Genomic DNA, 57,671 nt, shown 5'->3' on the forward strand with positions numbered 1-57,671 from the left:
CAGTAAACAGGCTACCAATGCCGCAATCACATTTGGCACCTCGTCGGTCATCATCATGGCAACCATCAACGCCAGACAGAATAATGCATGTGGGGCTTGCGAAATGGCCGGTGCCACTTCATCCACTTCCGCCGGCAGGTTCAGTACGATGAAATCACGGGTCTTTAACTGTAACTGACGAATCAGTTTCCAATCACCGATCACCAGTAAGATATCGCCAAACTGCAATTTGTCATCAACCAGTTTGCCTTCCAAAGTCTTACCATTACGACGAATACCTACCACATTCAAACCATAGCGGGTACGGAAAGTGACCTCACGTAGACTCTTTCCCAAGAGGGCGGAATCAGGAATGAGCGAAACCTCGGCCATCCCGACGTTGCGCGCCTGCTCTGAGAAGTATTCACCGCGCAGCACCATCGGTTCCAGCATCTGTTCAGTGCAAAATTCACGTAAATCTATGTCGCAATCTGACATATCGATCAGTAAGACATCGTTCTCGTGTAATTCAGATGAACCGGTGGCACTCACCATCACACGCCGGAAACGCTTCCAGCGTTCAATCCCCACCACATTCGCCCCATAGCGGGCGCGCAGATGCAGTTCGTCAAGAGAACGGCCAATCAAAGGAGAATCATGGCGGATAGCCAAACGGCGCGCACGGCCAGTCAATTTATAATCGCGGATAAGGTCGCGGAAAGTGCGGCGTTTCCATTGCTGTTCTTTCTCTGAGCTTTCCTGCTTCCCGCCCAGCCAGCGCCGAGCCACTAACATATAAGCGACACCCATCAGCAAAATGATAATGCCGATAGGGGTAACGCCAAAGAAGCCAAAGCCTTTGATACCTTCGCGCAGTAATTCACTGTTAACTACCATATTTGGCGGCGTTGCCACCAGCGTCATCATGCCACTTATCAAGCCGGCAAAACTCAGCGGCATCATTAACCGCCCCGGCGAAATCTTCATCCGGCTGGCAACACTCAGTACCACTGGGATAAAGATTGCCACCACTCCGGTAGAGCTCATAAAAGCGCCCAATCCGGCAACCGTTACCATTAATAACGCCAGCATTTTGGTTTCACTGTGACCGGCGACCTTGACCAGCCAATCACCCACCTGATAAGCAACACCGGTTCTGACCAACCCTTCACCAATAACAAACAGCGCCGCAATCAATATCACGTTAGGATCACTGAATCCGCTGGTCGCCTCACCTAATGACAACGTACCACTCATCACAAAGGCAATAATGACCAACAGTGCTACCACGTCCATGCGCAGTTTATTGGTAGTAAACAGCACAATAGCTATTAGAAGTAGCGTCAACACCCACAATAGTTCGCGGTTCAAAATGGCCTCGTTGGCAAAAAGTGAAAGGAAATATCCGGCTCTGGCAGTAAAACATTAAAATCAGCAGCGGCCGCTGTCTGAGATCAATAATGACTGCAAATTTATGTGCTTACCATCCCACAAAGGGTTTTATTGTGTTTTTTTCCTGAAAAAAGTTTATCAACTTGTGATGTGCCAGACAGTAAAAGAGCGCCATCAGGCGCTCTCAGTGGTGATATTAAGGTATCTGGCGAAGAATTAACCTACTCGCACAACCCGCGCGCCGTTAGCGGTAACCTCAACGCTAATCTGCTCCAGCGAACTGAGCACTAAATCAACCTGATCAAGTTTGGGAGTATCAGCCGGAGCATTGACCGCAATCACCTGACAGCCCGCCGCCAAGCCTGACAAAATCCCCGCAGGGGCATCTTCCACTACGATACAATCAGCCGGTGCCAGCCCTAAGCGCTCGGCCCCCAGCAGATAAGCATCTGGTTGCGGTTTGCCGTGCTTAACTTGTTCGCTGGTGATAAACACGTCAGGTACCGGCAGATGGCCGGCGGCACGGCGCGCAGAAGCGACCGGTACTGAGCCTGAAGTGACAATAGCCCACGGAATAGACAGGCTGTTTAGTCGCTCCAACAGTGCCACCGCCCCCGGCAATGCGCTCACACCATCGGTATCATTAGCTTCAACCTGCTCTAATGCCAGAAACTCAGCCTGAATTTCAGCCTCACTTGCACCCGACATAAAATGACGTAAAGAGGTAATTGCTTGTTTGCCATGGATAAAATCAAGAACTTCTGCTGGATTGATGCCTCGACCTTGCGCCCAGCCAATCCAGGCTCGTTCGACAACAGGTAAAGAATCAACCAAAGTCCCGTCCAAATCAAAAAGAAAACCTTTACACTCCACAAGCACATCCTCATCAGTAAAACTATTTTTCAACTTACTGATAGCAAATAAGTTATGCGCTATCAGGCATTGATAATTTGCGAAATTTCAACAGCACTCAAATGGTATTGGCGTGGACATGATTGCCAGATAGCCAGCATACGTTGGTATTTATCCCACATTGGGGTTTGAGAGTTGAAACCATGAGTCCCTGAGTCAAAATGGGTGTAGCGCCCTTCAGTATTGACCATAAAGCGCACATAACTCAGGTAACGGGATTCGGTAGCAGCATCAAAACCTAGGAACGCGATACGGCGTTCATCCAAGTCTTGCTTGTCTTTCAGGTTACCACAGGAGACTTGCAGGGCGTGGTGCATCTCCATGATATTAATAATAGTACGGCAAGTATCTTCGCTCATCTCACCAAAATCACGGTCCAATTCACGCATCTGCAAACCAAAGCCGCGCTCGACAATGGTTTGCTGGCGACGATAACGCTCAGCATTTTCCGGATCCAGCATGGTCATCATTTTGTACTGATTCGACAGAATCAGTCGTTGGGCGTTGGTCATATCCATCACTAACTCCTAAGACATAAATAATGAGGAAATCATCGCACACAGGCTTGGGCCATACTTTGATTTGACAGGGGATTTTGCACCACTAATCCTTTGAGGCATAAAAGCCCGCTGGCATGAAACCGCCACTAGAGGTCATCAAGAAACGTTTTATCCAACTGTTTGAAGGCTCGTTTCAGCACATCGGCCAGGGATTGATAAGTCGGCGTCTGCTCGATAGGCGCAACAGCCTGCCCCGCTTCTGTTAGCTTGTTACGTACCTCATGGAACCACTGGAGTAAGGTTGGCGGTAACGGGGTTATCGCTCGCTTGCCTAACCACCATAACCCTTGCAAGGGTAAACCACAGGCGAACAGCGCCGTAGCGATGGCGGGTCCCAACTGGCCACCGAGGGCTATCTGCCAGGTCAGGGTAAAAATGGCCAGTGGTGGCATAAAGCGGATACCGAAGCGTGTCGCCGTAACCACGCGATTTTCGGGAAACATCGGCGCCAAGCGCTTATCGGCAGGCCAGGTCTTCATATAAAGCTGGCCGCGCTGGAGTACCTGAAACCAACTTACAGAATCAGAGGGTTTTGTTGTCATGGCTCACCTCAACTTCACAAGCAAAAATTAAAATTTTTTTGTAATCCACAAACTAAAAATTAGTCTGTTAAATATATTTTGTTTTTAGGCTCCGCTATCGGTATCCTAACTCGGCCTTTTGGCCGCTAGAAGATGACGCTAAATATGTCAACTTTTTGCAGCTTTTAAATCATTTTTGTTAAATCGCACCGATTTTTACCACCAGGTTTTAACGTTTGCACTTAACGTTTAATCCGCGATTTTTCCATCATCATGCCTTTTTCTCTATCGCATGATGTTAATCATTAATGTCGACGCCAATATGCGCTACGCTTTTGGAATGATTGACGTTTTATTAACCATATGTTTTTCGCTGTTTTTGCATCATCAATGTCGCATGCGCGCTGTTTTTGCAAAACAAATGTTGAACACGACTATAAAATAGGTACTTCCATGTCGAGTAAGCTAGTACTGGTTCTTAACTGCGGTAGCTCTTCCCTAAAATTTGCTATCATCGACGCGACCAACGGTGAAGAACACCTCTCTGGTTTAGCCGAATGCTTCCATCTGCCTGAAGCCCGCATCAAATGGAAACTTGATGGTGGCAAACAGGAAGCAGCATTGGGTGCTGGTGCAGCACACAGCGAAGCACTGAATTTCATTGTTAATACTATTCTGGCACAAAAACCAGAGCTTTCCGCTCAGTTGACAGCTATCGGTCACCGCATTGTTCATGGTGGCGAGAAATTTACAGCATCAGCTATCGTTACCGAAGAAGTTATTCAGGGTATCAAAGATTCCATCCCATTTGCACCACTGCATAACCCAGCTCACTTGATTGGTATCGCTGAAGCGTTGAAATCATTCCCAAATCTGGCTGATAAAAATGTCGCTGTTTTTGACACCGCTTTCCATCAGACCATGCCGGAAGAATCTTATCTCTACGCCCTGCCGTACCGTTTATACAAAGAAAACGGTATCCGTCGCTATGGCGCACACGGCACCAGCCACTTCTACGTCAGCCAGGAAGCCGCTAAAACCCTGAACAAACCGCTGGAAGAACTGAACGTCATCACTTGCCATTTGGGCAACGGTGGTTCTGTCACTGCTGTTCGTAACGGTAAATGTGTTGATACCTCTATGGGCCTGACACCACTGGAAGGTTTGGTCATGGGCACCCGTAGTGGTGATATCGACCCGGCGATCATTTTCCATTTGTATGATGCCATGGGCATGAGCATGGAACAGATCAGCAAGCTGTTGACCAAAGAATCTGGCCTGCTGGGCCTGACTGAAGTCACCAGTGACTGCCGTTATGTTGAAGACAACTATGCAACTAAAGCAGATGCACGCCGCGCAATGGATGTGTTCTGTCATCGCCTGGCGAAATACATCGGTGCATATACTGCGCTGATGGATGGTCGTCTGGATGCCGTGGTCTTCACCGGCGGTATTGGTGAGAACGCCGCAATGGTACGTGAACTGACTTTGGACAAATTGGGCCTGTTGGGCTTTGAAATTGACCACGAACGCAACCTGGCAGCACGCTTTGGTAAATCAGGCACCATCACCAAAGAGGGCAGCCGCCTGGCTCTGGTTATCCCAACCAATGAAGAGCTGGTCATCGCACAAGACGCAGCCCGTCTGACTGCGTAAGAGTTTTTGACATATACCCAAAGTCATTGAAGTTGCAGGTAGGCGGCAAATGAATAAATCCCGATGAGCTGACTCAGGTCAGTAATTCGGGTGCATGAGCGTAGCCAACAACCCTGCGGCTTCAAGGACGAAGGATGTCCCCAAAGTCATTGGAGTTGCAGGTAGGCGGCAAGCGAATAAATCCCGATGAGCTGACTCAGGTCAGTGATTCGGGTGCATGAGCGTAGCCAACAACCCTGCGGCTTCAAGGACGAAGGGCATAACCGTAAAGAGGTTTAGCCGTGTCCCGTACAATAATGTTGATTCCTACCGGCACCAGCGTTGGTTTAACCAGCGTAAGCTTGGGTGTCATCCGTTCCATGGAACAAAAAGGTGTACGCCTGAGCGTATTCAAGCCAATCGCCCAGCCTCGTGCCGGTGATGATGCACCTGACCAAACCACCACCATCATTCGTGCGAACTCCAGCATCACTGCTGCTGAGCCGCTGAATATGGGTTATGTGGAAACCTTGCTGAGTTCTAACCAGCAAGACGTGTTAATGGAAGAGATTGTTGCCCGTTATCACGAAAATACCAAAGACGCAGAAGTGGTTCTGGTCGAAGGCTTGGTGCCAACACGCAAACATCAGTTTGCCAATGCATTGAACTATGAAATTGCTAAAACCCTGAATGCTGAAATCGTCTTTGTTATTGCTCTGGGTAATGACTCACCAGATCAGTTGAAAGAGCGTATCGAACTGGCTCGTTCCAGTTTCGGTGGCAGTAAAAACAAAAACATCACTGGCGTTATCATTAACAAATTGAATGCGCCGGTTGATGAACAAGGTCGTACCCGCCCTGACCTGTCTGAAATCTTTGATGACTCCACTAAGGCCAGCGTCGCGAACATCGATCCAAGCCAATTGTTTGCCAACAGCCCACTGCCAGTTCTCGGCTGTGTGCCGTGGAGCTTCGAGTTGATTGCAACTCGCGCCATTGATATGGCCAAGCACCTGAAAGCCACCATCATTAACAAAGGTGATATCAACACTCGCCGCGTTAAATCTGTGACTTTCTGTGCTCGTAGCATTCCGCATATGCTGGAACACTTCCGCCCGGGTTCTCTGCTGGTTACCTCAGCCGACCGTCCTGATGTGTTGGTTTCTGCTTGTTTGGCAGCCATGAATGGCGTTGAAATTGGTGCCATCCTGTTGACTGGCGGTTACGCTATTGATGAGCGTATCAACAGCCTGTGTGAACGTGCCTTCCAAACTGGCTTGCCAGTATTTATGGTTGATACCAATACTTGGCAGACCTCTTTGAGCCTGCAAAGCTTCAATCTGGAAGTCCCTGCAGATGACCATGAGCGTGTTGAAAAGCTGCAAAACTATGTTGCCAGCCATATCAGCAGTGATTGGATTGACTCTCTGAGCGCAACGTCTGAGCGTTCACGTCGCTTGTCACCACCAGCATTCCGCTACGAGCTGACCGAATTGGCCCGTAAAGCAGGTAAACGCATCGTGCTGCCAGAAGGCGATGAGCCACGTACCGTTAAAGCCGCTTCTATCTGTGCTGAACGCGGTATCGCAACTTGTGTGCTGCTGGGTAACCCAGAAGAGATCCAACGCGTTGCTGCCGCGCAAGGTGTTGAGCTGGGCAAAGGCGTTGAAATCATCGATCCTGTTGCTGTACGTGAGCAATATGTTCCGCGTCTGGTTGAGCTGCGTAAGAGCAAAGGCATGACCGAAGTGGTCGCGCGTGAACAGTTGGAAGACAACGTCGTTCTCGGCACCCTGATGCTGGAAAAAGGTGAAGTTGATGGTCTGGTTTCCGGTGCAGTACATACCACCGCAAACACCATCCGCCCACCATTGCAGTTGATCAAAACCGCACCGGGCAGTTCACTGGTTTCTTCGGTGTTCTTTATGCTGCTGCCTGACCAGGTTCTGGTTTATGGTGACTGTGCAATCAACCCAGATCCTACGGCTGAACAACTGTCTGAGATTGCTATCCAATCTGCGGATTCTGCTGCGGCATTCGGCATTGAACCACGTGTGGCGATGATCTCTTACTCTACCGGTAATTCCGGTGCGGGTAGCGATGTCGAAAAAGTACGTGAAGCGACCCGTCTGGCACAGGAAAAACGCCCAGATTTGATCATCGATGGTCCGTTGCAATATGACGCGGCAATCATGGCGGATGTGGCTAAATCCAAAGCGCCTAACTCACCGGTTGCAGGTAAAGCCACCGTGTTCATCTTCCCAGACTTGAACACCGGCAACACTACCTATAAAGCGGTGCAACGCTCTGCTGACCTGATCTCCATCGGGCCGATGCTGCAAGGTATGCGTAAGCCAGTTAACGATTTGTCCCGTGGTGCATTGGTTGACGATATCGTCTATACCGTAGCACTGACGGCGATTCAATCCGCTCAGGCTGACGCCAGCGCATCTTAATTCTAAGATTACGTTGTCTAAGAAACGCCAGCCTTGTGCTGGCGTTTTTGTTTGTTGGCAAAGCGATGTATAAATTGGGGTTAGAACGTTTTCACCTCGCAACCACACTCACCAAAAGACCGCATCGGTAAAATGCGCCAACAAAAAAACCGCCATATAGGCGGTTTCTCTGTGCTGGTCCGGTAAGCGGCCATTCCAGCGGGGTTGTTAGTATCAAAATAACTGTTACCAACATATCGCAAGTGCAACCCTGTTCTGATATTTTGGGCCAGTTGCTATTCACTGTCAAGTATCGGCTGGGGTGCATTCGTGTACAATCGCGGCGGACCTTTTCGCCGCCTTAAGCAAGCGGGCATCGGTTTAAGGGAAGGATATCCATTGGCCGTAACGCAAGTGCAACCCTGTACTTGTATTCACGCTAGTATCACCGGTGGTGCTGGCGTGAAGCGGTCTAAGCATGGACCGCACAATGAAACGGTACTTTTGTATTGTGCTCGTTGTATTTGGCGCATTGTTAACATCCGGGAATGGGGGTTGGCGTATTTTCAACAACTCAATCACGGTGATAATCAACACGTCAGGCAAGTAAGCCCGGTAAGCCGCCCTGCGGGGCGGTTTTCCTTTATTGTTTGGCGCTAGCCTCAGGTACTCTGCCGTGGTTCAAATTTATAGCTGAAACTCTGGCTAACCGGTTCACTCAACTCGCCATCGTCCTCACTCTCAAGCAGTTCGATCAACATCTTGCCGGCATCTTTACCCATTTTCCGGTAATCGATACGCATCGACGTCAGCGTCGGGTGAGTCTGATCGCAGTTATCAGAACCATCCAGGCAGGCAACCGCGATCCCGCCGGGAATTTTCAGCAAGCGACGTTGGCATTCAAACAGTACCCCCAAAGCGATATCTTCGTGGCTGCAAATAACCGCATCCAGCTCAGGCTGGCGTTGCAGAATTTCCGTCAAGGCATAGCGACCAAACTGTAAGCTGGCTGTTTCTGGTGTGGTGACGGTTTGATCAGCATTTTTATAATGTTCCAGCATCGCTTTATGCCAGCCATTCAGTTGCTGACGTTGTAAGCGGTTATCCATATGAGCGCCAATAAAACCAATATTGTGATAACCGCGCTCCAGTAAATGACGGCTTAATGCATAAGCGGATTCAAAAAATGCCGCCTCAAGGGTAATTTTCGCCCCTTTAAAATAGGACCCCACCACATTAACGGTAGGAATATTGGCCCGTTCAAGCAGTTGATAGGTTTTATCTGCCAGTTGTGAGCCAAATATCACCACGGCTGCCGGATTGCTTTGCAGTAACGTCATCAGTATTTCAGCTTCTTTCCGCTGACTATATTCATGGCAACCCAGCAATAACTGAAATTCATTTTTGTTCAGAATCTGTTGCAGCGCCTGCATAAATCGGGAGCTGGCTTTATCGGTCAGCGACGGAATCAAAACCGCCACGGTATCACTATGCCCCGAAGCCAAAGCCCCTGCCGTGCGATTAGGAATATATCCCAATGTTTCAACCGCTTGCTCTATCTTCTCACGTAACTTATCTGAAACCTGCTCCGGCGTTCGCAGCGCTCGGGAAACAGTCATCGACCCTACCCCAGCGTAATTCGCCACATCCGATAGAGTGACCCGCCCGGTATTACGGCGCTTGCGCGTTTTTTCCATGCTGAGTTCCTGCCTAATTAAAATTTCTTGTCGGATTAAAATTTTCTGTCTGGATAAAACAAGCCAGTCCGCGGGGTCTCGACAATACATTGCATTGTATATGGCTTATTCCGAGATAGCCAAAGGCCCTGACGCGACAAATGATAGCGCTATCACAAAATTTGATAGCGCTATCAGGTAGCGCTACCAATTGAGATATTCGTCACATTAATAGCAACGATAACTATCTACTCTCAGGTTAACAGTCATCGGGAGTCATCAATATCATGTTAAAAACACTGTTAACGTCAGACGTCATTCAGGTGGTTAGCCAGGCAAAAGACTGGCGTGATGCCATCGCCATTTCATGTAAGCCGCTGATTGATAATGGCTCTATTGAAGCGCGTTATGTCGAGGCTATTTATCTCTCCCATGAGGCGATTGGCCCTTATTACGTAGTCGGCCCCGGCATTGCGATGCCACATGCCCGCCCGGAAGAAGGTGTGAATAAACTCGCTTTGGCATTAACCGTCATTACCGAGGGTGTCACTTTCAATGCTGAAGGTAATGACCCGGTCAAACTGCTCATAGTGTTAGCCGCGACAGACAGCAACAGCCACATCGAGGCTATTTCTCAACTCGCTCAGTTGTTCGATAACGATAACGATGTACAAACCCTACTTAATGCGCAAACGCCGCAAGAGATCCAATCTGTCATTGCGCGTTATTAATCACAGCATTCTGTACGGATAATAATTTTAAGGGGAAAAAAAATGAAAATTACAGTGGTTTGCGGTAACGGCTTAGGTACCAGCCTGATGATGGAAATCAGCATCAAAAGTATTCTGAAAGAACTGGCAGTCACAGCCGAAGTGGATCATGTGGATCTTGGCTCTGCCAAAGGGACACCAAGCGACATCTTCATCGGTACCAAAGATATTGCCGAACAGCTGATTGCTCAGGCCGTTGGTGGCAAAATCGTTGCTCTTGATAACATGATTGATAAAAAAGCCATGAAAGAACGTTTGTCTGTGGCATTAACTGAATTAGGCGCGCTGTAAGCGGAGGCTGGCATGGATTTCTTTCGTTTCTTAATGAGTGATGTGCTTTCTGAGCCGGCTGTTCTGGTCGGTTTGATTGCGTTAATTGGCCTGATTGCCCAGAAAAAACCGGTGACAGAGTGTATTAAAGGCACCGTAAAGACCATCATGGGCTTTGTGATTTTAGGTGCGGGTGCTGGCCTGGTGGTTTCATCTTTGGGTGATTTTGCCAATATCTTCCAACACGCTTTCGGTATTCAGGGCGTGGTGCCGAATAACGAAGCGATCGTTTCTGTGGCACAAAAGAGTTTTGGTAAAGAGATGGCGATGATTATGTTCTTCGCTATGGTGATCAATATTCTGATTGCCCGCTTTACGCCATGGAAATTTATCTTCCTGACCGGTCATCACACCCTGTTTATGTCGATGATGGTGGCAGTAATTCTAGCCACCGCAGGTATCAGTGGCGTAACACTGATTGTGATCGGTTCGTTGGTGGTTGGGGTTGCGATGGTGTTCTTCCCAGCCATTGCCCACCCTTACATGAAAAAAGTGACCGGTTCTGATGATGTGGCAATTGGCCACTTCTCTACCTTGTCTTATGTGCTGGCTGGCTTTATTGGTAGCAAATTCGGTAATAAAGAACATTCGACTGAAGATATGAATGTGCCGAAAAGCTTGCTGTTCCTGCGTGATACGCCAGTGGCTATCTCATTCACCATGTGTATCATTTTCATCGTGACTTGCCTGTTCGCCGGGCCGGAAGTAGTGAAAAGCCTGAGTGGTGGTAAGAACTGGTTCATGTTCTCGCTGATGCAATCCATCACTTTCGCCGCGGGTGTGTACATCATCTTGCAAGGTGTACGTATGGTTATTGCTGAGATAGTGCCAGCATTTAAAGGGATTTCAGATAAGTTAGTTCCTAATGCAAAACCTGCATTGGATTGCCCGGTGGTGTTCCCTTATGCACCTAATGCGGTTCTGGTTGGCTTCCTGAGCAGCTTTGCCGCAGGTCTTATCGGTATGTTCGCGCTCTATTTGATGAACATGACCGTGATTATCCCAGGCGTCGTTCCTCACTTCTTCGTTGGTGCGGCAGCGGGCGTATTTGGTAATGCAACCGGTGGCCGCCGTGGCGCTATTTTAGGTGCCTTCGCACAGGGATTGTTGATTACCTTCCTGCCAGTCTTCCTACTGCCAGTGCTGGGTGATATCGGCTTTGCCAATACCACATTCAGTGATGCCGACTTTGGTGCGCTGGGTATCTTGCTGGGTATTATTGTAAGATAATCAGTGAGATGAAGGTGAGATACACAAAAGCCCCTGCAAAGGGGCTTTTTTTATGGCTAAGCGGGAATCAATCTTCGCGTGGGGTAATTTTACCGTAATCCTGCTCATTGTTGCGCGTCAGCCACAGTGACAGCGCTTTCAGAGAGTCTGGGGTAAATTCGTCACAACGGGCAGTGATATCTTCCGGTACCATCCAGCATACTTCTTCAATTTCCTCAGCCTGTAGTGCAAACGGCCCATGGGACACGCAACTGAATAATCCGCCCCATACCCGACAGCACTCTTCTTCAAAATAAAACAGGCCATGTTCGGCAAACGGGACACCGGCTATCCCTAACTCTTCCTCTGCCTCACGCCGCGCAGATTCCAGGTAGTTTTCACCACTCTGCACCACCCCCCCAGCAGTGGCATCCAGTTTACCGGGATAGAAATCTTTACTCTCGGTACGACGTTGTACCAGAATTTTCCCCATTCCATCGTGCACCACAATATAGGTAGCACGGTGGCGTAGTCGTTGAGCTCTCATTTGTTGACGGCTGGATTGAGCAATAACGTCATTTTGCTCATCAACAATATCAACCCACTCGATGACTGCTGCTGGATTTTGCTCCACCATCCTCTGAAACCTTCTATCTGGGCGCGGTGAGACTCGCGCAATTGTTAATTATATGTTTACCCTCTGACATAACGTCAATAACTTTGGGTAACTAACTATTTATAATAGTTTTTTTAAAATTCAATTGGGTGACAGATTCATCATTATGTAGGGTCAAAACCTGTAAAATCCCCTCGTCTAACATGCCATAACTTGCCGGGTACCCACCTTTGGGGATACTGACCGAACCTGGATTAAAGCAAATAACCTCTCCCTGCCACCGAGCTTCAGGCAGATGAGTATGACCATAGACTAAGACATCACCATTACGCAACGGAGGAAGTGCGCCAGGGTGATAAAGGTGACCATGCGTCAAAAATAGACGGGTTTCTGGCATAATAATCTGCTGCCAACCCGCCATCATCGGGAACTGCAATAGCATCTGATCCACTTCACTGTCGCAGTTGCCACGAACCGCAATGATCCTTTCTTTATAGGCATTAAGGCGCTGTGCCACCTCTGCTGGCTGATAACCCGCGGGCAACGCATTGCGTGGCCCGTGGTTAAGAAAATCACCCAATAGCACCAGCCATTGCGCACCACTGCGCTCGAAGGTAGCCAGCACCTTTTCCGTTGCGGGCAACGAACCATGCAGGTCAGAAGCAAACATTAACTTCATGATATCGTCTTCTCTTAGGTCTACTCTCAGCAAATCAGGCGACGTAAACGCCATGGCACTCAATGAGAGATAAAAGAAGCCTATTCTATCATCCAATTGATCGGATTAATCCGATAAAAATCGATATCTGTTATGCAAAAATTTTATCGCAAAAAGCAGCGCCGACATGAAAAAATAATATCAGCGCAAGGTGAACGACAATACGAGGAAACCGTTATAATGAGGGCTGAGATACCAATTCATCCAATGTCACAGGATTGAATAAATATCCCTGCATTGCATCAATATTGCTACCCTTAAGTTGCGCCGACTCGTCTTCATTTTCCACGCCCACCACAATGACACCGAGGCAATATTTCTTAATGTTATTGATTAAGATCGGGAAGGTATGCTTATTGTGCTGCCAGAAAAAATGCTTATCGATTTTTACATATTCAAAAATATTGGCTGTGACCGCATTCAAGGTGGAGCCGCCGCTGCCCAAATCATCCAGCCATAACGGATACCGCTGCGCCAATTCCCGTAACAATGGGTTATTCATACCATCGGATAAATTAGAAAAAGTCTCCATGATCTCCAACCGTAGGAAGGGCATCTCATCCAACAACTGGCGCGTTGCGGCATCAGTCACAATCACTCCCGCCAAATCAAAATCAATATTGATTGAGAGCAAAACATGGTGAGTGATAAACCAAGCGCTATAGGCTTTTACTGCACGCAATTGATCCTGGAATAAATTAGTCTTTCCGTCGACATCTAATTCTTTAATAAACTTTTCAACATCGATGGGCAAATCAACCGATTTAGCTGAAAATCGGCTTAATAGCTCTACTGCCAGTAAGCTACCATCTTGTCTATGTATGGGTTCGCATACATAAGAACAATTAACTTCGATATTTAGCTTCATGCGCACCTGAAAAAGTGTATGGACAACAATGAGATCACAACCAGATCTCAGCCGGAGGATTTATAAGCCACCGTGAGTTTTTATAAAACACCCAATATTTATTTATAAAACATCCAAACTTCACAAGGGAGAAGGCCAACTGCCCTCTCGTCCATTCAGGTTAGTCTGTTCACTCTAGCAGAAATTCGCAAAATCAGTGTTTTAAAAATAATCAGCGTATGGCTTATAGTCGTTCTTGTTGCTCAGAAAAAATAACCATTTCGGCCGTTTTCTACCGTCGAAGTGGTATTACTTAAGCACTCAATACCGTATTAATCGGACAGATTGGTGCATTTATTTAGTTAAAATTTTTTATTTTTCCAAATGATGTGACTCACCAGACGCTCTGATGAGATAAAAATTTTAATCTCAAGATATGCTCAGTATCGTAGGAGAAGAGCGTAGGTTAGCCTATGCTGAAAGAGACACCAGACTGCCACTATTCAGGCATCAAGTAAGTTATTTGGGTAAGTGAACGCAGATAACACCTCTGCGGCTTCAAATTAAGAAGGGAATAAATGGAGGTTGGCTATGCGTATATTAATAACCGGAGCTACAGGCCTAATAGGGCGCAGTCTGACTGCCTTCCTTTTATCGCAAGCCCATCAAGTAACCGCACTGACCCGTGACACTCAGCGGGCAAATCAGGTACTCGGCGCACAAGTCACCTGCTGGTCAACGCTGGATGATAAACATGATCTCAATGATTTTGATGCAGTAATCAACCTGGCCGGTGAGCCTATTGCGGAAAAACGCTGGACCCCGCAGCAAAAAGAGATTCTATGCCAAAGCCGCTGGCAGATAACCGAGCGCCTGACCACGCTAATACAGGCCAGCACGACACCGCCAGCAGTATTTATTTCAGGGTCCGCCGTTGGCTTTTATGGTGATCAGGGGCAAGCTCTGGTTACCGAAGAAGAGACGCCACATGATGAATTTACCCATCAGTTGTGCGAACGCTGGGAAAATCTGGCTCGGGCGGCTGAAAGTAGTCATACCCGTGTTTGCCTGTTACGCACCGGTATTGTATTAGCGCCACACGGCGGTGCACTAGCCAAAATGGTCCCGCTATTACGTCTTGGATTGGGTGGCCCGATAGGGGATGGTCGCCAATATCTACCCTGGATCCATATCGATGATATGGTACATGGTATCCATTATTTGCTGACCACCGATGGCCTCAAGGGTCCATTTAATATGGTTTCGCCTTATCCGGTACATAACGAGCAATTTATTGCCACTCTGGCCGATGTGTTAGACAGACCAGCGGTTATCCGCACACCTGCCGCCGCGATTCGTTTATTACTGGGTGAATCCGCAGCGTTAGTGCTGGGCGGGCAACGGGCAGTGCCGAAACGATTGGAAGAGGCCGGTTTTGGTTTTCGTTATTTTGAATTGGAAGAAGCACTGCGCAATGTGCTGCACAAACCCTCAGCTTAATCAAACTGCTGCGGGATAGATAAAATCGCTATCCCGCAGAGATGTTACTTCAGTGCACCAGAAAGGAACTGCTGCAAGCGGGTACTCTTTGGGTTACCAAAAAGTTCAGCCGGCGGGCCTTCCTCTTCAATTACGCCTTTGTGTAAAAAGATAACATGGCTGGAGACATGACGGGCAAACTCCATTTCATGGGTTACCACCACCATAGTTTTCCCCTCCTCTGCCAGCTTTTGCATAATACGCAATACTTCGCCGACTAATTCAGGATCCAGTGCGGAGGTGGGTTCATCAAACAGTAATACATCCGGTTCCATCGCCAATGCCCGGGCAATGGAGACGCGTTGCTGTTGCCCACCAGATAGGTGCACCGGATATTTGGCGCGTGCGCGCTCATCAATTCCGACTTTATCCAGATAACGGATAGCCCGCTCTTTGGCTACTGATTTACTCAGCCCCAAGACTTGAACCGGCGCCTCCATCACATTTTCCAACACCGTCATATGGCTCCACAAATTAAAATGTTGGAATACCATCGTCAGGCGAGTGCGTAACAGTTGCAGCTCTTTTTTATCAAAAACTTTCAACTGCCCATCTTTATCTCGTACCAAACGGATATCACGATTATTTACACTAATCGAGCCTTCACTGGGTTTTTCCAAAAAGTTGATACAGCGTAAAAAAGTGCTTTTCCCTGAACCGGAAGAACCAATAATGGAGATAACATCCCCTGCTTTAGCTGAAAGTGAAACGCCCTTGAGTACTTCGTGTTCACCGTAATGCTTATGCAATTCCGTCACAGACAGTTTGGTTTCAGCTATTTTAGTTTCTAATGTGTCAGTCATAAGGTCTCCGTACTTAATGCGATGCCTGAGGTTTTATATGAGCCAGCCAACGTTTCTCTGCCTGGCGGAACAGGCTAATTAGCGTAAAGGAGATAATCAGATAAAGTACGGCAGCAATACCAAAAGCATAAAACGGCTGATAAGTTGCGGCGTTAATATCTCGCGCTATTTTCAGAATATCTGGCACTGTGGCAGTAAATGCCAGAGCGGTAGAGTGCAGCATTAAGATTACCTCATTACTGTAGGCCGGTAAGGCAATACGCAGTGCAGAAGGTAAAATAATACAGCGATACAATTTAAAACGTGAAAAACCATAGGCTCTGGCGGCTTCGATTTCACCGTGTGGCACCGAACGAATGGCACCGGCGAAAATCTCAGTGGTATAAGCACAGGTATTCAGTGTCAGCGCCAAAATAGTGCAATTCAAGCCACTGCGGAAAAAGGCATTTAACAGGTCATTGCCTCGGACAATCTCTAAACTGTACATACCGGAATAGAATACCAATAATTGTACATATAAAGGCGTGCCACGAAAGATATAAGTAAAAACCCAGACCGGTAAACGAATCCAACGCCGTTCGGCTACCCTTGCGACTGCCAAAGGAATTGCCAGTAACCCGCCCATCACTACCGAGGAAATAAGTAACCATAAGGTGACAGCCATCCCGGTAAAGCGGTAGCCATCGCTCCAGAGCAACGCTTGCCAATATTGTTGCAGGATTTCTATCATAGCTCAGCCCTCTTCACCCCATGGGAATAGCGCCGTTCTAGCCACAGTAATACGCCATTCGATACCGTGGTGAAGATGAGATAGACCACACCGGCCACTAAAGCGAAGAAAAACGGCTGGTAAGTCCCTTTGCCTGCCAACTGTGTGGCCTTAACCACATCATTTAATCCCAGAATAGAGACCAGTGCCGTTGCCTTTAGAATGACTTGCCAGTTATTGCCAATACCCGGCAGTGCGTAGCGCATCATGGCAGGAAACATGATTCTGCGGAAAATCTGGCTAGGGGTGAAACCAAATGCCGTCGCTGCCTCAATTTGGCCGCTGGGTACGGCCATATATGCGCCACGGAAGGTTTCAGTGAAATAAGCACCATAGATAAAGCCAAGGGTAATAATCCCAGCGGAGAGAGGATCAATATTGATTTGTTCAAAACCAATTGATTCAGTAATGCTATTTAGGGTTATCTGCAAACCATAGAAGATAAGCAGCATTAAGACTAAATCGGGTACACCACGGATAAGTGTGGTGTAACACTCAAACAAGCCAGATAACAGCCGGTTTGATGATAACTTTCCACCGGCACCAATCAAGCCGATAATCACTGACAGCAGCACTGAACACAGTGCCAACTCCAGCGTCACCAGCGCACCTTCAAATATCAGTTTCGAATATCCATCCAGCATCTGGGTTATCCTGTTTTACTGAGTAAGGAGTCTGGTTAATTGCTATGTTTAATTGCATGTAGAGGCCCCTGCCACTCTTGGCAGAGGCTCTAACGGCAAAGGTGCTTAACCGCCGTAAACATCAAAATCGAAATACTTTTTCGCGAGCTTGTCGTAGGTGCCATCTTTGCGCATTTCTGCAAAGGCTTTATCCAGCGCCGCTTTCAGTTCCGCATCATCTTTACGCAAGCCCATACCGGTACCTACGCCAAAGAACTGATCATTTTTTACTGATGGGCCAGCGAAAGCATAGCCTTTACCCGCTTCTTGTTTCAGGAAACCTTCACTGCCTGCAACTTCATCCTGGAAAGCCGCATCAATGCGCCCTGAAGCCAAGTCAGCGTAGATCAAGTCCTGATTTTGATAGGCAACCACATCGATACCTTTTGGCTGCCACTCAGCATTGGCGAATGCTTCCTGCGTAGAGCCTTGCAACACCCCAACACGTTTGCCTTTCAAGGCGACTAATGTTGGCTCTATTTTACTGTCTTTGGTCGCGATTAAACGGGCATTGGCAGCGTAGAGTTTGTCGGTGAAAGCAATCTCTTTCTGGCGTTTTTCCGTGATGGAGAGTGAGGAGATAATGGCATCGATTTTTTTGGCTTTGAGTGATGGGATTAATGCATCGAAGTCACTTTCAACAAAAGTACATTTAGTATCGATACGTTTGCATAACTCTTTTGCTATATCGATATCAAAACCTACCAATTCACCACTGGCATTTTTGGATTCAAAAGGAGCATAAGTTGGATCAGTACCAATTTTGACATCTTTCGGAATGGTAGCAAAAGCACTGCTGGCAGCAGCTAATGCTAAGACTAGCGGAAGAACCAACATCTTCTTATTCATACATAACCCTCAAATTGATTTTCGATGCCAGAAAGCGCGTTAATGTTCTGTACAACCCAGAGCGTTCATAAATCAATTTGCAGTAATCGTGCCAGTAATCATCTGGTAGGAAAGCTAATTCCACCACCGCTTAACTAGCACGATCACCACGAAATACAGGCATCAAGTCGTATACAAAAATCGAATACCACACTCATGCCATGATACGCGTTCTAAAACAGGATCATTGTGGTGCATAATCCGCCCCATTTCAGTGCGATGTTGCACAAATGTATCAATTAAGGGAAAAATGTTAATTATTGCCTTGCCATCGTGTAAACAGGTCTTCAGGCAGTTCGATGTCAAATTGATCGATAACCCGATTAACGGTCTGATCAACAATATCTTGAATGGTTTGTGGTCGATGATAAAACGCAGGCATTGGCGGCATAATGGTAGCGCCCAGCTCAGCGGCTTGTACCAGCAGGCGTAAATGCCCTAAATGCAACGGGGTTTCACGCACACATAACACTAGCGGGCGGCGCTCTTTTAAGATCACATCCGCGGCGCGGGTCAGCAAACCCTCGGTATAGCTATGGACAATTCCAGATAACGTTTTGATTGAACAGGGTAAAATAACCATACCTTGCGTTTTGAATGATCCGGATGAGATACAAGCAGCAATGTCACGTGAGTCATGTACAACATCGGCCAGTGCCTGCACATCCTTCACGCTAAATTCCGTTTCCAGCGCCAGCGTCTGGCGCGCCGCATTACTGAGAATAAGATGAGTTTCCACACCCTCGACATGTTGCAGCACCTGTAACAGCCGTACGCCATAAATGGCACCGCTGGCACCGCTAATGCCGATAATAAGTCGTTTCATGGGGTATAGCCTCGCACTGACGTTATGCCTTATAGAGTGAGCATAACATAAAGAAATATCGCCCGACTTTGCCGTATCAAGTACGGATTAGCAAGTTATTGGCCCCGTTTTGCCACAATACCCATGGCCCTCGGCTAGATAACAAAAAAGGTGCACCGCGCCGGAACGCTGGTTGCACCTTTTTGATTCACACTCTGCCGATAACTGAAGATACCCAATAAATTTCAAGTTGCAGCAAGGCACTAAACAGCGACCGCATCGCAAGATCCGTGGATTGGTCGAGGCCAACACATCTGCAACCTGAAAGATAACGGGTATTACCCTTCGTTATGCATCTCCAGATTCTCGGCCTCGTTATGATTACGTAATGCCTGCGCATCATCGTTACGTAACGATTCAAGATATTCCAGATAGCTCTGATCGACATCTTTAGTCACGTAAACGCCGTTAAAGACCGAGCACTCAAACTGGGTGATGTCTGGGTTATCTTCGCGTACTGCCTCGATAAGATCGCTAAGGTCCTGGAAAATCAGTGCATCGGCACCAATCAACTGGCGGATTTCATCCACTTCACGACCATGGGCAATCAATTCGTTCGCACTTGGCATATCAATGCCATACACATTCGGGAAACGAATTTCCGGTGCCGCAGAGGCGAAATAGACCTTCTTCGCCCCAGCCTCACGCGCCATCTCGACAATCTGTTCTGATGTGGTGCCACGCACGATAGAGTCATCCACTAATAAGACGTTCTTATCACGGAACTCTGCGCGGTTGGCATTCAGTTTACGGCGCACAGATTTACGACGTTCCTGCTGACCCGGCATGATAAAGGTACGGCCAACATAACGGTTTTTCACAAACCCCTGGCGGTACGGTTTATCTAGAATACGGGCGATTTCCAGCGCGATATCGCAAGATGTTTCCGGGATAGGAATGACAACATCAATATCCAGATCTTCCCACTGCTTGGCAATTTTGGCACCCAACTTCTGGCCCATGCGCACGCGCGCACTGTAAACAGAAATTTTATCCATAAAGGAGTCTGGGCGAGCAAAATACACATACTCAAACAAGCACGGATTGTATTTCGGATTTTCAGCACACTGGCGGGTAAACAACTGGCCTTTTTCCGTGATATACACAGCTTCGCCCGGCGCAACATCCCGCAGGAATTCAAAGCCAAGGGTATCCAATGCCACACTTTCAGAAGCGACCATATATTCATTGCGGCCATCAACTAACGTGCGTTTACCAATAACCAGCGGGCGAATACCGTTAGGGTCACGGAACGCGACCATCCCGTGGCCGATAATCATCGCAACACAAGCGTATGCCCCACGGATCAACTGATGTGTTGCGGCAACAGCAGCAAAAATATTGTCTGATTCCAATGGATAATGTTGGAAACGGTCCAATTCACTGGCAAAAATATTCAGCAAAATTTCCGAGTCAGAAGTGGTGTTCACATGACGGCGAGAAACTTCGAATAATTTCTTTCTCAGTTGGTGAGCGTTAGTCAGATTACCGTTATGAGCGAGAGTGATGCCAAACGGTGAGTTAACGTAGAAAGGCTGAGCCTCGGAAGCACTGGAACTGCCAGCCGTCGGGTAACGAACATGGCCAATACCCATATTCCCCTGTAAGCGCAGCATATGCCGGGTTTCAAATACATCCTTCACCAAGCCGTTTGCTTTACGCAGCCGGAACCCATTATGGGCATCAATGGTAACGATGCCCGCAGCATCCTGGCCTCGGTGCTGAAGCACCGTCAGCGCATCATAAATCGACTGGTTTACCGGTGAAAAACCGGCGATACCGACAATACCGCACATGTTGTCTTTTCCTCATAAGCCGCTCCGAATCGGTAATTGATTCGGTAAGAAACTCGACGTGCTCTGCAGGTAGTCAAAGAACCACCTGATTATATAACTGAACTGCGGGATTAATTGTGACTGTTTCCAGTCAACACTCTGTGAGAAGCCGGTAAACGTATCCAGAAAGAACAGCATGGCAGAGACTATCAGAACACCTCGCAGCGCGCCAAAACAGACACCCAGCACCCTGTCAGTTCCTGATAAACCAGTACGTTCAACCAACGAACCAATCACATAGTTAACAATAGCCCCGACGATCAATGTCGCGATGAACAAAATGCCGATGGCAATTCCGTTGCGAACTACTTCATCTTCAAAACGCGTGAAATAGACAGCAAGGTAAGTGTAAAAATGGCTGGCAACAAAAAACGCACATCCCCATGTTACAAGTGACAATGCTTCACGGACAAAACCCCGGATTAAGCTGACCAATGCAGAAAATCCGATAATCCCTATAATGACGTAATCAATCCAGACCATGACTATTCCAATGACGAAATCGCCGCTGCATCCTGTTCGCGGCGAATTCTAACAGAAAAAGAAAACGTTTGCGTAGGGGAATTCTTACCCGCGACAAATTAAAGTGCGGCGATTTTAAAAACAACAATCGCCGCACAAACTTAGCTCAAAAACCCCGTACACCCTGATATCTTAACTCTCGGCATAAACCTTAACGCGCCGTGCCATAGGGCTTAACTTGCCCATTCAGGCCGCTTAATGAATTAAGCTCTGGCAGCGCAGATTGCAATTTTTGTTTTGACGCATCTGGCCCGACATACACACGGGTTATTTGGCCTTGAACCGGCGTTGCAGGCACCGTAAACGCCCGATGACCTGACAAGCGCAGCGTCGCCACGATTTCATTCACTTTAGCTGCGTTTTTCAACGCGCCCAGTTGGACGACATAAGCCTGCCCTACCGGTGCTTTTTCTTCTGTGACCGGTTTAGTTTCCGGCTGAACGTCCGGTTTAACCTCAGGTTTAGGTTTCACTTCCTGCGGTTTTTTCTCTACCGGTAGCGGTTTGACCTCAACCGGTTTCTTCTCAACAGGTTTCACCTCAACCGGCTTACTCTGTATCACTGGCGGTGCCACGATAGTCGGTTCAGACGGAGGGTTACCAGCATCATTAGCAGCCTGAGAGGCGGAATCATCTTTGGGGACATCCACGGCTTGCGCCGCACCTTCCGGTGGAGCAATAGGCAGAGGTTGACTGACCGGACCAACCGCATCGATCTCCTGACTATCACCTGGTTTTGGCACTAATGGGATAGCGGCGAACTCATCCTCATAATGCTTCTTTTTACCATCCAGTAGCCCCGGCAGCACAATCACGCCTAACGCCACCAGAATTATGGTCCCGACTAAACGGTTCTGGAACTTACTTGCCACTCGCACTCCCAATTCAATGCCTTGATAAACTCAAGTTGTCACAAATTCAGGCTGTCATAAATCCAATACAGCCATCACATGAGCGACAGTATGGAAAGAACCACAGACAATAACCACATCCTGTGGTTTTGCATCCAACATAGCCTGACGCCAGGCCGTTTCTACATCGCTAAACTGGCGTGATAACTCCAAATGCCCGGCTAATTGCTCCGCCGTCGCCCCACGCGGCCCTTCAAGCGGCGCGCAGTACCATTCATCGACTTGTTCAGATAAACAGGCCAGCGTCCCGCCGATATCTTTATCTGATAGCATACCTACCACAGCCCGTACTTTACCGTGTTTTGGCAATCGAGCCAGCCTGTCGGTGAGATAACGTGCTGCATGCGGGTTATGGGCTACATCCAAAATCAGCAGTGGTTGCTCACTGACAACCTGAAAACGCCCTGGCAAACTGGCAGCCAACAAGCCCTGGCGAATAACCTTATCGCTTAAAGGCAGGCCAGAATAGTGCAATACGGCCAAAGCTGTCGCCGCATTTGCCAAAGGTACGTTTGGTAAGGGTAGATTGGTCCAATGATGGTTGCCACACTGCCAATCCCAGGCATTTTCTTGTTGTTCACCTGGCTGTTGTTGGCTAAACCGCCATGCGTCATCACGGCGATACAGTTGTGCCCCCAATTGCGCCGCAACATCGGCAATCGACTGCGGCATATCCGGTTCGCCAACCACGGCAGGTTTCCCCGCACGGAAAACACCAGCCTTCTCGCGGCCAATGCTTTCTCGATCGAAGCCTAACCAGTCAGTATGGTCTATGGCAATACTGGTAATAGCCGCAACATCAGAATCGACTATATTGGTCGCATCCAAACGTCCACCCAGCCCCACTTCCAGAATCACTACATCAAGCTTAGCCTGCTTAAATAATTGCAGCGCAGATAAGGTGCCAAATTCGAAGTAAGTCAGTGATATACCCGCGCGCCCGGCTTCAATTTGAGCAAAAGAGTGGCTGTGTTCAGCCTCAGACAGTTCTTGCCCCTGAATACGGACTCGCTCGGTGTAACGCAAAAGGTGAGGTGAGCTGTAAACCCCGACCCGCAGACCCGCTGCAAGTAAAATTGATTCTAGGGTACAACAGGTGGTGCCTTTGCCATTAGTACCGGCAACGGTGAAGACTTTTGGGGCAGGGTTAAGCAGATCCAAACGCTCAGCAACCTGTTTAACACGTTCCAGACCCAACTCGATTGGTTGAGAGTGCAAACGTTCAAGATAGTAAAGCCACGCGGCCAAAGGCGACGTGGCTTGGGGAATTTGATGGTTTTTCATGAGTCCCGTCACTGGCCTTTATACCCATCATACTTCAAGCTGCATGTGCGTTGACTGCTTTCGTTGCTCGGCCCCGTCCATGGACCTCGCCTCTGCGAGGCCGCTGCAAGCAGCGTTCAAATCGGTTCCTGACCGATTTGTCACCCGAATCAATGACTAGCGTCAACTCATCAGGATTATGAGCCTCTAATGAGACTCACCCTGCGGGCCAGCGCAAGCGATGTTCAACATGGTTTACAACCAAGTTGTCACTCAATTGCCGCCTTCCTGCAACTCAAATTATTTTGGGTAAATATTTTCTTTTTTAAAGCTATAAAGCTTAAGTTGCGACAATGCACAACAACCGGGCATCACCTTATCAGGGTGATGCCCGCGTGGATAATCAGGCTTCGGCCTGATTATCCGCCTGAGCAGTATCGGCTTTACTCTCAATCACACTGGGTTGTGGCTGATGCGTTAATTTAGACAAGATGCTGGCAATTGTCTGACGCATCACCGGGCGGCGAACGATCATGTCGATAGCGCCTTTTTCAATCAAGAACTCACTGCGCTGGAAGCCCGGCGGCAGTTTTTCCCGAACGGTTTGCTCAATAACCCGTGGACCAGCAAAACCGATTAAGGCTTTTGGTTCTGCGATATTGATATCACCCAACATTGCCAGACTGGCGGAGACACCACCCATGGTAGGATCCGTCAGCACAGAAATGTACGGCAAGCCACGCTCTTGCATTTTAGCCAGAGCAGCACTGGTTTTTGCCATCTGCATCAGTGACATCAATGCTTCCTGCATACGAGCACCACCACTGGAGGAGAAGCACACCAACGGGCAATTATCTTCCAGCGCCTGCTCAACTGCACGCACAAAACGGGCACCCACCACTGACGCCATTGACCCACCCATAAAGGCAAATTCAAATGAAGCGGCAACGATCGGCATCCCTTGTAAGGTCCCTTTCATGGCAACCAAAGCGTCTTTTTCGCCGGTATCTTTTTGTGCGGCAGAAATGCGATCTTTATACTTTTTGGAATCCTTGAATTTCAGGATATCCTTCGGCTCCAGTTCGCTACCCAATTCAACTTCACTGCCTGCATCCAGTAGCATATGTAACCGTGCACGGGCTGTCATACGCATATGGTGATCACACTTAGGACAAACTTCTAGATTACGCTCTAACTCGGCACGGTAAAGCACCTGACCGCAACTGTCACATTTCGTCCACACCCCTTCAGGAATACTCGCTTTACGGGTTTGTGTAATATTGCTTTTGTTAAGAATTCGTTCAATCCAGCTCATCGATGACCTTTCTGTTTGAACCTGGCTGTTGCCAGTCCGCTGTTCATGCTTTAACCATCTCCCTGAAAACATCCCAACAAAAAATGCCTGAGATACACGCCATTACAACGTGGCTAAGGCACTGGAACTCGGGTTGTCCGCAGGAACAGACCATAAATGTCACTCATTAAACCATATTGGCTCGACAGTGTAGATAAAAAACTGGTCGAACCCACGGCTTAGGTAACGTTTTTACTGATTTTTTTGCCGTGATTGCGCGCGCCGATGCCGCCATACCTCAAATACACCCGGCAAAATTGACACCACAATAATGGCAACAATTAGCAATTTCAGATTGTTCTGCACGATAGGTACGTTACCAAACAGATAACCAGCATAGGTGAATAGCAGTACCCATACCAACGCCCCAATCACGTTATAAGCCGCAAAGTGGCGATAAGACATTTTACCCATTCCGGCGACAAACGGCGCAAAAGTGCGGATAATCGGGACAAAACGTGCCAAAACAATCGCTTTACCGCCATGTTTTTCGTAGAACTGATGGGTTTTTTCCAGATAGCTGCGGCGGAAAATTTTGGAGTCCGGGTTACTGAATAGTTTCTCTCCGAACACCCGCCCAATGGTGTAGTTAATAGCATCGCCCAAAATAGCGGCGGTCACCATCAGTGCCACCATAATGTGCACATTGATATCATTGGACGGTAATGCTGCCAACGCACCGGCCACAAACAGCAAAGAATCTCCTGGCAGGAACGGCGTCACCACCAGACCGGTTTCACAGAATAAGATCAGGAATAAAATGGCGTAAACCCAAACCCCATACTGCGCCACCAGCTCCGCCAGATGGACATCAATATGCAAAATAAAATCAATAACGAAACGTATAAATTCCATAAATACTCTCAAATGGTAAACATACTTGTGCTTTGAGTGAGTGAGATTAGCTGAACTTCCTTAGGTATTCCTTAGACCAAGGCGACCTCACTCATCAATGTAGAGAAATCAGTCGTCTGCCAAAAAAAGGGGTCCCATTGGCGCTGTTGGTAGCGCAAAACGTTCGGGGTAATCAACCGCGACTAAATACAACCCTTCGGCTTTCGCTGTTGCCGCAGCACGTGATCGGTCTTTCAGTGCCAGCAACTGGGCCATCCAGTTGACATCCTGATTACCACAGCCAATCTCAATCAAGCTACCAACAATATTACGCACCATATGATGAACAAAAGCGTTGGCCTTGATATCTACCACGATATACGCGCCATGTCGGGTAACTTTGACATGTTTTACATTTCGCCATGGGGTACGCGACTGGCACTGTATCGCACGAAACGAGGTAAAATCATTCTCGCCGAGTAAACATTGCGCCGCTCGTTCCATTTTTTCAGCATCCAGCGGCAGGTAGCAATGGGTTACCCCTTGCGCCAACACCGCTGGACGATAGCGATGGTTAAAGATGATATAGCGATAACGGCGGGCAGTAGCGCTGAAACGGGCGTGAAAATCGTCATCCACTGTTTTTATCCAGCGTACGGCGATATCTGGAGGTAAATGGCTATTGACCCCCATCGTCCAGGCGGCATCTTTACGCACCGCCGAGGTGACAAAATGCACCACCTGCCCGGTGGCATGTACACCAGCATCAGTGCGCCCAGCACAAAATACGCCAATGGATTCATCGGCAACTTTTGACAAGGCAGCCTCCAAACAAGCCTGCACACTGGCAACCTCCAACTGCCGTTGCCAGCCGAAATAGCGGCTGCCGTTATATTCAATACCCAGCGCAATTTTTATACCGGCCGTTTCAGCCACTATGTCTTGTGGCTGAGCCAACTCGAGTTCGGACATCAGTACAGTTGCTCCTGCAACAGGTGCTCCGCCGTTTCAATCGCCATCAATGCGCCACCAAAACGAATGTTGTCGGCCACTGACCAGAACTGCAACACTTCGGGAATGCCATAGTCATTACGCACACAACCAATACTCAGCACCTCACTGCCCGAGGCATCACTGACCTGTGTTGGATAATCATCCTCTTCAGATAATTGGATATCTTCGCAATTTTCCAGTTCGCTGCGCGCTTCATCTGCGGAGATTGGGCGCAAGGCTTCCAGATGAACCACTTGTGCCTGACCGTAAAATACCGGTGATTGAATGCAACTCACCGAGATAGGCAGACCTTCGTCTTGCAATACTTTGCGCACCTGATCAACCAGACGGCGCTCTTCACGCACACTGCCCTCTTCATCAGCCAGCAACGGCAACACGTTAAATGCCAGTTGTTTGGCGAAGATACTTGGCTCCGCAGGAATGCCATTTAACAACTTGGCACTTTGACCGGCCAGATCGTCCACAGCGGCCTTGCCATGGGCGGAGGCTGAAATCAATGCAGTGACATGCACGCGGGACAAGCCAGCCTGTTCCGTCAGTGGTTTAATCGCCGTCAGCAACTGGCTGGTCAGGCTATCGGCTACCGCCACAATATTGCGATTGCGATATTCTGCCAGCACCTGAGGATTCACACTTGGCACCACCAGCGGTACATCTGGTTCCATCGCGAACAGGCCACTGCTGTCGATAACCAGGCAACCGGCATTCGCCGCTTCTTCCGCATAGAGTTGTGAGGCTTCGCGCCCGGCAACAAAGAAAGCTAACTGCGCCTGAGACCAGTCAAATTCAGCAACATTTTCAACCAGTAAACTTTTACCATTAAAGCGCACAGAAGCACCGGCGCTGCGTTCGCTGGCCAGCGGATACAATTCACCAACCGGGAACTGGCGCTCATTTAACAGCTCCAGCAAAGCTTCACCTACTGCGCCCGTTGCTCCTAACAGAGCAATATTCCAGCCGTCAGACATGTTGGTTTTCTCCACTAACGTTCATTAAATTACAAGGGTTCATTCAGATACTAAGATCGATTGAAAGAGAAAAGCGGTAAAAAAAACCGCCTGACAATCAATAAATTAACGTTTATACCGCGCTTATAATAACTGTGTACTAAAGCCTAATTTCTGCAACAGTTCAGCACTGGCAGCATCATCGCACTGCACACAGAGTGATGACCACTCACGGCGTTCCTGATAGTGCTTACGCAGCCGATCAAACTCACCGGGGATACCGGCCACATGGCGCAGTGGCGCATCATCGCGGCGCACATCATACACCAAGTGCATCAATCGTTTTAATTTGCCTTCATCCAACGCACCGTTCAGTCTCAAGTGGCTAAACTCCGGTTGAGGCAATAAAGAAGCTAGCTCTACCGACTGCGGCTGCCCCAGATGTTGACTAAAAGCTTCAAACACTTGTGTGGTACCACGTGCTTTACCTTCCAGCGTATAGCCGGCGATATGTGGCGTCCCGATATCAATCCGCCCTAACAGCGGCAAAGATAATTCCGGTTCCGGTTCCCATACATCCAGAACCACGCTGAGTTTTTTACCTTTTTCCAACGCACCAAGCAGCGCAGCATTATCCACCACGGCTCCGCGGCAGGCATTAATCAGAATACGGCCATCCGGCAAGGCTGCCAGTAATTCATCGTCCGCCATGTGCAGGCTTTGATAAGGGCCGGTTTTATTCAACGGCGTATGGAAAGTGAGAACATCTGCCTCTCGCACCAGTTTTTCCAGCGGCCAGAAAGTGTCGTTATCACCTCTGTCTGCTCGTGGTGGATCGCACAGTAAAGTCCGCACACCAAGGGCTTGTAGCCTGTTATTCAATCTGGCCCCGACATTCCCCACCCCAATAATACCGACAGTTTTGTCACGCAATTGGAAACCATCACGTTCGGCCATCATCATCAGTGCGGAAAAAACATATTCCACAACCGCAATGGCATTACAACCGGGAGCTGCGGAGAAACCGATTCCCTGTTGCTGTAGCCAGTTATCGTCGACATGGTCGGTACCGGCGGTTGCCGTGCCCACAAAGCCAATTGACGTACCTTGCAGCAACGCCTCATTCACTTTGGTAACCGAGCGCACCATCAGTGCGTCAGCATTAGCCAGTGCTTCACGCGGGATTGGCCGCCCCGGCACTGCCTGTACCTCACCTAAACGCCGAAATAGCACATCTGCGTACGGCATATTCTCATCAACCAGGATTTTCACTTTATTCTCCGGCAGCTTACTGCCCTATAGATGAAAAGCAGGGACTTAGTATATACCCAAAGAAGTTGGAGTTGCAGCCAACCCCCTACAGCTTCAGGATGAAGACGATCCCCAAAATCATTAGCGTTGCAGGTAGGCGGCAATTGAGTGACAACTTGGTTGTAAACCATGTTGAACATCGCTTGCGCTGGCCCGCAGGGTGAGTCTCATTAGAGGCTCATAATCCCGATGAGCTGACTCAAGTCAGTGATTCGGGTGCGTGAGCATAGCCAACCCCCCTGCGGCGTCAAGGATGAAGGGGATTGTTGCGACGAAAACGCTCCGGCGTAGTCCCTGCAATTTGCTGGAACATGGCGATAAAAGCCGATGAGGAGCTATACCCAACATCCAGTGCGACACTTTGCACGGTTTTGCCCTTTTCTAACAATGAGATCGCATGTAAAAAACGCAGCCGCTGCCGCCATTCGCTAAAAGCCATACCCAGTTCTTGTTGGCAGCGGCGCGATAACGTCCGCTCGGTGGTATAGACCCGCTTAGCCCACTGCGCCAGCGAGGTATTGTCCGCCGGGCAGCGCTCTAGCGCCGCCAGAATAGGTGACAGTAATTTATCCTGTGAGGTGGGCAGATAGGTGCGTTGTACCGGTGACAACCTGAGTTGATCAATTAATACGTGGGCTAAGCGCATATCTTGCTCGCTTTCCGGCATCAATAAACCACGGGAGAAGCAATCTTCCACAATGGTATTAAAGATTGGACTGACATTAATCAGGCAAGCTGATAGCGGTAACTCATCACACAGCGTAGGTGCAATATCAATGGCACGAAATTGCATCGGCTTACGGTTATGGCTGGAGTGCTCCATGCCGGCCGGTATCCAGACACTGAATTCAGGGGGGGCCAGAAAACGCTGCCCGCCGATACTCATCGCTACCACACCTGACTTTACGCAGATCAACTGCCCGTAAGGATGGGTATGCGGCAAAAACTCAGTATTGGCATTAAAGGCCTCACAGCGAAAGGAAAGGCTCAGTGGCACGGTTGTGGCAACCACCGGGAAAGAGGGTTCTGCCATCGTGAACTGTCTCCTGTAAAAAATGATTCCTGCCGAGATTGTCCTAATCGCAGCAGTTATTGTCTGATTTTCAGTATATAGAATAAATCAGACAACTGTAGACTACGTCACATGTTATTTAGATGAGAATTATTATCATGAATATGTTATTCCCCCTGTCCGCGGTGATCATCTGGTCCATCAATGCCGTGGTCAGTAAGGTCTCTGCCACCGCAATTGATCCCGCCGCCATCTCGTTTTATCGCTGGGTGCTGGCGTTGCTAACGTTAACCCCATTCTTGCTGCTGGGTGTTATCCGCAATTGGCAGGCAATCCGCGTTTATTGGTGGAAATTGATGATATTGGGGATGCTGGGGATGGTGCTGTACCAAAGCCTGGCGTACTACGCGGCTCACAGTGTTAGCGCCCTGTTTATGGGGATTCTCAGTTCGTTAATTCCCTTACTGACTGTGCTTATTAGCATTGTGGTGTTACGAGTCGCCCCCACGGTAGGCATTGCATTAGGTAGCGTGCTGTCATTAGGGGGACTAGTGTGGTTGGTTAGTGCAGGTAACCCGGCACAACTGTTGCAACATGGTATCGGCAAAGGCGAATTGATGATGTTCGGCGCATCGGCATCCTATGCGCTGTATGGCGTATTAACCAAACGCTGGGCGATTCAATTACCCAACTGGCAGTCCCTTTATATGCAGATCGTTTTCGGCGTGGTGCTATTATTGCCTAATTTCCTGATGGCTTCAGATGTGCAATTGACGGCGCAGAATATTCCATTGGTGCTATTTGCTGGGATCCCAGCCTCAATTATTGCGCCTTATTTGTGGATCCACGGTGTGATGCGGTTAGGGGCAAATACTGCGTCGATATTTATGAATCTGACACCGGTATTTACCGCCATTATTGCCGTGGCCTTCCTTCATGAGCAATTACACAGCTATCACCTGATTGGCGGGGGTATCACGCTGGCTGGGGTGATATTAGCTCAGCGCCTGCGCACCCCATTGCGAAGAGCGGCGGCGCAGTAAAAATAAGGTAGCGGCGTATATTCTGCGCAGCTACCCCGGCCCTGTTTTTATTCCGCGCTAACCGCCACCATTGCTGCTTGAGCCTTATCTTTACGATGCAACATCAACACCCCCAGTAATACCAGCGCGCTGCCCAACAATTGGGAGGGAGAGAGTGTTTCGCCCAACAAGAAATATGCAATCACCGCAGTGAAGACCAGTTCCAGCGTTAATAGTAGGCTAGCCACCGCCAAAGAGAGTGTTTTCAAACTGAGATTAAACAGGCCAAACCCCAGTAACGTTGGACCGGCGGCTAAAATTAACAATAGCCCCCAACCAGACCATTGAATGCCATTAGCTCCATGGGATAAGAAAAATAGATCACCCACCATTGGCTGTAACCCAGACAATGGAAACCACAGCAATAACTGATTAAATATCAGTTGGTAGATGGCGGAGAAACCAAAGACGTAAAGAATAGTGTTCCAGACCGGATAACAGCGTTCAGTCGCAATGCGACCAGCCAGAGTATAAAAGCTGTAACCAATACCGGAGGCCAATCCGATAAATAAGCCAACAAAATTAAAGTCTGATGCAGTAATATTCAGGCCATCGCTGACTAAGAAACAACCCAACAGGCTGATAATAATAACCAGTAATTCACGCCAGCCCATATATTCGTTATAGAAAACCCAGCCGAGAAACACGGTAAAACCGATTGAGCAATAGACCAGAATGGTGGAGATCGACGCACCGTTTAAAGCGACAGATTCAGTCCATAGCCCATTAAAGACCGCCAGCAATAAGCCATATGCCGTATAGAATTTTAGCTGGCACCCGCGTAATTTGGCCCATTCCGGTTTGGTCAGAAGTAAAATAGGTAATAACACCATGGCGACCAGTGCTGCCCGCCAGAAAGCCAATACCGAAGTGGGTAGATGATAATGCGCCGTGAGGATGCAAATTATGATGCCGGTAAAACCCAACAACATGGCACTAATAATCGCCAGCAGATAGCCTTGTCGTTTGCCACTAAACCCGCCGTTGCCCGCCCCGATAGAGCCAAATGCTGATGGGAATAAATCTGCCGGAATCGCCATAACAACCTCATAACTACTTTCAGGATATTAATCAGATAGCGATTGTACCCCCCATGTTCTCTGCCACCAGAGCCACTTTCCCACTGATTGATACAGGCCACTTTTTTCCTCTTGAAGCCTTGTTAACCTTGAGTATAGTGACAATATATTATCCACAGTGAGCCACTTTTGGTCGGTGAGACATGCATATTCCGTTAGATCGCCAGCAAGACATTCCACTGTATCTACAAATCGAAGAGGCATTGCGCCGTGCTATCCTCAGTGGGGTGTTTGCTGATGGCGACAAACTGCCCTCAACCCGCACCTTGGCAGCAGAATTATCAGTGAGCCGCCTCACAGTGGATAATGCTTATGCCGAGCTGGCGGCAAAGGGGTTATTACAACAACGTCGCGGCAGCGGTGCCTATGTCTGTCACCTCTCGCCGCCGCCAAGCCATCCGCATCCACGGCTACATGGTGAGTTTCCACTGGATCGTTTTACCACTGTCACCTCAAGGCTGGACGGGTATGCCGATATCCCCTTACCGCCAAATACCATTAATTTTGCTGCTGGCATCGGTAGCCCCAAAATTTTCCCATTGGATGAATTCCGCCAGATCTTGCATTCAATTCTGCGCCGCCATGCTGAAGAAGCATTCAGTTACGGCGATTACTGTGGCTATTATCCATTGCGCGATACACTCAGCCGCATTCTATCCGCACAAGGTATCCCAACACGGCCAGAGCAACTGTTGATAACCAACGGTTCACAACACGCCATCAGTCTGATCAGTCAATCACTGCTGGCCCCAGGTGATAGTGTGCTGGTAGAAGAACCCACTTATGCCGAAGCATTAGCCCTGTTCCGCCTGCATAAAGTGAATATTATTGCTCTGCCCAGCGACCAACAAGGCATGAATCTGGCGACCCTGCCTGCGCTGTTAGCCAGGCATCAACCGAAACTTATCTATTGCATTCCCAACTTTAATAACCCCACCGGACGCTGTATGAGTGAAGAACGCCGCCATCAGTTAGTGCAAATAGCCAGAACTGCTGGGGTGCCGATACTTGAAGATGATTATGTGGGTGACTTGCGTTACAGCGGCAAGAAGCTGCCTTCGCTGCGTTCACTGGCAGCCGCGGGTGAAGTTATCTATGTCAGTACTTTTTCCAAAATGTTACTGCCCAGCATGCGCATTGGTTATCTGGTGGCAGACGCGCCCCATTACATCCAACTGGCGCGCTTAAAGCATGTTGACAGTTTTACCAGCTCGAACCTGATCCAACGGGCGTTGGATGCATTTGTCACTGTCGGGCGCTATGACAAACAACTTCGTCGGGCTTGCCGTTTGTACCGCCAGCACCGTGATGCCATGGTCGATGCCCTCCAGCAGACACTGCCACTCGGCTGCCAGTTTGAAGTTCCTGATGGGGGATTATTTATCTGGCTACAATTGCCAGCAAACGTGCCAATGACTCAATTAATGCCGCTGGCGTGGCAGGCGGGGGTCACTTTCGCTAAAGGTGGCGGGTTTTACCGCGAAGAGTCAGATGGAGAGTTCACCCTCCGTTTGAATTTTGCCGCTAATTCGCCCGAGCTGATTAGCCAAGGAATAGCCAGATTAAGTGCGGCGATTGGTCAGTGCCAAGCATAATATTAATCAAAAAAACGCACCACCAAAAGTCAGACTGAGTCCAACTTTTGGCGTGCGTTTCACTGTGGCGTTGGCTAAACAGCGTTACCTCAGAACGAGGCCAGCCATAAACGCAGTTTCATGCCCCAATAGCTGCTCCATCCGCTGGTATTTTGTACCATTTTGCCTTGATAAAGGATCACTAACGTCGGTGTAACACTGACTTGCCACTGCGCTGACAACTCGCCGCGTGGGTCATTTATCACCGGTAACCGGTAGCCTTTTTTGGTCAGCCAGCGCTCAAGCTGTGGTGCTTCACCAGAGCGTAGTGCCACTGTCATCACATTCTCCCCCTCCTGCACCAATTGATTGACACTGGGGCTGGTGAATTTACACACGCCGCACCATGTTGCCCAAAAATAGATGAGCAACGGTTTGTCCTGGCTCATCGCCTTTAGCGAGACAGTCTGGCCCTCCAGGGTTTGTAATGACACATCGCCCCAATCAGCAGGTACCTGCGGGCTACGCAACCAATCCATCGCCAAAGAGACCACCGTGACCAGTACCAGCAGAATAACCAGCTCTTTACCCCACCGCTTCAAGCGACTCATTTACCCGCCTTAGCCAGTTGCTGCTTCACTATCTCCTCCAGTTGCTCATAGGAAATAGCACCTGGGATCATCTGATTACCAATCAAAGTGGCAGGTGTGCCTTGGATACCCAGTTGATCCGCTAATTTCAGGTTGGTACGCAACACATTCAAGCTCTGCTCGCTTGGTGCTACCGGCGTAACACCGGTTTTTTTCTGCGCCGCGGCAATACTGTCAGCATCGTGGAAACCTTTTTTCGCCATCAAGCGCTGATGAAATGGCAGAAATTGATTCGGATGTTGTTGCCACAGTGTCAACGCCAACCGTGCACTGGTCACCGAGCTTTCCCCTTTAAACGGTAGCGGTTTTATCACCACCGCCACTTGCGGGTACTCCTTCACTACCTTTTCCAGCAACGGATCAAAAGTTTTACAAAATGGGCAGTTGTAATCGGTAAATGAAACCAATGTCAGGGCTGGAGTTGCAGCCCCGAAACGTGGGCTACCAGGGTCTTGGAACAGCGCCTGCTTATTGGCTGCGATAAATTGATCCATTTGCTGCCCTTGCGCTTCATTAGCTTGCTGTTGCAAGGCATTGATGGATTGTTCAAGAATGTCTGGATTGGCGACCAGCGTTTCACGGATTAACGCTTTAATCCGCACTTCCTGCTCCGGCGTAAAAGGTGCAGCCGCCCACAGTGAGGTCGAGATCAGCGCTAACAACACAACCATGATAATTTTCATTCTTTATTTCCTTTAGCATCGGCCAAAATTTTTAATAACACGTCACGGTCCAACAGTGGCGAGAGCACCACACCCTGTGGTTGCTGTGGCCCATAAATTTGATTAAATGGGATTGCGACACTGCCGCGCTGGCGCAAAAACTCAGTAATATCAGCAGAAGGTCGCGTCCAGTCACCGCGTAACGCCACCACATCAGGTGCTTGCAACGCCTGCTGCACATCGTCACGCATCAGGACGTGTATTTTGTTAACTTTACAGGTCACACACCAATCGGCAGTGACATCGACAAACACCCGCTTATGCTCCATCAAGGCTTTCTTAATGGCTGATTCAGTTAATGGCTGCCACGGGATGGTGTCATGTAGCGGTTTGCGCCATAGATTAGCCGTCAGCGAACCCGCCAACAGTAATCCGCCGATAATCAACACCCCGATTAAGCTGACGATTGCGGCAACACGCACGCCATAGCGCCAGCCAATTGCCAGTAATAGCGCTAACAGCAATACTCCGCTAATCACCATCACCAGTTGTGAGCCAATATGGCTCACCATCAGGCTCAGTAACCACAGACTTGATGCCAGCATCAGCCCCCCCATCCCGATACGCAGACGGTTCATCCAACGACCTGGACGGGGCAAAAACAGCACCAATCTAGGCCATAGCGCCACCGCCAACCACGGCAGGCTCATACCAACCCCCAGGGCGGTAAATATGCCCCACAGCGCCGGTAAAGGGGCGGCCAGTGCAAAGGCTACCGCCGTCCCCAAAAATGGCGCGGAACACGGGGTTGCCAGTAGCGTCGCCAATGCGCCCTGTCCAAAGTGGCCGGCCAAACCGCGAGCCCCCGATTGCTCCACACGAGGCGCGGCAATACGGCTATTGAGCGATGAGGAGAGGTTAATTTCGAACAAGCCGAACAGGTTGGCCGTAAAGAGTGCGGTAACCAACACCATAAAGCCGATAAACCAAGGGCTTTGGAACTGAATTCCCCAGCCAAGGGCATGATTACCTAAACGCAAGGCGGTCATCAGTAATGCCAACAACCAAAACGAAGTCACAATCCCAGCAGACGATGCCAGAAACTGCCAACGAATCTGACGGCGGGTTTGCTGCCCAGTCTGCAAAATAGACCCCAGTTTCATTGCAAGGACCGGAAGCACACAAGGCATCAGATTAAGAATAAATCCGCCCGCCAGCGCCATCACTATCCAAGACCAAAAACGAGTGGAGGATTGCGGTAAAGTGAGCGCTTGCCCAATGGTCACCGTGGTCTCTTGCGCCAGACCCGCATCAGTAATCACCATCGTCAGGGGTTTACCACGTAGATCCCCCACGCCCTCCCCCCAACCATCAGTCGCAGGAACCCGTACCGATAACTGATTACCCTGCACACTGACCAGCGGTTTACCGAGATCCACGTCCGCCAAGGTATCGAAGAACAACTCGGGCTGTTGCCAACCTTCGTCACGCACCGCCAGAATTTGCACCTCGCCATGATCAAAACCAGCTTGGATCTGTTGGGTCAGGGCATTGGCAATGGGTACCTGCCCCATCGCCTGGGCAAAATCATGTTGGAATTGCTGTTGGTTTTCGCCACTTAACGGCGAGGAAAGATCGATGCTAAACGGGTAGTCAGTCAAAATGCAGACATTGCTACAGGTCGATAGGGTCAAGATGCCACTTAGCGTTTTGGGTGCCTTAGCGGAAATGACGATCGGCAGCATGGCCTGCTCGTGATAGCCCTGAGTAGAGATACCAGAAACATCAAACCGTTGTGGTACAGGCCAGTACCATTTTACCGCATCAAGAGCGGTGCTCCAGACAATGGTCGGTGCAATGCCCCCTTCACCCGGTGAGCGCCAATAGGTTTTCCAGCCTTTCTCCAGTTGAACGGAAAGTAACAGGCGGGTTTCACCGCTCGTTGAAGGTTCGGCACGAATCCGCACCTTAGCATGTGAGTTTTGTGGGCTGACCAACCAGCCGCTGTCTGCCGCCCAAAGGGTGGGCATCCATAGCAGTAACAGACAGAACAACGCTGTCTTGCTTAAATTGAACATGATTCTTCTCCAGAAATAGATTAATCACAGCAACCCCAAGGGATGCCGTAGTTATGCCAAAAGCATCTCTATTCCCGGAAAATGCACAATCGCAGATGCACCCTCAAACGGCTGGGTGATATCACTCGGGGTGGTGGAAACCTCATGCGGGTCGGGATCACCGGCCCCAATAGCAAGAGTAATAAACCCAGAGAAAAAATCGCTAATTCGAACAGAACAGGCGGGGATGCCAACAGGGATTTGGCACTTAGCTCACAAGGGGTGGGTGCCTCATCAGCATCGACAGCAACCTGTGATGATGATGTCTGAAGGAGGTTTTTTTCCAACGCGTGCAGGCTGGCGATGCGTTGTGTCATACAAACTAATATGACTAGGCAAGCCAGGCAGAGGAACCACTTTGCCGCGCGCTGTTGTTTAACCATTATTCGTGTTTAACCATTATCCGTATTTAATTCTAATCCATATAATTCATCAGTAAAATTGATAAATTAGTCTCATTCAAGACCGAGCGCCCATCTTAGCGGCATAATCAAGATTATCAATGTCTGAACTTAAACAATCACTCAAAGTGACATTTAATTACAAACGTAGTTAACAAAAAAAACATAATCTGACGGTATGGGTCGCCCACATTTGCGCGTATCATATTGGTAGCCTGCATCTATTGCCGGGTACTTTATGAATTTCCACAGTATCGCCTCCACAGCGAAGGACCGGTTATATGCAACCTTTGAACGGCCCAAGTGTGCCGATTGCCAATGATCGCAATGTCGCACCGACCAAAATACCTCATCAGGGCCAAGTGGAAGATCAGGCACTTACCCCTGCGCAACGCACTACGCTGGAGAAGCTAATTGTGCGGATCATGGCCCTTAGCCCAATCAAATCTGCTGAGATCTGGGCCGGTCTGCGTCATGATTTATCCTTGGGTAGCACTAGCGACTTACTGGCACGCCACTTCCAGCCCGCTGAGCAATTGCTGCAAACCCGTCTGGCGCAGGCACAGGAAAATCATGCCAATCACCAGTTGCGCCAACAACTGACCGAACTGCTGCCTCAAGGCAACAACCGGCAAGCTGTCAGTGATTTTATCCGCCAGCACTTTGGTCATACTGTATTAAGTCAGTTAAGCCATTCAGAGTTACAACAAGTTCTGGTGCTGCTGCAATCCGGGACACTGAATATTCCACAGCCACAACTGGCAACAATAACTGATCGGCCGTTACTGCCGGCGGAGCATCAGAATATTCAATCGCTAGTAGCAAAACTTAGTGCCGCAACCGGCGAGCAACCGGCCAAAATATGGCAGGCATTATTTGATATGGTGGGGGTGAAAAGTAATGATCCGTTACCTGCACGCCATTTCCAGATACTCAGCCAGTTTTTACAGACCAAAGTGGCACTCAGCCAGCAAACAGTACCTACATTGGTTAACTTGCAAACCGCGTTGAAACAGCCCGCTGATGCGCAGGAACAACAATTATTAATTGATTACAGCCAGAGTCGCTTCCAGGCCAGTCCCACCACGCCGCTGACGCAAGCGCAGTTGAACGACATTATCAATGTCCTGTTTACCGCCAGATTGGATCGGGCCAATGCAGCCCAACGTTTAGCAGAAGATCAAAAAATTCTGCAACCAGTGATTAACCCGCTAATTGCCGCCTTACCTCAATCATTACAGCCATTGTTGCAAAAACCGTCACTGGCATTTGTGGCGCTGATTATAGTGATGGTCTTTTTGTTGGCTATCTTCTTCTAATGACAGATGTCGGCTCAGGTTATTTCCCGCTGAGCCGCGCCTGTGACTATCATAATAACCACCAGCCAACCAGAGCACTCCACAACAAAAATGGTAGTGAGTAAGCATGGAATTTTAACCAAATGGCCGGCTCTGCCGCCATTCTCAGCGCAATTAAATTAGCCATAGAACCCAACACAAAACCAAAACCACCAATATTGACCGCATAAGCCACCAGCGCGCTGGAAGGCAGATAATTAAGCAGCAATATTGTGGCGGGGACATTACTGATCAGTTGCGATAGGCCAATAGCCAAAATATAGGCGGCAGCCGTAGACAATGTTTTGATTTCACCGAACAGCGATTGTAAAGCAGGTAATTCCGTCAGTAGGCGCACGTCAATAAACATCGCCATAAAGACCACAATCAAGCTCCAGTCAATGGCCAGTAACACCCGCCGCGCCAATAGCAATAAACCGGCAAAAACGATAAGTAGCCCATAACCTTCCCAGCCCAAATCCACGCAGATAATAAAAATCACATACAGCGCCAAACAACTCAGCAACAGGCGGAACTGGTAAGGATAAATCGGGCTTGAGGCCTGTTTCTTTATCTTACGCGCCGGAAAACGCCACCATGTTACCGCGAATAATGTCAGCAGAATAATGGCTGCTAAAGGTGCCATTTGGCGAGTAAAACCGATAAAAGAGAGTTCGGAACGGCTCCATAACAGAATATTTTGTGGGTTGCCGATCGGTGTTAATAGCGACCCAGCATTGACTGCCAGCGCCGAGAAAATGATCAGACGAGAAACCGGCAGAGACGATATTTTTTTCAACGTCAAAATCAGTGGAATGATGATAAATAGCGCCACATCATTGGTTAGAAAGGATGACAACAGCGCCGCGGCTAAGACTAAAAACAGCGCCAAATGCCGCTCAGTGTGGAGTGTATTAATAATTTTCCGGCCAATAAAATCGAAGTAACCGCTAACCTCAACCCCTTTAGTCAGTAGCATTAATCCCAATAAAGTAACAATGGTGGTCCAGTCAATAAACTGTGGAAAGGAGACAATTTGGGCCGGCATTAAGACGGTTAACCCTATCCCAAAGATCAATAGAATATGTAATAGACGATCTTCCAGAAAAGGTCTGAATAGTGTTTTTACTGCTCGCTGAGTCGTGGCAAATAATGTCATCAGAAAATCTACAAACGGCCTGGGGCTGACAAAGAGAGATTACGTTAGCGTAGCCTATCATTTTATGCCAGCCCCTATTATCTACTGGCTGCCGCAACCTGCGGCGAGGTAGTGTGAACTTAACTTTGCGTGTTGTGTTTTATCGCTTTTCTGAAATCATCCATTGAACAGAACCCGTTAGCATCAATCGGACAGCCCTTAATTTCCAGCGTGACACGTTTTGGTGGTGCCTGAAGGGTCAGCGGCGTCTTATTACGAATTTGCTCAGTCGACAGATAGATATATTCGATCTTCATCATATCTTTATTTTGTTTCGTATCTTTCCAGCGCTCAAATACCACTTTGCCGCTGATTGGCGTTTTCTCATATTGGTCTGGCAATTGGTACTCTTTAGTCTTAAGGGCTGCCAACAATGATGCAATATTAGAGTCATGCCCAACCAATACCGCCAATTTAGCTTTCTGCGCTGCTAATTCATTAGGCGTTTTCTCACCGACGGGATCAAGAGCAGCACTGATAAAACCGACTAACTTCTCAGCCGCATTATCCGCAATGGCAGGAGAACCGAATAACGTCTCATGGTAGAGGTTTTTGATATCGATTAATTTACGCCACTCTTCCGCTGACTGAATCCGTCCCCAAGCCACATCTTTAATCGGAAAACCCTCGTAATATTGCAGCATAAACGCATCTGATGCACCGGTACCTAATTTTAACGGGCCGGTAATGCCTGGCTCTTTATTTTGTACCAATACAATATTGGTTGGCTGGGTACTCCAGTCACATTTCTTATCCGTTAAACAGGCGGGTGATTTTTTATAATCCAATACGCGGGAAAGTAAGTCGTAATTAGGCTGTAAACGTTTATTCAGCCCTTCGACCCCACCCGGCCCGGCGTGTTGATTAATCGATGCCAAGGCTTTTTCTTTAAATTCTGGTGTGACATCTAGCGTGATGATCGGATTAAAAACCGGATCCATTTTGCCGATATCTTTTTGGTGCGCCACTGGCACATTACAACCAGGGAAAGCGCCGAATAAGAAATGCTGCGCGGTACCAATGGTCCTTGGCAAGCTGTTAGCATAAGTAAATACGGTGGTATCTGCCGGGCATCCTGCCGCTTTCAGCAATTTGGCATTAACCAGCCACTCGCGGAAATACCCCCCCATCATCGCCTCAAGCTCTGCCCCTTTCGGTGTCAGATACCCTCCTGGGGTGGTCCATTGTGGCCATTTATCTGGTGTCGCACTGGAAAGCATATCGCCATAATTAACTAAAGGTGCGCGTATACCATGCCGGCTCATCACCAGCACTTGTTCAAGTTTATAGTTGTCACTTTTATCCTGTGCTACAACATGGGTTGACGCTGGCAAGAGTAGCGCTAATAGTGTCAGGGTGTATGCCGTCTTTATTTTTATCATCCTAATCTCCGTCATCCTGTTGATGGTAATAGTGTAAAAATAGATAGAAGAATAAATAGATTTTTCTATTGCTACAGATTTGTTACAACAAACATGATAGACAGAGATAACAGCTATAGTCGGAGTCTTGTCACAGTTCCGCTAATTGCTTCGTTACAACGTATCCGGGTGTTTCCGCATCGTTAAACTCTTATCCATACTCAGTGCTGATGTTTGCATAGGAATAAACTAATGAAAATTTTGGGTCTTATTGGCGGAATGAGTTGGGAGTCAACCATCCCTTATTACCGGATGATTAACCAGCAGGTTAAAGAACAACTTGGCGGTTTACACAGTGCCAAAATCATTCTCTACAGTGTCGACTTCCATGAGATTGAACAACTTCAGGCCAAGGGTGACTGGGAAACCGCAGCACAGTTGCTGTCTGATGCCGCCGTTTCATTAAAAAATGCCGGGGCTGACGTCATCGTGGTATGCACCAATACTATGCACAAAGTGGCTGATGACATTGAAGCGGCCAGCGGATTACCGTTATTGCATATCGCCGATGCCACTGCCGCACAAATTAAGCAGCAAGGGATCAATAAAATTGGCTTATTGGGTACCCGCTACACCATGGAACAAGATTTTTATCGGGGACGATTGACGCAAAAACACGGTATTGAGGTGATTACCCCCGATAGTATCGATCGCGAGATTGTTAACCGTATTATTTATGAAGAGCTGTGTCTGGGCGTTATCAGTGAAACTTCCCGTCAGGAATATCGCCGCATTATGGGCAAATTAGAACAGCAAGGCGTGCAAGGGATTATCTTTGGTTGCACTGAAATAACATTGTTGGTTAACGCACAAGACGCGAGCGTGCCGGTATTTGATACCACCGCAATACATGCCTGTGCGGCCGCAGAATATGCACTGAAATGCTAATGGTGATTATGCCCCATGCCCCATTTCCCAATGGCAGCAGAGCTTAACACCGCTTACTTCGGTCTCCCTTGCAAAGCTCAGCAATAGGCCGGGTAATAAAGGCTGCTACATCAATGCACCATTACGTTCGAAAAATATCAACCGCTAATAATATTCCGTCCCGCCGCTTTTGAGTTATAGAGCATTTTATCTGCGCGAATTAATAGTTGTTCCTGTGCTTCATTTTGCCCCAGCTCCACCACACCTAAACTCATTGTCACATTGATATTCCCTTCCACGGGCATGGTTTCGATACGTTGCCTGATTTTCTCGGCGATACATTTAGCCTCATTTAATTGCGTGTTAGGTAACACAATCATAAACTCATCGCCGCCCCAACGGCCTAAAACATCAATTTCCCTAATATTATTCCTAATCACATCAACAATATGCGTCAAGGTTAAGTCCCCAACAGAATGGCCATACTTATCATTAATAGATTTAAAATTGTCTAAATCCAACGAAAGCAATGACAACGGCTGGCAAAATCGTTTTGCGCGGTTATATTCGTGCTTGAGTACTTTTTCCAGCAAATAACGGTTAGCCGCAGAGGTTAATACATCTGTTTCAGATAGACTTTTTTTGATATCGAGTTGCTGTTGTAAGCGGAAATTGGTTTCGCGTAATTCAACGGTTCGCTCTTCGACTAACGCTTCCAGAGATTTATTCTTTAACTCTAACTTTTCCAGACGATGCTTTTTGTCATGGATATTACGGTGAGCGCCGATCATCCTCGATACTGAACCATCACTATTACGCTCAATCACCTTGCCGCGATCTTCAATCCACACATAATCGCCATCATGAGTCCGGCAACGGTATTCAATCTGGTATCTCTCGGCCTGATTATTAATATAGGCATCAAACTGAAACATCACTCGGTCAAAATCATCTGGATGGATGATTTTCTCCCAAGTATGGACTGTATTTTCAAATGCATCGGCGGGATAGCCCAGCATTTCATACCAGCCAGTATTACGATAAACAAATCCATTGTTGGCATTCCAATCCCAGATACCATCACTTATCACTTCCAGAATTTCATGAACAACGCGCTCGTTTAAATCGGCAATCTTAACCTTCTGATCACTTGGATTATGGCTCATTGAACTACCCTGCTGTGTTGGTAAATTAAAAGACAAAAATAAAATTGTTTAATTATTGTTCTAATATTGTAATTAACGTTTTTGAGCAGGCAAGGATTTTTTAACTTCAAATTTGGCTTTAAAGGAATAAAAAACATTAAAAATAGCTGAAATTAGAGCTAACGCATTAATATTCAATCACCTACATTTTATAATGTTATTCACCTTGGTTATTGAGTATAAGATATTTTTATGAATAGTCAGTGATCAACTAGTCTTCTTTGATACAAAAAGATGAAATTACTAAAAAAGGTTAATCACCTGATGATTATAGTATTTTTCTGTAGAAGTGTTTATTTATAGCGAATAAAAAGGCCCGCGATTGCTCGCGGGCCTTAATGACTCAGTATCAATGAGCAGAAATATCTGCGATTGACCTTATTTCTGGTATTTACGCATGACCAGAGTGGCGTTAGTACCACCAAAACCGAAGCTGTTAGACATAACAGTAGTCAGTTCGCGCTGAGTTGGCTCAGTGATGATATTCATCCCTGCAGCTTTCTCATCCAGATTTTCAATATTGATGCTTGGTGCGATAAAGCCGTGCTCTACCATCAACAGGCTGAAGATAGCTTCATGCACACCCGCCGCACCCAGAGAGTGACCGGTCATGGCTTTTGTTGAGGAAATAGCTGGCGTGTTATCACCAAACACCTCACGAATCGCGCCCAGCTCTTTCACATCACCAACCGGTGTAGAAGTGCCATGTACGTTCATGTAGTCAATTGGTGTATCAACACCTGCCATTGCCATCTGCATGCAACGAACAGCACCTTCACCTGATGGTGCAACCATATCAGCACCATCAGAGGTTGCGCCGTAGCCAACAATCTCAGCGTAGATGTGAGCACCACGCGCCAGAGCATGCTCAAGTTCTTCAACCACCACCATACCGCCACCACCGGCGATTACGAAGCCATCACGGTCTTGATCATAAGTACGGGAAGCTTTAGCCGGAGTTTCATTGTATTTGGTCGACAACGCGCCCATGGCATCGAACTCGCAGGCCATTTCCCAGCACAGTTCTTCACCACCACCCGCAAACACTACATCCTGCTTGCCCAGTTGGATTAACTCCAAAGCATGGCCAATACAGTGCGCAGACGTCGCACAGGCAGAGCTGATTGAATAGTTAACACCTTTGATTTTAAAGGGGGTTGCCAGGCACGCGGACACACCAGATGCCATGGCTTTGGTCACCATATAAGGACCAACACCTTTCAAACCGCGCGGGGTACGCATTGCATCAGAACCGGCAACCTGATTACGGGGTGAACCACCACCGGAACCCACCACCAGCCCACTGCGGAAATTAGATACCTGATCGTCTGACAGGCCAGAGTCTGCTATCGCTTCTTCCATCGCAAGAAAAGCATAAATTGAGGCGTCGCTCATAAAACGCAGCACTTTGCGATCAATGAGGTCTTTAGGCTCAGATGCCAGCTTTACATCGCCCCATACGTGGCTACGCATACCTGCGTCTTTAAATTCCTGAGCGAAAGTAATGCCAGAGCGGCCTTCCTGCAAAGATGCCAGAACTTCCTGCTGGTTATTACCAATGCTGGAGACAATACCCAAGCCAGTAATTACTGCACGCTTCATTCAATACCTCTTCCACTTATTTTACATTCGGGATTTTGCAACGCACTTTAGCGTACAGTTGTACGCCGAACAAGTCCGATCAGCGTAATATACCCAGATAATTTTACGATTTGCACGCGGCCGGTCACATAGTTAGAATCGCCCTACCCCTTGAGATACGAGTCTTTCAACGTGAGCCATCCCCCAATCCAAACCGCGACATTAAGCTGGAATGAACAGGGTACACCTGTATCGGAACAGTTTGGTGACATCTATTTTTCCAATGAAGATGGGCTGGAAGAGACTCACTACGTTTTTCTTAAGGGGAATGGCTTCCCTGAGCGTTTCATTCAACACCCGCGGGATAACTGCATTTTTGCCGAAACGGGCTTCGGGACTGGCTTAAATTTTCTGACATTATGGCGCGATTTCGCTCAGTTCAAACAGCAACACGCCAGTGCAAAACTCCAGCGATTACACTATATCAGCTTCGAAAAATACCCCCTACAGGTGGCAGATTTAGCTGCCGCCCATGACCGCTGGCCAGAACTGGCATTTTTTGCCGAACAATTGCGCGCGCAATGGCCGTTACCTCTTGCTGGCTGCCATCGTATTCTGCTAGCGCAGGGGAGTATCACTCTGGATCTGTGGTTTGGTGATGTCAATACCTTACTGCCCCAGTTGGATGCCAGCCTGAATAATCAAGTAGATGCCTGGTTTCTTGATGGCTTTGCCCCGGCGAAAAACCCCGATATGTGGAATGATATGCTGTTCAATGCCATGGCGCGGATGGCAAGGCCGGGGGGCACTTTTGCCACATTTACTGCCGCCGGATTTGTTCGCCGTGGTTTGCAACAAGCAGGTTTTGACGTAGCTAAAGTGACAGGTTTTGGGCAAAAACGTGAAATGCTCACGGGCAGATTGCCGCAAAGCATCGGGTCAGCCTCAGCGCCTTGGTACCATCGGCCAGCCGCGGTCCGTTGTGATGATATCGCGATCATTGGCGGCGGTATCGTCAGTGCATTGACAGCATTAGCCTTATTGCGCCGTGGGGCCAAGGTCACGCTCTATTGCGCCGATGCACAACCGGCGCAAGGTGCATCAGGTAACCGGCAAGGTGCGCTCTATCCCCTGCTAAACGGCAAAGATGATGCACTGGAAAACTTTTTCACCAGCGCATTTACCTTTGCCCGCCGCCAATATGATCAATTGTTAGCACAAGGCATTCATTTTGATCATCAATGGTGCGGTGTCAGCCAATTGGCATTTGATGAAAAAAGCCGTGGCAAGATTGATAAAATGCTGCAAATAAGCTGGCCGGTGTCATTCGCCGAAGCCATGAGCCGTGAACAGCTCAGTGCGCTCGCGGGGCTGGATTGCGCCCACGATGGTATACATTATCCCGCCGGAGGCTGGTTATGCCCATCAGACCTCACCACAGCGCTGCTGCTGCTGGCCCAACAAAAAGGCATGGCATGCCACTATCAGTATGAACTGAGTCAGTTAGAGCATGTTGACGGGCAATGGCAGCTCAGCTTCCAGCAACTCAGTGCCCAACCCATCGATAGCCAACAACACTATACCCAACAACCACTGACGGCGAAACAACATGCTACAGTGGTGCTGGCCACCGGCCACCGCTTAGCTGAGTGGCAACAAACCCAGCATCTGCCACTGTCAGCCGTGCGCGGGCAGGTCTCGCACATTCCCACGACCTCAGTACTCAGTCAGTTGCAGCAAGTGCTGTGCTATGACGGCTATCTGACGCCAGTGAACCCGGCTAACCAGCATCACTGTATTGGTGCCAGTTATCAGCGCGGCGATATTGCCACTGATTTTCGTGCCGATGAGCAGCAAGAGAACCGGGACCGCCTGTTACGCTGTCTGCCACAAGTAAATTGGCCGCATCAGGTTGATATCAGTGATAATCAAGCGCGCTGCGGGGTGCGTTGCGCTATTCGTGATCACTTACCGATGGTGGGCGCGGTACCGGATTATGCTGCAACACTGGCACAATATCAGGATCTGCCACGCAAAATTCAGCGTGGTGATGAGATAGCGCCAGCGCCGGTATGGCCGGAATTATTCATGGTGGGAGCTTTGGGGTCACGGGGGTTGTGCAGTGCGCCATTGGTGGCAGAAATTTTGGCCGCACAAATGTTTGGGGAACCGCAGCCATTAGATGCGCCGACGCTGGCGGCACTCAATCCCAATCGATTTTGGATTCGAAAATTGCTAAAAGGCAGGCCGGTACAACAGCGCGTTGCGAGGTTATCTTAGCGGGCAGCTCGCGGGGTGGCTTGCAGCGACGTCAAAGTCATTGGAGTCGCAGAGGCGAGGCCAAATAACGAACATCGCTACCCCCCCCCCCGCGACTCCAGCAATGAACGCTATTTTATAGCTTGCTCAAGTAAACGATCCCATAAACCCAATACCAAAACCTGATCCGGTGGGGAAAGCTCCCCGGCTTTGATCGCTTTTTCCAGGCTGGTCTGCACGCGGGCATGTAACTGCTCAGCCGTATGTTCACCAAACTCTTCAGATTCTGCCACGGCTAGGGTCAGATGGCCGCGCAGATAGCCGCCGGCAAATAAATCATCATCACTGGCGTGCTCTACCATGTCATCAATCTGCGCTAATATGTGCGTTTCGAACTCTGCGATCATCAACTTTCCTCAATAACCCGTCATATTTCAAAGCGCAGGTGTGTTGGCAGCATTCATTAACCCGAATCACTTACCGTCGTGGGCTCATCGGGATTATGAGCCTCATCAGAGGCTCACCCTGCGGGCCAGCGCAAGCGCTATTCAAAATGATTTACACCCAATTTGTATCTTGCTTGCCGCCTTCCTACACCTTGAAATCTATTGGGTTATATTCTATATCCAAAAATAATGGCGTTACAGCCAGGCTGCAAGCTACACGAGATCTTCCGGGTAAGGGAAAAGCGCGGCTACCAACGGCGGCGTATTGTAAAACGATTGTAGTGCCTGAATAAAGCCCGCAGGTCGTGGGGATATACCGTTTTCTAAATTCCACAACACTTGTTCGCGTACTTTGCGCTGGAATGTTATGCGATCCGGCTCACAATCCCCCTCCAGGTTGTCGCAACTGACGTTGAAAGGGAAACCCGCCGCTACACAGAACATCCATTCCAGTGCCTGTGGCTTGATCTCAACCACTTCAAACTGGCTCTGGGTTAATGCATCACGCCCATCCGGGCAGTACCAATAACCAAAATCGACCAACTTGCGCCGCTCTTCACCGGCAATACACCAATGGGAGATCTCATGCATTCCGCTGGCATAATAACCATGGGCAAAAATCACCCGATGATAGGGAAATTCGTCATCGGCAGGCAGATAAATAGGCTCATCGTCACCTTTTACCAGCCGGGTATTATATTGGTCGCTAAAACAGGCATTAAAAACATCGATTAATTGCTGATAATCATGGGTCATACTTGGGTCCGTAAGAGCGGTATCGTCAGCGACAGTCAGGCTCACTGCTATTTTGACACCTTAAGTTATGCGAAAACGTGTAACCCCAACCAGGAGGAGATCTCAGAACCGTGGCTGTCATACAGCAGCTTGCAGCTCATTACGAATGACACCACGACAATCATTGGGCGGATTAATTTTTGGCCTTTGGTCAACACCATATGTGCACCAAGGCGTGCGCCCAACACCTGCCCTACTAGCATCACCAACCCGATACTCCACACTACTTTGCCGCCGACGATGAAGAAGGTCAGGCCACCCAAGTTGGAGGTAAAATTAAGCACTTTGGCATGAGCGGTGGATTTTGCCAGATTAAATCCGCACAGCGTCACAAAGGCCAGCGCATAGAAAGAACCGGCTCCGGGGCCAAAGAAACCATCATAAAAACCGACACCACCGCCAGCAATCAAGGCAAAGGGTAGTGCGGATAGACGGCGCTGCTGATCAACTTCACCCAGCTTGGGAGTGAGCAGAAAATAAACACCAATCCCTATCACCAGCAATGGCAGAATTTGCCGCAAAATATCGGCCCGCATATGCTGAACCAAAATAGCACCCAGCATTGAGCCGACCAGTGTTAGAGCAATGGTCAGCTTTTGCTCTTTTAAATTCACCGCCCCACGGCGGATAAAATAGAGGCTGGCGGATAATGACCCGCCGACCGATTGCAATTTATTGGTCGCCAACGCCTGTGCCGGTGGTAATCCAACCGCCAGTAATGCCGGCACGGTGAGCAAGCCTCCGCCACCCGCAATGGAATCAATAAAACCCGCCAATAAGGCGACGACAAACAGTATCCCTAAAACCTCAGGGCCCAGCGTAAACCAATCCATGATTTATTCCGCAGCAAAATGGTTATCCAACAAAGCCTGACATGAAGGCGGCAATGGTGGGGGTAAGGTTTTACCCGGTTTAGCACTCGGTTGATGGGGCTGGAACCAGCTTTCCAGTTCTGCACCACAACCATCCCCCGCAGGAGGCGTGTCTTGATCCAAACACTCCAGGCTATCTGCCGGGCAGCGCAATCTTACATGCATATGTGCACGATGGCCGAACCACGGGCGCACTTTATGCAACCAATTACGATCCGTTCCGGCATCCAGACACAGTTGCTTTTTAATCGCCGGATTGACGAAAATACGCGTCACTTCGTTATCGTTAGCCGCTAACTTGATAAGGCTCTCGACCTGAGGTTGCCACAGTGCGGGGACGACCCGTTTGCCGTCGGCTGCCACCAAATCAACAGGTTGCGGTTTCAGCAATTGCTGTTGGCTCCAGCGCTGTACTGGCAGTTGTAACCAGATATCCACATCCAGACCAGATTGATGGCTGGCATGCCCACTACTAAAGCGCCCACCGGCGGGCATTGCCATATCGCCAATCAATACCGTTCCCAAGCGATGTTGCTCAGCCTGCGCACTCAGACGGTGGATAAAGTTCAGTAAATCAGGATGACCGAAATAACGGCGCTGATCCGGGCGCATCACCTGATAATCTGCCGATTGGAGCGGCAAAGACATTGCACCAATAACGCAGCCGTTGGCAAAACCACCAATCGACTGTGGAGAACCTGCAACCGGGTTGGCTATCTGTTGCCATGGCGTCGCCGCCATGACCGGGGCTATAGCGGTGAGTGCTACGGTAGCGGCAAGTGCCACTGCACCCACAATCCATTTGTTCATTGTGCCTACCAGCGCGGAACGTCGGAAACCACATCACCGCACTGTGCACGCTGGCGCAGCAAGTGATCCATTAACACAATAGCCATCATGGCCTCAGCAATAGGGACTGCGCGAATACCGACACAAGGGTCATGGCGACCACGGGTAACCATCTCAACCGCCTCACCCTGCCGGTTAATGGTTTGCCCTGGTACCATAATGCTGGATGTCGGTTTCAAGGCGATATGGGCCACAACCGGTTGCCCGCTGCTGATGCCGCCTAAAATGCCCCCGGCATGATTGCTCTGGAAACCTTGTGGGGTAATCTCATCACGGTTTTCACTACCACGCTTAGTAACAACAGCAAAACCATCACCGATTTCCACCCCTTTCACCGCATTGATACTCATCAGCGCATGGGCCAAATCTGCATCTAAACGGTCAAATACTGGCTCACCCAAACCAACCGGCACGTGTTCAGCGACCACGGTAATTTTGGCTCCAATAGAGTCACCGGCTTTTTTCAGTTCACGCATCAGCGCATCCAGCGGCTCCAACTTACTGGCATCTGGACAGAAGAACGGATTTTGTTCAACCAAATCCCAATCAATCAAATCACAACTAATATCGCCAATTTGTGCCAGATAGCCACGCACCTGCACCCCGAATTTCTGCGCCAGATACTTTTTAGCAATGGCACCGGCGGCAACACGCATCGCGGTTTCACGGGCTGAAGAACGGCCCCCTCCCCGATAGTCACGCACGCCGTATTTTTGTTCGTAGGTATAGTCAGCATGGCCTGGGCGGAAGACATCTTTAATCGTGCTGTAATCCTGTGACCGCTGGTCAGTATTCTCAATCATCAACCCGATGCTGGTACCGGTGGTTACTCCCTCAAACACGCCAGATAAAATACGCACCTGATCCGGCTCGCGGCGTTGAGTGGTATAGCGTGAGGTACCCGGGCGACGCCGGTCGAGATCCAACTGAATGTCAGCTTCAGTGATTGGAATGCCCGGCGGGACGCCATCAATAATACACCCCAAGGCGATGCCGTGAGATTCACCAAAAGTGGTGACGCGGAAAAACTGCCCAATACTGTTGCCAGCCATCACGGCTCCTTACCATTTAGTCATAAACAATCTGCCAGCATGATATTTATCACACTGACAGACTTTATAAGCAGAGATCGATTAATCGCGGTACATACTAAAATGCGGAGCGCAGTCAATCAGTTGCTGTTTGGTCAGCATAAATACGCCATCACCGCCGTTGTCGAACTCCAGCCAGGTGAAAGGCACATCAGGATATATGTCCATCAAATGCACCATGCTGTTGCCCACTTCGCAAATCAACACGCCATCATCTTGCAAGAAGTCCGGGGCGCAAGCCAGAATACGGCGAGCCAGTTTCAAGCCATCGCTGCCAGCAGCCAACCCAAGTTCAGGCTCGAAGCGGAACTCCTGCGGTAAGTCGGCCATATCTTCGGCATCAACATACGGTGGATTAGTGACAATCAAGTCATATTTGATTGGCGGTAAATCACGGAACAGGTCAGAGCGAATCGGTGTGACCTGATGTTCCATCTCATGCTGTTGAATATTATGTTCAGTTACTGCCAGAACATCATTAGAGATATCAACAGCATCCACTTCAGCGTCTGGGAAGGCATAGGCACAAGCAATAGCAATACAACCACTACCGGTACACATATCCAGAATATGCTTAGGCTGGTGTCTGATCAGACCATCAAAGCTGTTATTAATCAATTCAGCTATCGGTGAACGTGGCACCAATACACGCTCATCAACATAATATTCCATACCGCAGAACCAAGCTTTATTGGTCAGATAAGCAACCGGAATTCGCTCGTTAACCCGGCGGATCACCCGTTCGACAATACGGTGCCGCTCGCTCGACGTCAGGCGCGCACTGCGCATATCCTCAGGGATATCTATCGGTAAAAATAGGCTTGGGAAAACCAGTTGTACTGCTTCGTCCCACGGATTATCAGTACCGTGACCATAAAAAATATTGGCCGCATTAAACCGGCTAACTGCCCAGCGCAGCATATCCTGAATGGTGTGCAGCTCATTTACTGCTTCATCGACGAAAATCTTGTCCAAGGTATTCTCCAACAACGGTGCGAAAAATCATTATCTATCCCCTAGTTTGCCATGAAGCCCGCGACAAATCAGCAGCAATACATCAGTTGAATGATAACCGAATAATGAAAAGCACATTAACATTGAAAATTGTATGGATAACCGCTTGATTGCGAGAACAGCCAATACACCTACACCTTGAAATATGACGACATACCTATACCCAATAGATTTCGAGGCGTAGGAAGGCGGCAACCGAGATAATCCCGATGAGCTTACACAAGTAAGTGATTCGGGTAAGCGAGGGCAGCCAACACACCTATACCTTGAAATATGACGACATACCTATACCCAATAGATTTCAAGGCGTAGGAAGGCGGCAACCGAGATAATCCCGATGAGCTTACACAAGTAAGTGATTCGGGTAAGCGAGGGCAGCCAACACACCTACACCTTGAAATATGACGGGTATAGACATTTATTTAGACAGATGACGTTCAACAGGTAAACTGGAGGTAATCAAATAAGTACAACGAACTGATGATGAAAAATAAATATCACCTCACGACTGATGATTTACAGCTATTTAAGGAGTCAATAGTTGGGGCGAAGAAGCTGAAACAAGATACGATTGTTCTGCATACACCGCCCAAGTTGGGCAAAAGAATCGCACCGGAAAAATTACTGCAAGAGCAGGTTGATGCCAGTTATTATTTTTCCGATGAATTCCAACCGCAGTTGGATTACGACGGTCCCACCCGCTATGTGCGGCCTGGCGTTGATCATTTTGAAGTTAAAAAGCTGCGGCGCGGTGATTACTCGCCCGATATGTTTTTGGATTTACACGGATTAACCCAGAAACAGGCCAAACAGGAGTTGGGCGCACTGATTGCTGCCTGTAAGCGGGAGCATGTGCATTGTGCCTGCGTGATGCATGGCCACGGCAAACATGTTCTGAAGCAGCAAACCCCTTTGTGGCTGGCGCAGCACCCTGATGTGCTGGCATTCCATCAAGCCCCTAAAGATTGGGGTGGGACTGCGGCATTACTGGTCTTAATTGAGTTAGAAGAATAGACGCGAAATACGGTTTGACAGAAAAACAAAGGCGCGACAGAGATGCCGCGCCGATTGAATATTCACTAACACTGTTTTAACCGTGGCAAGCCTTTGCCAACAGTTGTGACGGGCTGACCTGCCAATCAAATGTCCCCTTCCCGGTATCACCATTAAGATCAACACAGGCGATTGCCGAGGTGGCAAACATTGGTGGGCATTGCCCTGGACAAAGCTCAGAAACCAGATACCCGACCAGCGGCAAGTGCGAAATGACCAGCACTGCGGCACAATCTTCTTTTGCCAATGCCTGCAAATAGCAGCAGACAAAAGCGGCATCCCCACCCGGCGTTAATTCTGGCATCACTTCCTGCTCTGCCGGTAGCGTAATCACCTCACGCGCGACGTCTAATGTTTGCGCTGCGCGTAGATAAGGGCTAACCAAAATCTGATCGATATCAACAGACTGCTCGCTTAGCCAGCTTGCTATCTGACGTGACTCATCCTGACCACACAGAGTAAGAGGCCGTTGTGCATCACTTGCTGCATCAAGGGCCGCGTCACCGTGACGCATAATGAAAACTTGCATATTGCACCGTTTTTGTTAACAAAATAACGCTATACAGAAACGCTTTGCGTGCTGTACCGCCGAAACCTTTGCCATGGGCAAAGAAACTTCATAACGATAACGCGCCGTCTCTCTATGGCGGCCGGGCATTTTGCCTGAAACTTAAGGTAAAGAAAATGGCTGCTTTTTACACCGAGCATACCGGCAGCCAACCTTGAATGGTTACATAATAACCATATCAACAGCTTAATCTAAACTTTATCACCTGCGCAATAAGTGCCTATTAATACATTTTGGCACGAATAGTCACTTAACGTGATTCTGGTTAAGGTAGCGCGGGTTGCCCCCGGTGTACAGCCACCTAATCCCTTAGAATTGCAGGTGGTGATCCTGCTCACACTCTTAAGAATAGGTGTTAGTCGGCCGCCTGTTTAGTGGAAAAATGCGACCAAGCCCCGTGAGCAATACCCTTTTGCAAACTCAGCGCTCTTCGCCAGGCACCTCATCTGGATTACGTTCCTGCGGGTAAAACGTCTGTTGCTGTTCGGCCATGCTCACCAGCAGTTGGCAAGGTTCAAAACGTTCGCCGTATTGTTGTGCCAACAATCTGAGTGTTTTCACGACCTTCTCCACCCCCAGACTATCCAGATAGCGGAAAGGCCCCCCGAGGAATGGCGGGAAGCCGATGCCAAACACAGCACCAATATCACCATCGCGTGGGTTACGAATTATCGATTCATCCAGACAGCGTGCTGCTTCATTCAACATCATCATGGTACAACGCTGTGCTATCACCGAGGACTCGATATGGGCTTTCGGCGTCACACCCAGCAAGACATAAACACTGGTATCGACTTGTTTATCCTGTTTTTTCTTCCAGTTAATACCTTTGGTTGCTGCCGGATAGAGATAAAAGCCACGGCCATTTTTACGCCCTTTCCGTCCATCCTTCAAGATGACATCAAATGATGGAGGTGCAGCAAAACGCGGCCCTAGTTGCTCAACCAGAATCGGCATGATTTTGGTACCTACATCAATACCAACTTCATCCAACAGTGTGATCGGCCCAACCGGGAAGCCAAAATTCACCAACGCTTTGTCAACAGAATCGATAGGTTCACCGTCCAGTACACAGCGAGCAGCTTCGTTGATATATGGAGCCAGAATTCGGTTTACATAAAACCCAGCGCAATCAGCCACGACAATAGCTGTTTTACCTTGTTTACGCGCCAAAGCTACTGTGGTTGCGATAGTTTCTTCGCTGGTTTTTGCATGAGGAATCACTTCAACCAGCGGCATTTTATCTACCGGGCTAAAGTAGTGCAGGCCGATCACCTGTTCTGGTCGCTGTGCCTGCGCAGCAATTTGGCTTATCGGCAATGAGGAGGTATTGGAGGCAAAAATGGTATGTGCTGCGCCGAAACGTTCGATATCAGCAACCATTTGCTGCTTCAATGATAAATCTTCAAATACAGCTTCAACTACGATATCAACCGAGCCAAAACCGCAATAATCTGTGCTGCCGGAAATCAGCATCATCTGGCGCTGCCGTTCAGCCGGGCGCATACGCTTACTGCGAACCCGCTTGCCTAAGGCATCCCAAGTGTATTTTAGCGCCTGATTAATCCCTTGCGGATTAATATCTTTGATACGTACCGGCAAGCCTGCGCGAGTGGCCGTTACATTGGCAATTCCGCCCCCCATCAAACCGCCACCCAAGACCCCAACACGATGAATAGCACGAGGCTGCGCTGTACCACCGGTCTCCTTTTTCAGTGATGTTGTGGCAAAGAACAAGCTACGCAAAGCAGATGACTGGGGAGACATGGCCAGATCACCAAAGGCTCTGGCTTCCGCTTCATAACCACTGGGGCCACCGTAGTCCAATCCTTTACGCACCACATCAATAATGCGCTCCGCCGCCGGATAATGGCCCTTGGTCTGCGCCAGCGTTTTTTTACGCACAATCTTAAACAGTAATGCTTTACCCAATGGGCCGCTAAGTAGACGTTCCTGCCAAGGTAAAACTGGCCTATCGAGCCAACCCGCTTTGGCCCGTTTGACCGCCACATCTAACAAGATATCGAGGGGCACCGCATCGTCCACCAGCCCCATCTTAAGCGCCTGGCGCGCACGGACTTGTCTGCCGGTAAGAATCATATCCAGTGCTTTGCTGACACCAATCAACCGCGGCAAGCGTTGTGTTCCACCCGATCCGGGCAACAGACCCAGTTGAACCTCTGGCAAACCGAGTACCGTTTTGTCATCTAGCGAACAGATGCGACTATGGCACGCTAGCGCCAGCTCCAAACCACCGCCCAGGCAAGCACCATGGATAGCAGCCACCACCGGTATGGGGAATGCAGCGATCTGCGCTAGAACAGATTGCCCTTTCTGTGCCAATACACGCGCATCGTGCGCGGTACGGCAAGCGGCAATCATGGTGATATCAGCACCTGCAATAAAAGAGTCTGGCTTGCCAGAAATAATAACCAGCCCCTGCAATTGTGATAAAGCCTGCGCTTGTTGCAGTATCTCGGCAATTTGCTCTGCAAATTCAGCCTTTAAGGTATTCACTTTGTCACCAATAACATCAATGGTGATCACACCGATATTGTCTGGCCGCACATTGAGGGTAAAGACCGAATCGGTTGGGGTACGGCTATCCCCTGAGGCTGTTTCACTACCGCTGTTAAGTAAATTTTCCTGACCCATTACTCCACCTCCAAAATCATCGCGGCACCCAACCCACCGGCAGCACATGCCGTCGTTAGCCCTAATCCTCCGCCACGGCGACGCAATTCATTTAATGTTTGGGTAATCATCCGGGCGCCTGTGGCCGCAAAGGGGTGACCGTAGGCAATCGAACCACCCAATACGTTGAATTTGCTCATATCAACTTCACCAATAGCCTGGCTACGACCCAATTTTTCACGCGCGAAAGTATCACTGGCAAACATTTTCAGGTTAGCCAGTGTTTGTGCCGCAAATGCTTCATGCATATCGATAAGGGTCAAATCAGCCAGCGTGATGCCGGCACGGTCTAGTGCCAGTGGCGTGGCATAAGATGGGCCTAGCAGCATATCTTGCCAGACATCGATGGCGGAAAAGGCGAAACTGCGCAGATAACCCAACGGTTGCAAACCTAACTCTTTTGCTTTCGCTTCACTCATCATCATCACGGCTGCGGCACCGTCCGTCAAAGGGGTGCTGTTGGCCGCCGTGACACTGCCATGTTGGCGATCGAATGCGGGGCGTAACTTGGCATATTGCGCCATAGTGGAATCTTTGCGGATATTGTTATCTTCGGTAATAGCATCACGGTAAGGCGGGATATAAGCCGTCATCACCTCATCGTGTAATAACCCTTGCTGCCAGGCAATCGCTGCCATTTGGTGCGATCGTAGCGCCAGAGCATCCTGATCTTCACGGCTGATACCATAGGTTTTTGCCATCTGCTC

53 protein-coding genes (2 of these 53 only partly in view) are annotated in these 57,671 nt (G+C 48.8%); 12 read left to right on the forward strand and 41 right to left on the reverse strand.

The annotated features are described in order from the left end of the window. From Q2T72_RS14870 to yfbV, 4 genes are all read right to left on the reverse strand, one after another. Nucleotides 1-1,350: the 5' portion of an SLC13 family permease gene (locus Q2T72_RS14870; RefSeq protein ID WP_372569382.1), read on the reverse strand. 486 nt of this gene lie to the left of the window's left edge; 1,350 of the gene's 1,836 nt are visible here — the first part of the coding sequence; it begins with the start codon at nt 1,348-1,350; its stop codon lies beyond the left edge, outside the window. 237 nt (nt 1,351-1,587) lie between these two features. Then, the gene (locus Q2T72_RS14875) at nt 1,588-2,244 is read right to left on the reverse strand and encodes a sugar phosphatase (protein ID WP_372569383.1); all 657 of its coding nucleotides are present in this window, start codon (nt 2,242-2,244) and stop codon (nt 1,588-1,590) included. A 62-nt stretch (nt 2,245-2,306) separates the two neighbouring features. After that, on the reverse strand, nt 2,307-2,801 hold the full coding sequence (locus Q2T72_RS14880) for a YfbU family protein (protein WP_083158253.1): 495 nt from the start codon (nt 2,799-2,801) through the stop codon (nt 2,307-2,309). A gap of 128 nt (nt 2,802-2,929) precedes the next feature. Further along, nucleotides 2,930-3,385 (reverse strand): terminus macrodomain insulation protein YfbV, encoded by a 456-nt coding sequence (gene yfbV, locus Q2T72_RS14885; RefSeq protein ID WP_083158252.1) that lies wholly within the window; start codon nt 3,383-3,385, stop codon nt 2,930-2,932. A gap of 432 nt (nt 3,386-3,817) precedes the next feature. On the opposite strand from yfbV, the gene ackA reads away from it, so the two are divergent. Together ackA and pta are read left to right on the forward strand one after the other, a co-directional pair. Beyond that, on the forward strand, nt 3,818-5,020 hold the full coding sequence (gene ackA, locus Q2T72_RS14890; RefSeq protein WP_083158251.1) for an acetate kinase: 1,203 nt from the start codon (nt 3,818-3,820) through the stop codon (nt 5,018-5,020). 296 nt (nt 5,021-5,316) lie between these two features. Continuing rightward, nucleotides 5,317-7,455, forward strand: a complete 2,139-nt coding sequence (gene pta, locus Q2T72_RS14895; RefSeq protein ID WP_193784805.1) for a phosphate acetyltransferase — start codon at nt 5,317-5,319, stop codon at nt 7,453-7,455. 641 nt (nt 7,456-8,096) lie between these two features. Here the strand turns inward: pta and Q2T72_RS14900 are convergent. Then, nucleotides 8,097-9,131 carry a LacI family DNA-binding transcriptional regulator gene (locus tag Q2T72_RS14900; protein WP_083158249.1) on the reverse strand — a complete coding sequence of 345 codons (1,035 nt, stop codon included), beginning with the start codon at nt 9,129-9,131 and terminating at the stop codon, nt 8,097-8,099. Between the two features lie 266 nt (nt 9,132-9,397). On the opposite strand from Q2T72_RS14900, the gene Q2T72_RS14905 reads away from it, so the two are divergent. Genes Q2T72_RS14905 through Q2T72_RS14915 form a run of 3 tightly spaced genes read left to right on the forward strand, consistent with a single transcriptional unit; the run spans nt 9,398 to nt 11,440 of the window. Beyond that, nucleotides 9,398-9,841, forward strand: coding sequence for a PTS sugar transporter subunit IIA (locus Q2T72_RS14905; RefSeq protein WP_083158248.1), 444 nt, complete (start codon nt 9,398-9,400; stop codon nt 9,839-9,841). A 42-nt stretch (nt 9,842-9,883) separates the two neighbouring features. Beyond that, entirely contained in the window at nt 9,884-10,171 is a 288-nt protein-coding gene (locus Q2T72_RS14910; RefSeq protein ID WP_083158247.1) for a PTS sugar transporter subunit IIB, read from the forward strand. Nucleotides 10,172-10,183: 12 nt separating this feature from the next. Then, entirely contained in the window at nt 10,184-11,440 is a 1,257-nt protein-coding gene (locus Q2T72_RS14915; RefSeq protein ID WP_005277900.1) for a PTS ascorbate transporter subunit IIC, read from the forward strand. Nucleotides 11,441-11,507: 67 nt separating this feature from the next. On the opposite strand, the gene yfcD is transcribed toward Q2T72_RS14915, so the two are convergent. The 3 genes from yfcD to Q2T72_RS14930 form a co-directional block, all read right to left on the reverse strand. Continuing rightward, the gene (gene yfcD, locus Q2T72_RS14920; RefSeq protein WP_083158246.1) at nt 11,508-12,056 is read right to left on the reverse strand and encodes an NUDIX hydrolase YfcD; all 549 of its coding nucleotides are present in this window, start codon (nt 12,054-12,056) and stop codon (nt 11,508-11,510) included. A gap of 91 nt (nt 12,057-12,147) precedes the next feature. Then, nucleotides 12,148-12,714: a phosphodiesterase gene (gene yfcE, locus Q2T72_RS14925; RefSeq protein WP_372569384.1), complete on the reverse strand. Its 567-nt coding sequence runs from the start codon at nt 12,712-12,714 to the stop codon at nt 12,148-12,150. A gap of 214 nt (nt 12,715-12,928) precedes the next feature. Continuing rightward, complete coding sequence (locus Q2T72_RS14930) at nt 12,929-13,621, reverse strand: EAL domain-containing protein (RefSeq protein ID WP_193784623.1); 693 nt, start codon at nt 13,619-13,621, stop codon at nt 12,929-12,931. A gap of 570 nt (nt 13,622-14,191) precedes the next feature. On the opposite strand from Q2T72_RS14930, the gene Q2T72_RS14935 reads away from it, so the two are divergent. Continuing rightward, nucleotides 14,192-15,100, forward strand: coding sequence for a TIGR01777 family oxidoreductase (locus Q2T72_RS14935; protein WP_372569385.1), 909 nt, complete (start codon nt 14,192-14,194; stop codon nt 15,098-15,100). A gap of 44 nt (nt 15,101-15,144) precedes the next feature. Here Q2T72_RS14935 and hisP read toward each other — a convergent pair whose 3' ends face one another. The 15 genes from hisP to Q2T72_RS15010 all read right to left on the reverse strand — a co-directional run bounded on the left by hisP (nt 15,145) and on the right by Q2T72_RS15010 (nt 30,170). After that, nucleotides 15,145-15,942 (reverse strand): histidine ABC transporter ATP-binding protein HisP, encoded by a 798-nt coding sequence (gene hisP, locus Q2T72_RS14940; protein WP_005192680.1) that lies wholly within the window; start codon nt 15,940-15,942, stop codon nt 15,145-15,147. Between the two features lie 13 nt (nt 15,943-15,955). Then, nucleotides 15,956-16,672, reverse strand: coding sequence for an ABC transporter permease (locus Q2T72_RS14945; RefSeq protein WP_083158242.1), 717 nt, complete (start codon nt 16,670-16,672; stop codon nt 15,956-15,958). Next, nucleotides 16,669-17,355, reverse strand: coding sequence for a histidine ABC transporter permease HisQ (locus Q2T72_RS14950; RefSeq protein ID WP_083158241.1), 687 nt, complete (start codon nt 17,353-17,355; stop codon nt 16,669-16,671). The genes Q2T72_RS14945 and Q2T72_RS14950 overlap by 4 nt, the downstream gene beginning before the upstream one ends. Nucleotides 17,356-17,460: 105 nt before the next feature. Beyond that, the gene (gene hisJ, locus Q2T72_RS14955; protein ID WP_372569386.1) at nt 17,461-18,243 is read right to left on the reverse strand and encodes a histidine ABC transporter substrate-binding protein HisJ; all 783 of its coding nucleotides are present in this window, start codon (nt 18,241-18,243) and stop codon (nt 17,461-17,463) included. A gap of 292 nt (nt 18,244-18,535) precedes the next feature. Then, the gene (locus Q2T72_RS14960) at nt 18,536-19,108 is read right to left on the reverse strand and encodes a UbiX family flavin prenyltransferase (protein ID WP_083158239.1); all 573 of its coding nucleotides are present in this window, start codon (nt 19,106-19,108) and stop codon (nt 18,536-18,538) included. Nucleotides 19,109-19,425: 317 nt separating this feature from the next. After that, on the reverse strand, nt 19,426-20,943 hold the full coding sequence (gene purF / locus Q2T72_RS14965; protein WP_372569387.1) for an amidophosphoribosyltransferase: 1,518 nt from the start codon (nt 20,941-20,943) through the stop codon (nt 19,426-19,428). Nucleotides 20,944-20,955: 12 nt separating this feature from the next. Beyond that, entirely contained in the window at nt 20,956-21,465 is a 510-nt protein-coding gene (gene cvpA / locus Q2T72_RS14970) for a colicin V production protein (protein ID WP_050112971.1), read from the reverse strand. A 190-nt stretch (nt 21,466-21,655) separates the two neighbouring features. Beyond that, a complete protein-coding gene (dedD, locus tag Q2T72_RS14975) occupies nt 21,656-22,375 on the reverse strand; it encodes a cell division protein DedD (protein ID WP_372559486.1) in 720 nt (239 codons plus the stop codon). 54 nt (nt 22,376-22,429) lie between these two features. Continuing rightward, nucleotides 22,430-23,698, reverse strand: coding sequence for a bifunctional tetrahydrofolate synthase/dihydrofolate synthase (folC, locus tag Q2T72_RS14980; RefSeq protein ID WP_372569388.1), 1,269 nt, complete (start codon nt 23,696-23,698; stop codon nt 22,430-22,432). Nucleotides 23,699-24,080: 382 nt separating this feature from the next. Further along, on the reverse strand, nt 24,081-24,992 hold the full coding sequence (gene accD, locus Q2T72_RS14985) for an acetyl-CoA carboxylase, carboxyltransferase subunit beta (RefSeq protein ID WP_083158235.1): 912 nt from the start codon (nt 24,990-24,992) through the stop codon (nt 24,081-24,083). A gap of 231 nt (nt 24,993-25,223) precedes the next feature. Then, nucleotides 25,224-25,886 carry a DedA family protein gene (locus Q2T72_RS14990; RefSeq protein ID WP_083158234.1) on the reverse strand — a complete coding sequence of 221 codons (663 nt, stop codon included), beginning with the start codon at nt 25,884-25,886 and terminating at the stop codon, nt 25,224-25,226. 108 nt (nt 25,887-25,994) lie between these two features. After that, a complete protein-coding gene (truA, locus tag Q2T72_RS14995) occupies nt 25,995-26,837 on the reverse strand; it encodes a tRNA pseudouridine(38-40) synthase TruA (protein WP_083158233.1) in 843 nt (280 codons plus the stop codon). Next, on the reverse strand, nt 26,837-27,847 hold the full coding sequence (locus Q2T72_RS15000; protein WP_083158232.1) for an aspartate-semialdehyde dehydrogenase: 1,011 nt from the start codon (nt 27,845-27,847) through the stop codon (nt 26,837-26,839). The genes truA and Q2T72_RS15000 overlap by 1 nt, the downstream gene beginning before the upstream one ends. 123 nt (nt 27,848-27,970) lie before the next feature. Beyond that, on the reverse strand, nt 27,971-29,098 hold the full coding sequence (gene pdxB / locus Q2T72_RS15005; RefSeq protein WP_372569389.1) for a 4-phosphoerythronate dehydrogenase PdxB: 1,128 nt from the start codon (nt 29,096-29,098) through the stop codon (nt 27,971-27,973). A 286-nt stretch (nt 29,099-29,384) separates the two neighbouring features. Further along, nucleotides 29,385-30,170, reverse strand: a complete 786-nt coding sequence (locus Q2T72_RS15010; protein ID WP_372569390.1) for a helix-turn-helix domain-containing protein — start codon at nt 30,168-30,170, stop codon at nt 29,385-29,387. Nucleotides 30,171-30,307: 137 nt separating this feature from the next. On the opposite strand from Q2T72_RS15010, the gene Q2T72_RS15015 reads away from it, so the two are divergent. Next, nucleotides 30,308-31,192: a DMT family transporter gene (locus Q2T72_RS15015; protein ID WP_372569391.1), complete on the forward strand. Its 885-nt coding sequence runs from the start codon at nt 30,308-30,310 to the stop codon at nt 31,190-31,192. A 47-nt stretch (nt 31,193-31,239) separates the two neighbouring features. On the opposite strand, the gene Q2T72_RS15020 is transcribed toward Q2T72_RS15015, so the two are convergent. Beyond that, nucleotides 31,240-32,271 (reverse strand): DMT family transporter, encoded by a 1,032-nt coding sequence (locus Q2T72_RS15020; RefSeq protein ID WP_372569392.1) that lies wholly within the window; start codon nt 32,269-32,271, stop codon nt 31,240-31,242. Nucleotides 32,272-32,453: 182 nt separating this feature from the next. Between Q2T72_RS15020 and Q2T72_RS15025 the strand changes: the two genes are divergently transcribed. After that, a complete protein-coding gene (locus Q2T72_RS15025; RefSeq protein WP_372569393.1) occupies nt 32,454-33,905 on the forward strand; it encodes a PLP-dependent aminotransferase family protein in 1,452 nt (483 codons plus the stop codon). 89 nt (nt 33,906-33,994) lie between these two features. Here the strand turns inward: Q2T72_RS15025 and Q2T72_RS15030 are convergent, their stop codons facing one another. From Q2T72_RS15030 to Q2T72_RS15045, 4 genes are all read right to left on the reverse strand, one after another. Next, nucleotides 33,995-34,495: a protein disulfide oxidoreductase gene (locus tag Q2T72_RS15030; protein ID WP_083158226.1), complete on the reverse strand. Its 501-nt coding sequence runs from the start codon at nt 34,493-34,495 to the stop codon at nt 33,995-33,997. Continuing rightward, nucleotides 34,492-35,217: a DsbA family protein gene (locus tag Q2T72_RS15035; RefSeq protein WP_083158225.1), complete on the reverse strand. Its 726-nt coding sequence runs from the start codon at nt 35,215-35,217 to the stop codon at nt 34,492-34,494. The genes Q2T72_RS15030 and Q2T72_RS15035 overlap by 4 nt, the downstream gene beginning before the upstream one ends. Further along, entirely contained in the window at nt 35,214-37,274 is a 2,061-nt protein-coding gene (locus Q2T72_RS15040; RefSeq protein ID WP_083158224.1) for a protein-disulfide reductase DsbD, read from the reverse strand. Before Q2T72_RS15040 ends, Q2T72_RS15035 begins: the two co-directional genes overlap by 4 nt. 68 nt (nt 37,275-37,342) lie before the next feature. Next, nucleotides 37,343-37,696 (reverse strand): copper resistance protein, encoded by a 354-nt coding sequence (locus tag Q2T72_RS15045; RefSeq protein WP_083158223.1) that lies wholly within the window; start codon nt 37,694-37,696, stop codon nt 37,343-37,345. Between the two features lie 299 nt (nt 37,697-37,995). On the opposite strand from Q2T72_RS15045, the gene flk reads away from it, so the two are divergent. Beyond that, nucleotides 37,996-39,033, forward strand: coding sequence for a flagella biosynthesis regulator Flk (gene flk, locus Q2T72_RS15050; protein ID WP_372569394.1), 1,038 nt, complete (start codon nt 37,996-37,998; stop codon nt 39,031-39,033). A gap of 49 nt (nt 39,034-39,082) precedes the next feature. On the opposite strand, the gene Q2T72_RS15055 is transcribed toward flk, so the two are convergent. Together Q2T72_RS15055 and agp are read right to left on the reverse strand one after the other, a co-directional pair. Beyond that, nucleotides 39,083-40,210: an SLC13 family permease gene (locus Q2T72_RS15055; RefSeq protein WP_372569395.1), complete on the reverse strand. Its 1,128-nt coding sequence runs from the start codon at nt 40,208-40,210 to the stop codon at nt 39,083-39,085. A gap of 119 nt (nt 40,211-40,329) precedes the next feature. Beyond that, nucleotides 40,330-41,631 (reverse strand): bifunctional glucose-1-phosphatase/inositol phosphatase, encoded by a 1,302-nt coding sequence (gene agp / locus Q2T72_RS15060; protein ID WP_083158220.1) that lies wholly within the window; start codon nt 41,629-41,631, stop codon nt 40,330-40,332. Nucleotides 41,632-41,862: 231 nt separating this feature from the next. Here agp and Q2T72_RS15065 point away from each other — a divergent pair, with 231 nt between their 5' ends. After that, on the forward strand, nt 41,863-42,558 hold the full coding sequence (locus Q2T72_RS15065; RefSeq protein WP_083158219.1) for an aspartate/glutamate racemase family protein: 696 nt from the start codon (nt 41,863-41,865) through the stop codon (nt 42,556-42,558). 137 nt (nt 42,559-42,695) lie between these two features. On the opposite strand, the gene Q2T72_RS15070 is transcribed toward Q2T72_RS15065, so the two are convergent. Both Q2T72_RS15070 and fabB read right to left on the reverse strand, forming a co-directional pair. Further along, nucleotides 42,696-43,703, reverse strand: coding sequence for a sensor domain-containing diguanylate cyclase (locus Q2T72_RS15070; protein ID WP_083158218.1), 1,008 nt, complete (start codon nt 43,701-43,703; stop codon nt 42,696-42,698). 417 nt (nt 43,704-44,120) lie between these two features. Next, on the reverse strand, nt 44,121-45,344 hold the full coding sequence (gene fabB / locus Q2T72_RS15075; RefSeq protein ID WP_083158217.1) for a beta-ketoacyl-ACP synthase I: 1,224 nt from the start codon (nt 45,342-45,344) through the stop codon (nt 44,121-44,123). A gap of 171 nt (nt 45,345-45,515) precedes the next feature. Between fabB and mnmC the strand changes: the two genes are divergently transcribed. Next, nucleotides 45,516-47,603 carry a bifunctional tRNA (5-methylaminomethyl-2-thiouridine)(34)-methyltransferase MnmD/FAD-dependent 5-carboxymethylaminomethyl-2-thiouridine(34) oxidoreductase MnmC gene (mnmC, locus tag Q2T72_RS15080; RefSeq protein ID WP_372569397.1) on the forward strand — a complete coding sequence of 696 codons (2,088 nt, stop codon included), beginning with the start codon at nt 45,516-45,518 and terminating at the stop codon, nt 47,601-47,603. Between the two features lie 110 nt (nt 47,604-47,713). Here mnmC and Q2T72_RS15085 read toward each other — a convergent pair whose 3' ends face one another. The 6 genes from Q2T72_RS15085 to prmB form a co-directional block, all read right to left on the reverse strand. After that, nucleotides 47,714-47,989 carry a YfcL family protein gene (locus tag Q2T72_RS15085; RefSeq protein ID WP_005183422.1) on the reverse strand — a complete coding sequence of 92 codons (276 nt, stop codon included), beginning with the start codon at nt 47,987-47,989 and terminating at the stop codon, nt 47,714-47,716. 252 nt (nt 47,990-48,241) lie between these two features. Next, nucleotides 48,242-48,784 carry an elongation factor P hydroxylase gene (locus Q2T72_RS15090; protein ID WP_372559930.1) on the reverse strand — a complete coding sequence of 181 codons (543 nt, stop codon included), beginning with the start codon at nt 48,782-48,784 and terminating at the stop codon, nt 48,242-48,244. Between the two features lie 65 nt (nt 48,785-48,849). Next, on the reverse strand, nt 48,850-49,656 hold the full coding sequence (locus tag Q2T72_RS15095) for a sulfite exporter TauE/SafE family protein (protein ID WP_083158214.1): 807 nt from the start codon (nt 49,654-49,656) through the stop codon (nt 48,850-48,852). 3 nt (nt 49,657-49,659) lie between these two features. After that, nucleotides 49,660-50,505 (reverse strand): penicillin-insensitive murein endopeptidase, encoded by an 846-nt coding sequence (gene mepA, locus Q2T72_RS15100; RefSeq protein WP_372569398.1) that lies wholly within the window; start codon nt 50,503-50,505, stop codon nt 49,660-49,662. 5 nt (nt 50,506-50,510) lie between these two features. Continuing rightward, entirely contained in the window at nt 50,511-51,596 is a 1,086-nt protein-coding gene (aroC, locus tag Q2T72_RS15105; RefSeq protein WP_005183428.1) for a chorismate synthase, read from the reverse strand. An 81-nt stretch (nt 51,597-51,677) separates the two neighbouring features. After that, nucleotides 51,678-52,610 (reverse strand): 50S ribosomal protein L3 N(5)-glutamine methyltransferase, encoded by a 933-nt coding sequence (gene prmB, locus Q2T72_RS15110; RefSeq protein WP_050084895.1) that lies wholly within the window; start codon nt 52,608-52,610, stop codon nt 51,678-51,680. Between the two features lie 522 nt (nt 52,611-53,132). On the opposite strand from prmB, the gene smrB reads away from it, so the two are divergent. Beyond that, complete coding sequence (gene smrB, locus Q2T72_RS15115) at nt 53,133-53,663, forward strand: endonuclease SmrB (RefSeq protein WP_083163530.1); 531 nt, start codon at nt 53,133-53,135, stop codon at nt 53,661-53,663. 76 nt (nt 53,664-53,739) lie between these two features. Here the strand turns inward: smrB and sixA are convergent, their stop codons facing one another. The 3 genes from sixA to fadI all read right to left on the reverse strand — a co-directional run. Beyond that, entirely contained in the window at nt 53,740-54,231 is a 492-nt protein-coding gene (gene sixA, locus Q2T72_RS15120) for a phosphohistidine phosphatase SixA (protein ID WP_372569399.1), read from the reverse strand. Nucleotides 54,232-54,690: 459 nt separating this feature from the next. Beyond that, entirely contained in the window at nt 54,691-56,925 is a 2,235-nt protein-coding gene (fadJ, locus tag Q2T72_RS15125; RefSeq protein WP_372569401.1) for a fatty acid oxidation complex subunit alpha FadJ, read from the reverse strand. Next, nucleotides 56,925-57,671, reverse strand: partial view of an acetyl-CoA C-acyltransferase FadI gene (gene fadI, locus Q2T72_RS15130; protein WP_083158210.1) — the 3' portion only. Its footprint extends 564 nt past the window's final position; 747 of the gene's 1,311 nt are visible here — the last part of the coding sequence; its start codon lies beyond the right edge, outside the window; the stop codon is at nt 56,925-56,927. Before fadI ends, fadJ begins: the two co-directional genes overlap by 1 nt.

Origin of the sequence: Yersinia sp. 2466 StPb PI (genome assembly GCF_041538325.1) — a bacterium.
Classification (GTDB): Bacteria; Pseudomonadota; Gammaproteobacteria; order Enterobacterales; family Enterobacteriaceae; genus Yersinia; species Yersinia enterocolitica_E.

Bases quoted from the DNA above. Each gene is read 5' to 3' on its own strand.
- Q2T72_RS15035 (WP_083158225.1), bottom strand. From the start codon at position 35,217: ATGAAAATTATCATGGTTGTGTTGTTAGCGCTGATCTCGACCTCACTG.
- mepA (WP_372569398.1), bottom strand. From the start codon at position 50,505: ATGAACAAATGGATTGTGGGTGCAGTGGCACTTGCCGCTACCGTAGCA.
- yfcE (WP_372569384.1), bottom strand. From the start codon at position 12,714: ATGAAGTTAATGTTTGCTTCTGACCTGCATGGTTCGTTGCCCGCAACG.
- Q2T72_RS15000 (WP_083158232.1), bottom strand. From the start codon at position 27,847: ATGTCTGACGGCTGGAATATTGCTCTGTTAGGAGCAACGGGCGCAGTA.
- cvpA (WP_050112971.1), bottom strand. From the start codon at position 21,465: ATGGTCTGGATTGATTACGTCATTATAGGGATTATCGGATTTTCTGCA.
- Q2T72_RS15020 (WP_372569392.1), bottom strand. From the start codon at position 32,271: ATGGCGATTCCGGCAGATTTATTCCCATCAGCATTTGGCTCTATCGGG.
- Q2T72_RS15040 (WP_083158224.1), bottom strand. From the start codon at position 37,274: ATGTTCAATTTAAGCAAGACAGCGTTGTTCTGTCTGTTACTGCTATGG.
- Q2T72_RS14910 (WP_083158247.1), top strand. From the start codon at position 9,884: ATGAAAATTACAGTGGTTTGCGGTAACGGCTTAGGTACCAGCCTGATG.
- Q2T72_RS14930 (WP_193784623.1), bottom strand. From the start codon at position 13,621: ATGAAGCTAAATATCGAAGTTAATTGTTCTTATGTATGCGAACCCATA.
- Q2T72_RS15025 (WP_372569393.1), top strand. From the start codon at position 32,454: ATGCATATTCCGTTAGATCGCCAGCAAGACATTCCACTGTATCTACAA.
- Q2T72_RS14880 (WP_083158253.1), bottom strand. From the start codon at position 2,801: ATGGATATGACCAACGCCCAACGACTGATTCTGTCGAATCAGTACAAA.
- Q2T72_RS15085 (WP_005183422.1), bottom strand. From the start codon at position 47,989: ATGATCGCAGAGTTCGAAACGCACATATTAGCGCAGATTGATGACATG.
- hisJ (WP_372569386.1), bottom strand. From the start codon at position 18,243: ATGAATAAGAAGATGTTGGTTCTTCCGCTAGTCTTAGCATTAGCTGCT.
- yfcD (WP_083158246.1), bottom strand. From the start codon at position 12,056: ATGGTGGAGCAAAATCCAGCAGCAGTCATCGAGTGGGTTGATATTGTT.
- Q2T72_RS14950 (WP_083158241.1), bottom strand. From the start codon at position 17,355: ATGCTGGATGGATATTCGAAACTGATATTTGAAGGTGCGCTGGTGACG.
- flk (WP_372569394.1), top strand. From the start codon at position 37,996: ATGCAACCTTTGAACGGCCCAAGTGTGCCGATTGCCAATGATCGCAAT.
- sixA (WP_372569399.1), bottom strand. From the start codon at position 54,231: ATGCAAGTTTTCATTATGCGTCACGGTGACGCGGCCCTTGATGCAGCA.
- ackA (WP_083158251.1), top strand. From the start codon at position 3,818: ATGTCGAGTAAGCTAGTACTGGTTCTTAACTGCGGTAGCTCTTCCCTA.
- Q2T72_RS15010 (WP_372569390.1), bottom strand. From the start codon at position 30,170: ATGGCAGAACCCTCTTTCCCGGTGGTTGCCACAACCGTGCCACTGAGC.
- Q2T72_RS15095 (WP_083158214.1), bottom strand. From the start codon at position 49,656: ATGGATTGGTTTACGCTGGGCCCTGAGGTTTTAGGGATACTGTTTGTC.
- hisP (WP_005192680.1), bottom strand. From the start codon at position 15,942: ATGACTGACACATTAGAAACTAAAATAGCTGAAACCAAACTGTCTGTG.
- yfbV (WP_083158252.1), bottom strand. From the start codon at position 3,385: ATGACAACAAAACCCTCTGATTCTGTAAGTTGGTTTCAGGTACTCCAG.
- Q2T72_RS15055 (WP_372569395.1), bottom strand. From the start codon at position 40,210: ATGACATTATTTGCCACGACTCAGCGAGCAGTAAAAACACTATTCAGA.
- Q2T72_RS14945 (WP_083158242.1), bottom strand. From the start codon at position 16,672: ATGATAGAAATCCTGCAACAATATTGGCAAGCGTTGCTCTGGAGCGAT.
- pta (WP_193784805.1), top strand. From the start codon at position 5,317: ATGTTGATTCCTACCGGCACCAGCGTTGGTTTAACCAGCGTAAGCTTG.
- fabB (WP_083158217.1), bottom strand. From the start codon at position 45,344: ATGAAGCGTGCAGTAATTACTGGCTTGGGTATTGTCTCCAGCATTGGT.
- fadJ (WP_372569401.1), bottom strand. From the start codon at position 56,925: ATGGGTCAGGAAAATTTACTTAACAGCGGTAGTGAAACAGCCTCAGGG.
- Q2T72_RS14935 (WP_372569385.1), top strand. From the start codon at position 14,192: ATGCGTATATTAATAACCGGAGCTACAGGCCTAATAGGGCGCAGTCTG.
- Q2T72_RS15090 (WP_372559930.1), bottom strand. From the start codon at position 48,784: ATGACCCATGATTATCAGCAATTAATCGATGTTTTTAATGCCTGTTTT.
- Q2T72_RS14900 (WP_083158249.1), bottom strand. From the start codon at position 9,131: ATGGAAAAAACGCGCAAGCGCCGTAATACCGGGCGGGTCACTCTATCG.
- purF (WP_372569387.1), bottom strand. From the start codon at position 20,943: ATGTGCGGTATTGTCGGTATCGCCGGTTTTTCACCGGTAAACCAGTCG.
- Q2T72_RS15015 (WP_372569391.1), top strand. From the start codon at position 30,308: ATGAATATGTTATTCCCCCTGTCCGCGGTGATCATCTGGTCCATCAAT.
- Q2T72_RS15030 (WP_083158226.1), bottom strand. From the start codon at position 34,495: ATGAGTCGCTTGAAGCGGTGGGGTAAAGAGCTGGTTATTCTGCTGGTA.
- Q2T72_RS14960 (WP_083158239.1), bottom strand. From the start codon at position 19,108: ATGAAACGACTTATTATCGGCATTAGCGGTGCCAGCGGTGCCATTTAT.
- accD (WP_083158235.1), bottom strand. From the start codon at position 24,992: ATGAGCTGGATTGAACGAATTCTTAACAAAAGCAATATTACACAAACC.
- agp (WP_083158220.1), bottom strand. From the start codon at position 41,631: ATGATAAAAATAAAGACGGCATACACCCTGACACTATTAGCGCTACTC.
- Q2T72_RS15065 (WP_083158219.1), top strand. From the start codon at position 41,863: ATGAAAATTTTGGGTCTTATTGGCGGAATGAGTTGGGAGTCAACCATC.
- aroC (WP_005183428.1), bottom strand. From the start codon at position 51,596: ATGGCTGGCAACAGTATTGGGCAGTTTTTCCGCGTCACCACTTTTGGT.
- smrB (WP_083163530.1), top strand. From the start codon at position 53,133: ATGAAAAATAAATATCACCTCACGACTGATGATTTACAGCTATTTAAG.
- folC (WP_372569388.1), bottom strand. From the start codon at position 23,698: ATGAAAAACCATCAAATTCCCCAAGCCACGTCGCCTTTGGCCGCGTGG.
- Q2T72_RS15045 (WP_083158223.1), bottom strand. From the start codon at position 37,696: ATGGTTAAACAACAGCGCGCGGCAAAGTGGTTCCTCTGCCTGGCTTGC.
- Q2T72_RS14905 (WP_083158248.1), top strand. From the start codon at position 9,398: ATGTTAAAAACACTGTTAACGTCAGACGTCATTCAGGTGGTTAGCCAG.
- Q2T72_RS15070 (WP_083158218.1), bottom strand. From the start codon at position 43,703: ATGAGCCATAATCCAAGTGATCAGAAGGTTAAGATTGCCGATTTAAAC.
- Q2T72_RS14915 (WP_005277900.1), top strand. From the start codon at position 10,184: ATGGATTTCTTTCGTTTCTTAATGAGTGATGTGCTTTCTGAGCCGGCT.
- Q2T72_RS14990 (WP_083158234.1), bottom strand. From the start codon at position 25,886: ATGGAATTTATACGTTTCGTTATTGATTTTATTTTGCATATTGATGTC.
- truA (WP_083158233.1), bottom strand. From the start codon at position 26,837: ATGTCCGAACTCGAGTTGGCTCAGCCACAAGACATAGTGGCTGAAACG.